Consider the following 56775-nt stretch of genomic DNA (forward strand, 5'->3'; position numbering starts at 1 on the left):
GCTTCTAACCATCCTGAATGCCATGATGCGCGACCGAAAACCTTATGCGATCACTCCATCAACATAACAGTTGCCGGCGTTCGCCGGGACGACAGCTGTGGGTATGGCTTGAGCTCGCGCCTCTCGTGCATTGAACGGGGCGGAGCGGGAAAATGTGGGGTCAGCCGCAACGCGACCGCCCCCTTGACGTTTGCAGCCCTACTCCGCCGCCAGCTTCAGATCCGGCGCGGCGTTACGGACCTCAGCATCGACCTGGGCTTCGAACTTGGCAAAATTCTTCTGGAACATGCCGACCAGCGCGCGCGCAGTCTTGTCGAACTCGGCCTTGTCCTTCCAGGTGTTGACCGGGTCGAGGATCTCGGTCGGCACGCCCGGCAGCGCGGTCGGCACCGCGAAACCGAAATATTTGTCGGTGCGGAACTCGACGTTGCGCAAGCTGCCGTCGAGCGCCGCCGTCAGCAGCGCGCGCGTCACCTTGATCGGCATGCGCGAGCCCGTGCCATACTTGCCGCCGGTCCAGCCGGTGTTGACCAGCCAGCAGTCGACATTGTGCTCGGCGATCAGCTGCCGCAGCATGTTGCCGTAGACGGACGGATCGAGCGGCAGGAACGGCGAGCCGAAGCAGGTCGAGAATTCCGGCTGCGGCTCGGAGCCCAAGCCGCGCTCGGTGCCCGCGACCTTGGCGGTGTAGCCGGACAGGAAGTGGTACATCGCCTGCGCCGGCGAGAGCTTTGCGATCGGCGGCAGCACGCCGAAGGCGTCGGCGGCGAGCATCACGACGTTCTTCGGATGCGGCGCGCGGCCGGTGCGCGAGGCGTTCGGGATGTAGTCGAGCGGATAGGCCGAGCGGGTGTTCTCCGTCTTGGAGCCGTCGTCGAAATCGGGAACGCGCGTATCCTCATCGAGCACGACGTTCTCGAGCACCGCACCAAACCGGGTCGACGCCGCATAGATCTGCGGCTCGGCTTCCTGCGACAGCTTGATGCACTTGGCGTAGCAGCCGCCCTCGAAGTTGAACACGCCGGACGGTCCCCAGCCATGCTCGTCATCGCCGATCAAGGTGCGGTTCGGATCGGCCGACAGCGTCGTCTTGCCGGTGCCGGACAGGCCGAAGAAGACAGCGGTGTCGCCGTTCGGCCCGACATTGGCCGAGCAGTGCATCGGCATCACGCCGCGCTCGGGCAGGTAGTAGTTGAGCGTCGTGAACACGCTCTTCTTCATCTCGCCGGCATAATAGGACCCGCCGATCAGGACGATCTTGCGGGCGAAATCGATCGCGACGACGTTCTGCGAGCGCACGCCGTGGCGTTTCGGGTCGGCACGGAAGCTCGGCATGTCGATGATCGTGAGCTCCGGCACGAAGGTGTCGAGCTCGATCTTCTCGGGGCGGATCAGAAGCGTGCGGATGAACAGCGAATGCCACGCGAGTTCGGTGAAGACGCGCGTCTTGATGCGGAAGCTCGGATCGGCGCCGCCATAGAGATCCTGCGCGAACAGGGTCTTGCCTTCGGCGTGCTTGATGAAGTCCTGATGCAGCGCCTCGAACTGCTCGGGCGTGATCGCCTGGTTGCCCGCCCACCACATCTTTTCGGTGGAGGCGTCGCGCACCGTGAACTTGTCCTTCGGGCTGCGGCCGGTGAACTCGCCAGTATCCGCGCACAGCGCCCCGTCGGCCGACAGCACCGCCTCGCCCGCCGCCAGCGAATACTGATAGAGCTGGGGAGCGCCGAGATTCCAGTGCACCTGCTTGAGGTTCTTTAAGCCGAACTTGTCGGCACCAAAGGCGCCGTTGCGAATACCCGTCTCTTGCACGAAGATCCCTCCTGAGAGCCCGCATCTGTTGCGCGCAGTCGCGCGCGTTGCGCGGTGACCGTTGCCGTTACATCGCCTTATCGAAGCGCGGTCGCCGACCTAATACTGATCAACGCTGGTCTTGCCAAGACGATCCGGCCCAATTGGTTATTGGCAAACCGTGATGTACGTAGCTCATGTTTTGCCGCGCCATGCACATTCCAGCAGCAGCCGCCTGCGCCCCGCGGAGTTGCTGCAACGCAACAGATATATCAGCGCGGTTGGGTTTCACGAGAACGACGAACGACGCTCAAATCGACGAATTCGCGCGGGCAAGCGAAGACCAAGGCGAAGACCGAGCATCCGGCCAACGCCCGTCGCAGCGCATCGCTGCAACCGATCAAGGGACGCCGCCCGAGCCGACGGAATGCGTCGGTGATCAGCCGTGTCGCCGCTACACCCGATCAGCCAGCTTCCGTTCACGATTGCCTCGCGCTTGCGGGATCACTTAATCCGATTCTCCCGGCCGCGACGTCAATGAGCTCACTCGCGCCCACGCCATGGGTTTGCGCGGCGCTCACCTTCTGCTGGACGGGGAGCGTGCACATCGAGCTTCACCGCAACTGCGTTCATGCGTGAACGTCGTCGTCTTTCGTCACGCGAGGATGAGCACAGCCATCAAAGCGGGCTCGAACTACACCTCACTTCGCGCGTGCCTCGTCAGCAAGCCGCGCAAGCATCTTGCGCAACGCCCCGGGCGTGGTTACGTGCTCGGGAAACCCGAGCCGTAGCGTCTTGCCGTCGGCCATCAGATCCAATCCCTCCGGGTCACAGCCGCTACACCGCCACTCCGCGGCTTCGGCGCCGAGCAGCTTCGTCGCGTAGAGGGCGAGCGCCTCACGGTGATCTTCGTTCATGTGATCGACAGCGCCCTGCTCTGCCAGAATCAGTTCATCAGCATCGGAGATATCCGTGAGAAACTGCTCGGGCTTGAGATCGACGATGCGGCCGAATCCGGCGACGAGATGCGCGCCTGACGGACGAATCACGAAGAACGAGAAGTCGGCGAAATCCGCATAGTCCGCAGCGGACGGATGCGCATTGAGATACCGACGGCGCATCATCTCGCGATTGTCGTCGGTGGCCTGCTCGGCCTTGCCCGACAGCATGATGCGAGTTCCCTCGAGCGGATCGCCCGGCGCCCGTTCATCGAGCATCAGCGATACGCGCGAATCGGCAAGTACATTCCTGGTGTGTACAGCTAATCGCGAGATCAGGATGATCGGAGCACCATCGGACGCGGTGGCGACGTTGACGAGGGAGCAGTAGGGATCGCCCGTACCAACCATCAAGGTCGCAAGTGCGCCCTGCCGGCTTCGGCGCAGCAGGGATTGCGTCACGCGGTTAGGGTTAAAGCTCGCAGACATCGTCTTTTCCCTCGTCCATCCAGTTGCAATGAAGGCCTTTTTTCGGCTAAACGGGCCACAAACCTGGGCGCGGCACAAGACTTTGCCATGGTATTTGTGGAACTCGGTCACACTTCAGCCCAGCTTGCATTGCTCGTTGACCATGTTCGAAGCCCAAATATGCGGCCCTTATCTTGATTCTCGAAGTCTCGGCGTAACCAGACTCTGAAAGCAGGCTCATGCCCACAATCGCCTTGGTCGATGACGACCGCAACATTCTGACATCCGTCTCCATCGCGCTCGAGGCCGAGGGTTATCGGATCATGACCTATACCGATGGTGCGTCGGCGCTCGACGGTTTTCGGACCAGCCAGCCTGACCTCGCCATCCTCGACATCAAGATGCCGCGCATGGACGGCATGGAGACGTTGCGGCGGCTTCGCCAGAAGTCCGACCTGCCGGTGATCTTCCTCACCTCCAAGGACGAGGAGATCGACGAGCTGTTCGGCCTGAAGATGGGCGCGGACGACTTCATCCGCAAACCGTTCTCGCAGCGCCTGCTGGTGGAGCGCGTCAAGGCCGTGCTGCGCCGCTCGCAGCCGAAGGATCCGACGGCTCTGCCGAAGGAGAACGACGCCAAGGCGCTCGATCGCGGCCTGCTGCGCATGGATCCGGAGCGTCACACCTGCACCTGGAAGAACGAGCCGGTCACGCTGACCGTCACCGAGTTCCTGATCCTGCAGGCGCTGGCGCAACGTCCGGGCGTGGTCAAGAGCCGCAACGCGCTGATGGACGCGGCCTATGACGACCAGGTCTATGTCGACGACCGCACCATCGACAGCCACATCAAGCGGCTGCGCAAGAAGTTCAAGATGGTCGACGAGGAGTTCGAGATGATCGAGACCCTCTACGGCGTCGGCTATCGCTTCAAGGAAACCTGAAGCCCTGCAGCAAGGGACCTGAAGCATTGCCTTGCGCGACGTCATGCGAAATTGCGCGCTGACGTCGCGGTCTCGATTGGATAGGCTACGCCTCCTGCGCGTTTGTCCGAGCGCAGATGCCGGAACGGGGCCATTGTTGCGGCGAATTCGGGTGCGGCAAGTCGAGTTCTCGCGGGAATTCGCCGCACAACCCCTACGAAATTCGGAATCGGAGCACTCACATTGCTCGATCGCACGCAGCTTGACCCAGCCGTGAATGCCCACGACGCCGCGATCGCGTCCGAGGCGGCGGACGAGACCCCGCACGTCTCCGGCTGGCAGCGTCCGCTGAGCTGGCTGCGCCGCGCCGGACAGTTCCTGTTCGCGCTGTCGTTCTCGAGCCTCACCCGCCGCATCGTCTCGCTGAACATCGCCGGCCTGCTCGCGCTGGTTGCAAGCATCCTGTACCTGTCGCAGTTCCGCGCCGGCCTGATCGATGCGCGCGCGCAGAGCCTCCTGGTGCAGGCCGAGATCATCGCCGGCGCCATCGCCGCCTCGGCCACGGTACAGACCAACACCATCACCATCGATCCCGAGCGCCTGCTCGATCTCAAGCCCGGCGAGAGCTACGGCGCGCCGGACGAATATTCGCCGCTCGACTTCCCGATCAATCCGGAACGCGTCGCGCCGGTGCTGCGCACGCTGATCTCGCCGACCAAGACGCGCGCGCGCATCTATGATCCGAATGGCGGGCTCCTGCTCGACAGCCGCAACCTGGAGAACGTGCTGCGCTTCGACCTGCCGCCGCCGTCGAGCGAGAAGCCCGGCTTCGTCGAGCGTGCGCTGATCTCGGTACGCACCTGGCTCAATCGCGGCGACCTGCCGCTGTACCGCGAATATGGCCCCGAGAACGGCAACGGCTACGAGGAAGTCGCCGACGCGCTGAAGGGCCAGAAGCGCAGCATGGTGAGGGTCAATTCGCGCGGCGAAGTGATCGTCTCGGTCGCGGTGTCGGTGCAGCGCTCGCGCACCATCCACGGCGCCCTGATGCTGTCGACGCAGGGCGACGACATCGACCAGATGGTCACCGCCGAGCGTCTTGCCATTCTGAAGGTCGGCGGCGTCGCCTCCGCCGTCATGATCGTGCTGTCGCTGCTGCTCGCCAGCACCATCGCCGGACCCGTGCGCCGGCTCGCCGACAGTGCCGAGCGGGTCCGCCGCCGCATCAAGACCCGCGTCGAGATTCCCGACTTCACCCGCCGCCGCGACGAGATCGGCCATCTCTCCGGGGCGCTGCGCGACATGACGGACGCGCTCTACAACCGCATCGAGGCGATCGAGATGTTCGCCGCCGACGTTGCCCACGAGCTCAAGAACCCGCTGACCTCGCTGCGCTCGGCGGTCGAGACGCTGCCGCTGGCGCGCAACGACAACAGCCGCGCCCGCCTGCTCGCCGTGATCGAGCACGACGTGAAGCGGCTCGATCGGCTGATCTCCGACATTTCCGACGCCAGCCGGCTCGATGCCGAGCTGCAGCGCCAGGACATGACCCTGGTCGATCTGCGCCGGCTGCTGAACACGCTGACCTCGGTCGCCAACGAGACCAAGCTCGGCACCGACGTCACCGTCGAGGTCCGCTTCGAGGGCCGCGGCGCCAACGACACCTTCTCGGTGCCCGGGCATGATTCGCGGCTCGGCCAGGTGATCTCCAACCTTCTGTCGAACGCGCAATCGTTCTCCGCGGCCGGCGGCAAGGTGCGCATCACCTGCCGGCGCGTGCGCTCGGAGATCGAGATCACCGTCGATGATGACGGCCCCGGCATTCGCGAGGACGCCCTGCAGCGCATCTTCGAGCGATTCTATACCGACCGGCCGCACCAGGGCTTTGGCCAGAATTCCGGGCTGGGCCTGTCGATCTCCAAGCAGATCATCGACGCCCATGGCGGGCGGATCTGGGCCGAGAACCGGCCCGGCCCTGTTGACGCCGACGGACATCCGACCTCGGCCGGGGCTCGCTTCGTCGTCCGGTTGCCGGCGTCGTGACGAACGAAACGGCGAGCATCCATGCGTCTGCCGTCCAGGTGGGGGAGCAGGCCGTCCTGATCCGGGGCCCCTCCGGTTCCGGCAAATCCCGACTCGCCTTCGATCTGATCCTCGCCGGACGCGCGGGACAGCTGCCGCCAACGGTTCTGGTGGGCGACGACCGTGTTCATCTCGCCACACGCGGCGGGGAAATGTGGGTGAGCCCCGCGCCCGCTCTGGCCGGGCTGATCGAGATCCGCGGTCTTGGAATCCGCGCCTGCGACCATGTGTCGGAGGCGAAACTTGGGCTTGTGGTTGACCTGATGGCCGAGGACGCTGCCCGCCTGCCGAACGCCGAATCGCTTCGGATTCATCTCAACGGTATCGAATTGCCACGGATACCTGTCGGCCCGGGTTTCTCACCCCTCCCGCTGGTTGTAGCGGAACTAATTACCACTCAAGCTTTCATGTTCCGGTAATCTTTCGGCCGATTGTGTGGGGCAAATTGGTAACCATATCAGCCCCACTATCGCGACCGAGTAGACCGCCGCCCCCTCCCATTCTGTATGCCAGAATCCGGGAGACTCGCGAATATGCCCTCTTGCGCGAGGGCTCCGGATGGTCAAAGTGGCGCGTTCGTGCGGTGCACCCAAGGCGCCCGCGAGGAGTATCCGATGATTGGCCTGGTACTGGTGACCCATGGGCGCCTCGCCGACGAGTTCAGGGCGGCGCTGGAACACGTCATGGGTCCTCAAAAACAAATCGAAGCGGTCACGATTGGCGCCGACGATGATTCCGATCTCTGTCGCAGCGACATCATCGAAGCCGTGAACCGCGTCGACACCGGCGACGGTGTCGCCATTCTCACCGACATGTTCGGCGGCACGCCGTCGAACCTCGCCATCTCCTGCATGAGCCGGCCCAAGGTCGAGGTGCTCGCGGGCATCAACCTGCCCATGCTGGTGAAGCTCGCCAAGGTGCGCGAGGAGCGCTCGCTGCCCGACGCCATCGCCATGGCGCAGGAGGCGGGACGCAAATACGTCACCATCGCCAGCCGGGTGCTCGCCGGCAAATGAGCGACGAGGATGCTCAGCAGGACAACGTCGCCGGCCCGGCTGTCCCTGCCGGAGCCATCTCGCGAGAGCTGCTGATCACCAACAAGCGCGGCCTGCATGCGCGGGCCTCGGCGAAATTCGTGCAGATGGTCGAGAAGTTCCAGGCCGAGGTCTGGGTGACGCGCGGCGGCGAGACCGTCGGCGGCCGCTCGATCATGGGCCTGATGATGCTGGCGGCGGCGCCGGGAACCAAGATCCTGGTCTCCGCCACCGGGCCCGAGGCGGAGGCCGCGCTGCAGGCGATCACCGACCTGGTGAACGACAAGTTCCACGAAGAAGGCGTGTAAGGGCCTCCCGAAACGCGTTTCGCCATGCCGCAATGGGGCATTCTACCCGATTTGCGCCTATCCTCGCATAGCGACACGGTGAGGATGGCATGTCCAATAGCGCTATTCGGCTGAGCGAGGCAGAACTGCGAGCCGTGGCTGAATACGCCGCCGTCGCTGCACTTCCCGCGCTGGCGATCTTCGAATGCGACCGACCGGATGATCTTCGTGCACGAGCCGCAATACAGGCCGCCCGAAGCTTTGCGAGCGGTGGGAATCGGAGCAAATCCCTACGGGATAGCGCGTGGGCGGCGCAGCGGGCGGCAATCGAGGCCCGCGATGAGGGGTTGCGCGCGGCCTATGAGGCCGCTCGCGCTGCCCTCGCCGCGGCCGGCGCGGGCTTCCTTCATCCCCTCCCGAACCCTTTCCAGGTCAAGCACATCCTCGGAGCTGCCGGCCACGCGGCGCGAGCTTTCGAAATCTCGGCCGGAGATGTTCCCGCCGTCGGCGCTGACTACCTCGCGCGATCACGGCTCCTTGCTTCTCGAGAGGTCGTGGACGTCCTCAGGCGTTATCCTGGTCCGCCGCCCGGAGGAGGCCGGGTCGGAGAGCTGATCCGCCAGCTCGATTCCCTGCTCCGGTGATCGGGAGGCCTCGCGCGCAGGAGCGCTTGGCCGGGACGACCGCGGAGCTATCCCCCCGATGCCTGAATATACACCTTCCAAACGATTGCAGGGCCCGCCTGGCCGTGGAAGAAGCGCTGCGTGGTCATAACCAGCGGCTCGGCTGTCGGGGCCTCCTTGGCCATCCAGGCCTCGCAGGCCGCGATCCGGTTGTCGGTGGTGTCGCAGATGCCGATGAACCCCTCGCGCTTGAGGTCCTCCAGCGCGCTCAGGCCGGAACTCCAGGTCTCCTCGGGCGTGGTGGGCACCGTGAACGGCCTTGGGTGGTCCGGGCTGTAGAAGGTCATCGGCGTGTTCATCTCGGCAAAGCCGGCCACCAGCGGCCAGGGCGAGCCGAATCGGGCATGCCAGGCCTTGGTCAGCTCCCGCGCCAGCTCCGAACGGGCGCCATAGCCGGTGGCGCCGTTCGGATTGGCGGCCATCTCGCGCCGGGCAATCCAGGGCGAGGCGATCAGCGTGAGCAGCGACAGCACGAGCCAGACGGCGGCGAGCCGCGGCAGCATGACCGATCGCAGCCGCAGCGCGGGAATTGCGACCAGCGCCAGCGGCACCAGGAAGAACAGCGAGATGCCCCAATCGGTCTTCATGTAGATCGTGAAGGCGAGGCCGCCGAGCGGCGGCCCGACGGCAACGATCGCCTGCACCAGCCAAACATTGATCGCCTGGCTTACATTCACGCCAGGATTGGGACCGCCGCGCCAGTTGCGGAAGGCGAATCGCGGCGGCCAGGCCATCACCAGCGCCGCCAGCGCCACCGGCAAAGCCAGCAGCGCCAGATTGTGGCCGACATAGCCGAGCACGAGCTCGGCGGCGCGGCCGCGATCCGACAGCGTATAGACATCCCCGGCATAGGTGATGGCGACGAAATCGACCCGCCACAGCCACACCAGATGCGGGATCATCGCCACCAGCATGGTGACGATCGCGACCCACGGCGCGGGCGACGCCAGGAAGCGCAACCGTTCCGGGTGCAGCAGCGCCGCAAGACCGATGGCGCCGATCATGGTCAGCACCCAGTATTTGGTCATCAGCGCCGCCGCGCCGGCGAGGCCGAGCCACAGGCCGGAGGCGGCGCTGCGCTTTTCGAACGCGTTGAGATAGGCCAGCACCAGCAGCGGCAGGGTCAGCAGCTGGACCAGGTCGGCGTTGTACTTGAAGCCCTTGAAATTGAAGATCGGGTACAGCGCGACCATCACCACGACGAAGAAGGCGCGGCGGCGGTCGACCACCTTGAGGCTCGCGAGCCAGACGATGACGAGGCCGCTGCCGTTCACGGCCATCGCCAGCGCATAGGTCGCCCAGTCCTTGACCGGAAACACCGCGAACCACAGCCCGGCGATCCAGCCCGACAGCGGCGGATGCTTGCCGTAGCCGAGCAGGAAGCGGCTGCCCCAGGCATAGGCCTCGGCGACGTCCATATGGACGTCCTGCGCCGCCTTCAGATTGGTCAGGATCGCCGTCCACAGCACGGCATGGACGATCGCGAAGGTGACGACGACCCAGATCGACGTTGCCGGCGCCGTGGCGCGCGCCACCAGCCAGGCGGAGATTCGCCGCGGTCCGAGACGGCCGCGCATGCGCGCCGCGAGAGGCGGAAGAGAGGTACTCGACATCCGCCCTCGGTAGCCTGTTTTGGCGGCGCGGGGAATCAGCTTGCCGTGAAGAAAGCCCCTGGAAATTCAGCAATATGGTTGCTGGTGAGGGGCTTGGGGTGCTATCTGCGCGACCCATGACGACCGCCCCCATTCCCAACATCCGCAACTTCTCCATCGTCGCCCATATCGACCATGGAAAGTCCACTTTGGCCGACCGCCTGATCCAGATGACGGGCGGGCTGTCGGACCGCGAGATGGCGGGCAAGGAGCAGGTGCTCGATTCGATGGACATCGAGCGCGAGCGCGGCATCACCATCAAGGCGCAGACCGTGCGCCTGCGTTACCATGCCAAGGACGGCAAGGATTACATCTTCAACCTGATGGACACGCCCGGCCACGTCGACTTCGCCTACGAAGTCTCCCGGTCGCTGGCTGCCTGCGAAGGCTCGCTGCTGGTGGTCGACGCCAGCCAGGGCGTCGAGGCGCAGACGCTCGCCAACGTCTACCAGGCGCTCGACAACAATCACGAGATCGTCCCGGTCCTCAACAAGATCGACCTGCCGGCGGCCGAGCCCGAGAAGATCAAGCAGCAGATCGAGGACGTGATCGGCATCGACGCCTCCGACGCGGTGATGATCTCGGCCAAGACCGGCCTCGGCATTCCCGACGTGCTGGAGGCGATCGTCACCCGCCTGCCGCCGCCCAAGGGCGACCGCGAGGCGACCCTGAAGGCGCTGCTGGTCGACAGCTGGTACGACGTCTATCTCGGCGTCGTCGTGCTGGTGCGCATCGTCGACGGCGTGATGAGGAAGGGCCAGCGCGTCCGGATGATGGGCACCGGGGCCGCCTATGACGTCGAGCGCGTCGGCTTCTTCACGCCGAAGATGACGCAGGTCGACGAGCTCGGGCCCGGCGAGATCGGCTTCATCACCGCCGCGATCAAGGAGGTGGCCGACACCCGCGTCGGCGACACCATCACCGACGACCGCAAGCCGGTCTCGGAGATGCTGCCGGGCTTCAAGCCGGCCATCCCGGTCGTGTTCTGCGGCCTGTTCCCGGTCGATGCCGATGATTTCGAAACATTGCGCGCCGCAATGGGCAAGCTCCGGCTCAACGACGCCAGCTTCTCGTTCGAGATGGAGACGTCCGCCGCGCTCGGCTTCGGCTTCCGCTGCGGCTTCCTCGGCCTCTTGCATCTGGAGATCATCCAGGAGCGTCTCTCCCGCGAGTTCGATCTCAACCTGATCGCGACCGCGCCGAGCGTCATCTACAAGATGAAGCTGACCGACGGCGAGGAGATCGAGATCCACAACCCGGTCGACATGCCCGACGTGGTCAAGATCGCCGAGATCCAGGAGCCCTGGATCGAGGCGACGATCCTGACGCCGGACGAATATCTCGGCAGCGTGCTCAAGCTCTGCCAGGACCGCCGCGGCAATCAGAAGGAGCTGACCTACGTCGGCAGCCGCGCGATGGTCAAATACGACCTGCCGCTCAACGAGGTGGTGTTCGACTTCTACGACCGGCTGAAATCGGTCTCCAAGGGCTACGCCTCGTTCGACTATCATTTGACCGACTACAAGCCGGCCGATCTCGTGAAGATGCAGATCCTCGTCAACAACGAGCCGGTCGATGCGCTGTCGATGCTGGTGCACCGGACCCGCGCCGAAGGCCGGGGACGCGCCATGGTCGAGAAGATGAAGGACCTGATCCCGCCGCACATGTTCCAGATCCCGATCCAGGCGGCGATCGGCGGCAAGGTGATCGCGCGCGAGACCGTGCGCGCGCTGCGCAAGGACGTCACCGCGAAGTGCTACGGCGGCGACATCACCCGCAAGCGCAAGCTTCTGGAGAAGCAGAAGGAAGGCAAGAAGAAGATGCGGCAGTTCGGCAAGGTCGACATCCCGCAGGAAGCCTTCATCGCCGCCCTCAAGGTGGATAGCTGAGGCGCGGGCCCGCCCCCTCTCCTGGTTTCATCAGCACGATAGGCTGAAGAAAATCCGGATTCCAAAGCGGAACCAGCGCTCCCGTGCAACTACGGTATCTGTTCCTTAATGGTATCCTGGGACCCTTGCTGCAAAGCAAGGAATGCCCCGAATGTCCCGCCTCCGGTCGATCTCCGCCCGCCTGATCATCGCGCTCTCGCTGACCGTCGCCATCGCCTGTGCCGTGCTCGGCACCTTCTCCGTCATCCAGCAGCGCGCTCTGACCCGACTGGCGCTGGAGCAGCAGCTCAAGCTGCAGTTCGACAGCGTGTCGGCCGGCATCGACTATGAAGGCCGCGCCGCGCTGGCGGTCAGCTCCACCCTGGCGGCGCTGCCCCCGATCGCCGACGCCTACCTCAAGGGCGACCGCGACGCGCTTGGCGCCCTGCTCGGCGGCGCCATGACGTCGCTGAAGGCGCAGGGCATTCCGCTGGTGAACGTATGGGCGCCGCCGGCCACCAATTTCTATCGCGTGCATGAGCCCAAGGTGTTCGGCGACGACACCTCGAAGCGCCGCATCACCGTGGTGCAGGCCAACCAGACCGGCCGCCTGATCGCCGGCGTCGAGCAGAGCCGGCTGTCGCTCGGCATCTTCGGCATGACCCCGATCGTGCGCGACGGCAAGGTGATCGCGACCGTCGACGTCGGCGCCGCCTTCGGCAAGGAATTCGTCGAGCGCGCCAAGCAGCGCTTCGGCATCGATCTCGCCGTCTACTGGATCAACGACGGCCAGCCGAAGCGGCTGTCCTCGACGTTCGGCGACGAGACCGTCGCCACCCCGGACGAGGTGCTCGCGGTGTTCAAGGGCACGGCGCTGCTGCGCGATGCCACCCTGGCCGGCAAGCCCGCCGCGGTCTATGCTGGCCAGATCAGGAACTACGCCGGCGACCCGATCGCCGTGCTGGAGCTGATCAAGGACACCACCGCCTATGAGGCCGCCGCCGCCAGCGCGCAGCAGCAGCTGATCATCGGCACGGTCGTAATCCTGCTGCTCGCCGTCATCGTCGCGCTGTTCGTCGCTCGCGGCATCTCGCGCCCGCTGGTCGCCATCACCGCCGTCATGCACCGGCTGTCGAGCGGCGACACCGAGGTCGCGATCCCCGGCGGCCAGCGCAAGGACGAGCTCGGCACGATGGCGCAGGCGGTCGACGTGTTCCGCCGCAACATGATCGAGACGGCCAGCCTGCGCGAGGCGCAGGAGGCGACGCAACACCGCGCCGAGCAGGAGAAGCAGGCGCTGCAGCGGCAGATGGCCGACCGGTTCGAGGCCGACGTCAAGGGCGTGGTGTCCTCGGTTGCCAAGGCCACGGCGGACATGGAGCGCGTCGTCCACGAGATCACGGTCAGCGTCAACGGCACCTCGCAGCGCGCAGCGGCCGCCGCGGCCGCGTCCGAGGAAGCCTCGAGCGGCGTGTCGACCGTCGCTGCGGCCTCCGAGGAGCTCGCCTCCTCGGTGACCGAGATCGGTCGCCAGGTCGCGCATTCCAGCAAGGTGGCCGATGCCGCGGTCGTCAAGGCGCGCCAGACCACCGAGATGGTCGGCAGCCTCGCCGCAGCCGCCGAGAGGATCGGCGACGTGTTGCGCCTGATCGACGCGATCGCGAGCCAGACCAACCTGCTGGCGCTCAACGCGACCATCGAGGCGGCGCGTGCCGGCGAGGCGGGCCGCGGCTTCGCGGTCGTGGCAGCCGAGGTCAAGGAGCTGGCCGGACAGACCGCCAAGGCGACGGAGGAGATCGCCGGCCAGGTCACCTCGATCCAGGCCGCGACGTCCGACTGCGTGACCGCCATCGGCGGCATCAGCACAACGATCCAGGAGATCAGCGGCATTGCCGCGACCATCGCCGCCGCCGTCGAGCAGCAAGACTCGGCGACGCGCGAGATCGCGCGCAGCGTCCAGCAGGCGGCGTCCGGGACCAACGAGGTGTCGCAGAACGTCGTCGGCGCCAGTGACGCCGCCGAGCAGTCACGCGAGCTCGCCGACCACGTCATGGTCGCCACGCGCGACCTCGGCAAGCGTGCGAACGACCTGTTCAAGAGCGTCGACACCTTCCTCGCCGGCCTGCGCAAGGCGGCGTAGCGGGCGACTTTCGCCATCCCGCCCTCTTGGCTCGCAGCCTTCCAAGGCGGCGAGCTCCAAAATCGGTGTCGTCCCCGCGTTCGCGGGGACGACGCTGGTGATGAGGTAACAGCCGGGCCTCCGCTTCAATCGCCGGTCGCGAGTGCAAAGCCCTCCTCGAGCCAGCCGGTGATGCCGCCGATCATCATCTTCACGGGCCGTCCCAGCCGCGCAAGCCGGATCGCGGCGCGGTTGGCGCCGTTGCAGTGCGGGCCGGCGCAGTAGACCACGAACAGCCTGTCCTTCGCGTACTCGGCCATCCGCTCCGCGGTCATGGTCCGGTGCGGGATGTTGATGGCGCCGGTGATGTGCCCCTTGGCAAACGAGGCCGGGCCCCTGACATCCACCAGGATGAAGTCCGGAGCTGCTGCATGCAGACTCTCGTGCACGTCCCAGCAATCGGTCTCGAATGAGAGCATCGCCTCGAAATGGGCGAGCGCCTGGGCTGACGGGGCTGCGGGCACCTCGGTGACATGGGTCGTCATCGTCTCTCTCCTGCGACGTTGCGTGAGCTCCTCCAATCTCGCGCGCTACGCGGGGCGACCCAAGTGACGGATCGGACAAAGTTCGGTAAGTTTCCGCCAATGCCCCGCGCCGCAACCCATGCTCCACACCCGAATCCGGGATTGGTCGCCGTCATCACCTATGACGGGCTGTGCACGTTCGAGTTCGGCATCGCGGTCGAAGTCTTCGGGCTGCCGCGGCCGGAGTTCGACTTCCCTTGGTACCGGTTCACGGTGGTCTCTGCCGAAGCGCGGCGTGCCCGCGCGACCGGCGGCATCGTGGTCGAGGCCGGCGCGCCCCTGTCACGCCTGAAGCAAGCCAGCACGATCATCGTTCCAGGATGGCGCGATCGCACCGAGCGGCCGCCCGAGCGCCTGCTGCGCGCCATCGCGCAGGCGGCCGCGCGCGGCGCGCGGTGCTTGTCGATCTGCTCCGGCGTGTTCATTCTGGCCGCCGCTGGCCTGCTCGACGGCAGGCGCGCCACCACGCATTGGCGGCACATTCCCGACCTGAAGCGGCTCTATCCGAATATTCGCGTCGAAGAGGACACGCTCTATGTCGACGAGGGCAATGTCATCACCTCGGCCGGCAGCGCGGCGGGCATCGACGCCTGCCTGCATCTGGTCCGGCGCGATTTCGGCAGCAAGGTTGCGAACAGCGTTGCCCGGCGGCTGGTGATGCCGCCGCACCGGGACGGCGGGCAGGCGCAATACGTCGTCGCACCGGTCCAGGCCCGCCCGGGACGGACGATCGGCGACGTCATGGATTGGGCACGGGGGCGACTGGCGCAGCCGATTGCGGTCAGCGCGATGGCAAAACGCGCCGGGATGAGCGAGCGGACCTTGCTGCGGGCGTTCCAGGACAGCACGGGCGCGAGCCCTGCGGCCTGGCTGCAGCAGGAGCGCATGACGCGGGCGCGGGAGCTGCTGGAGAATGCGACGCTCTCCCTGGCGGACATCTCGGCGCAGTGCGGCTACCGGTCGCTCGAAACGTTTCGCGTCGCTTTCCGGCGCATCGTCGGAACGTCGCCCGCGGCCTATCGGCGGCGCTTCGAGGCGCGTCCAACATCGGCCAACGTCGCTCGCTCAAGCCACCAGCGCGTTGCCGGGTGAGGTACCGTCCATGGCATCCCGCTGCGCCTGCAAGAGCCGGACGATGTCGACATTGGGCCGGGGCCGGCTGAACAGATAGCCTTGCCCTTCATGGCAGCCCTCGGCGCGCAGACAGCGCAGCTCCGCCTCCGTCTCGACGCCTTCGGCCGTGATGATGACGCCGAGCCCCTTGCCCAGGCTGACGATCGAGCGGACGATCGCCTGCGCCTCGCGATTGGCCGCGAGACCGCGGATGAAGGACTGATCGACCTTGATCTTGTCGAACGGAAAGCTGCGCAGATAGCTCAGGCTGGAATAGCCAGTGCCGAAATCGTCCATCGAGATGCGCACGCCCAGCGCGCGCAGCGCATGCAGGGTGGCCAGCACCTGGCCGCTCTTCTCCAGCACCAGCGTCTCGGTGATCTCGAGCTCGAGCCGGCTCGGCGGCAGGCCCGACTGCTTCAGCACGTCCATCACCAGCGACAGCACGTTGCCGACGCGGAACTGCAGCGGCGACATGTTCACGGCGACACGGACGTCGTCCGGCCATTTCGCGGCGTCGTTGCAGGCGTGCCGCAACATCGCGCGGCCGAGCGCCGAGATCAGGCCGGTCTCCTCGGCGACCGGGATGAACTCCGACGGCGGGATCATGCCGCGCTCTGGATGCGGCCAGCGCGCCAGCGCCTCGAAACCGGTGATGCGTCCGGTCGAGAGGTCGATCAGCGGCTGATAATGCGGCTGCAGCACGTCGCGCTGGATGGCCTCGCGCAGCTCGGATTCGATCTTGCGCCGGCTCTGCGCCCGCGCATCCATGCCGGATTCGAAATAGCTGAAGGAGCCGCGCGTCTCGTTCTTCGCGCGCGACAGCGCCATGTCGGCATTCTTGAGCAGCTTCTCGGCGTCGTCGCCATCGTTCGGCGCCATGGCGATTCCAATCGTGGCACCGATCGTCACCGAACTGCCGTCGATGAGATAGGGATCGGCGATCGCCTCCAGCAGCCGGCGGCAGAGCTGGGCCGCATCCTCCGGCCGCGCCTGCCCGCCCTGCACCACCGCGAACTCGTCGGAGTTCAGTCGCGCGACGATGTCCTCCTGACGCAGGACCGAGCGCAGCCGCTTGCCGACCCCGCGCAACAGCCGGTCGCCGACCGCGTGGCCGAGGGTATCGTTGATCGACTTGAAATTATCGAGGCCGAGCACCAGCACGGCGATCTTCTCGGAGCCGCGCCGCATCTGGGTGAGCTTGTCATCGATCTTCTGGCGCAGCAGGTTGCGGCTCGGCAGGCCGGTCAGTGCGTCGTGCTGGGCCAGGAAGGCGAGCCGCGCCTCGGCGCGCTTGCGTTCGGTGATGTCCATCAGCGCCAGCAGCACCGCGGGCTGGGCGTTGTGGACGAGATGGCGCGAATAGATCGCGAGATCGATCAGGGCGCCATCGGCGCGGACATGCTTCCAGGTGCGCGCCGCCTGCTCCTCGCTGGACTGCTCGCCTGCCCAGGGCGGCTCGCTATCATAGGCCTGCAGGCTGCGGATGCTGAGCCGCTCGAAGGCGTCCCGGCTGTAGCCGTAATGCTGGGCCGCCGCTTCGTTGACGCCGAGCACGCGCCCGTCATCCGTCGCGCAGACGATCATCGGCACCGGATTGCCGTCGAACAGCAGGCGGAACGACTCCTCGCGCTGCTTCAATTCGGTGATGTCGACGCGCAGGCCAACGATGCCGCCATCGCCGGTCAGACGCTCCTCGATCAGGATGGTACGGCCGTCCGACAGCTTCTGCTCATGGCGACCGCTCGGATGAAACAGCTTTTCGAGCCGCTCGGCGATCCACTCCTCCTCGCGGCCCGCGGCTTCCGGATAGTCGCCGCGGGCAACGCCGATCCGGATCGTATCCTGCAGCCGGGCGCCGGATTCGAACAGGTCCGAGCTGCGGTTGTAGATTTCGGCGTATTTCTTGTTCCAGAGAATGTAGCGGCCGTCGGCGTCGAGGAACACGATCCCCTCGGGAAGAATGTCGATCGCTTCGATGAGCCGATCATGCGCCTTCTTCGCCTCAGCCATCGCCACTTCGGCGCACTTGCCGCCGATCTCATCGACGGGGGCGAGCTTGCGCAAATTGTGCCAACGCAATCTCGGGCTTGGCTTGACCGGGTGAACTGCATCGCGGGCGCTTGGCACGCGATTGCGCTTTTTTGCCGTGGGTGGCCGAACGGGCCGCATCGCGTGCCTCACTCTCCTTCTCGAACGGCAGTTTTCGGCCACGTTTCTGAAAAAATGGTATCTTGATGCAGGGCGCGACAGCCACTGGTTACGGGAACAGGTGGATGCACTCGCGCATTTGGAGAGTTGAGACTTGCGCGGAGGATCAACCAAGGGCTGCTGTACAACCAGCGATAAGTGACGTCGGTTGCCACGGGCCAGAAAAGACCCGCATACCGTGCAATGGCCCTGCGCTTATTGTTCATTTACCGAACGAAGTCACGCAATTGAGCCGTGTTCAGCCGGTTCCGCCAATCCGGCAGCAGGGTTAGAGCCAGGTTAAAACGGCCCGAATGACCCGCTGTTGACGTAGAATTGGGCAACTCGGCCGGTCGGCAGACGCTACACTGGCGCCATGCATGTCCGCCTGATTCTGGTCGCCATCATCAGTTCGGCCGTCATTGCCGTGGCGGCCCCGGCCCATGCCCAGGACAAGGGCAGCGTCGAGCCAAAGGCCCTGCCGCCATTGGCGCATCCGGACGATCCGAATACGCCGGCCAAGGAGCTGTTCGCCCGGAGGATCCTGCCGTCGGCGCAACCGACCAGGGTGATCGGCACCTATAATCGCGGCTGCATCGCCGGAGCCGAGCGAATGCCGGTCAACGGCGAGGGCTGGCAGGTGATGCGGCTGTCGCGCAACCGCAATTTCGGCCATCCCAACCTGATCGCGCTGCTGAAGCGGCTGGCGACCCGCGCGCACAAGGATGCCGGCTGGCCCGGCATCCTGGTCGGCGACATCGGCCAGCCGCGCGGCGGACCAGCGCTGTCCGGCCATGCCAGCCATCAAATCGGGCTCGACGCCGACATCTGGCTGACGCCGATGCCTGACCACAGGCTGTCGCGCAACGAGCGCGAGGAGATGTCGGCGGTCATGATGGTTCGGCCTGATCGCCTCGATGTCGATCCGCGGGTGTTCACGAAGGGCCACGTCGCCGTGATCCGCGCCGCGGCCCAGGAGCCGTCGGTGCAGCGCATCTTCGTCAACGCCGCGATCAAGAAGGCGCTGTGCCGGGACGCGAGGGGGGACCGTAGCTGGCTCACCAAGGTGCGGCCGTGGTGGGGCCACGACTATCACTTCCACATCCGCATGGTGTGCCCGCCGGGCAATCCGGACTGCCACGGCCAGACCAACCAGGAGGGCGGCGATGGCTGCGGCGACCTCGACTATTGGTTCTCGGATGCGGTGCTGCATCCGCTGCCGCCGAAAGAGCCCCCTAAGCCGCCGCAACCGCTGACGATGGCGCAACTGCCGCCTGGCTGCCGAGCGGTGCTGCATGCGCCGGACGCCAAGAATTGATTCGGCCGACGCTGCCGTGATTGGGAGTCGCAGCGGCGGGACGATTGCCATAGGATGATATTGCTCGCGCCGTCAGCGCGGCGATCGAAGGGGATGACGGTCCCTCCACCTCCTGTTATCGCGGTATCAAGATGCCGCGCGCCGCTGCGCGGCGTAACAGTCGCGAGTCCGTCATGATCCTGATCCGTCCCGCCACGACCGCCTTCCTCGTTACGGTGGCCGCGAGCTCGGCTGCGGTTGCCGCCGAACCGAGCGGCTGCGACAAGTTCAAATGGGACATCGCGCGCGAGCGCGCCGCGCTGACCGCAGCCGACCGCGAGAAGCTCGTATCTGGCGCCGAGATGGCCGCTATTCCCGCGACCGGGATTGTGCTGGAGCTGCGTCCGACGGCTGACGCCAAGCTGGCGATGCCGCCGGAGCGCGCGCCCAGGGACGGCAGCTTCGCCGGCCTCACGCGGATCGCCGGAGCGCCCAAGGCCGGCGTCTACACCATCAGCCTGTCGGCCGCGGCCTGGATCGACGTGGTGCAGGACGGCAAGATCCTCAAGCCGGCCGGCTTCAGCGGCGCCACCGATTGCGACGGCATTCGCAAGACCATGAAGTACGAGCTGGGATCAAAGCCTTTCGTGCTGCAGGTCAGCGGCGCGCCGGAGAATGCGATCTCGATCGCCGTCCTGCCGGCGGCAGAATGACGCTCAAACCCCCGCGACCGACGACCAGACACTGGCCAGCTTGCGCTTCATCCGCTCCTTGCGCGTCAGCACCGGCACATCCTCCTCGTCCTCCGGCAGACGCAGTCCGACCACGTTGACCCGGCCGCCGGAGATCGAGCGGGCGACCAGCACGATGGTGTCGAGCGCCACGGTCGCGCCTTCCTTCGGCGCGTTGTCGAGATGGATGTCGAAATAGTCGGCGAGCGTCAGCTTGTCCTCGCCCTCGCCGAGCTTGACGCCGTAGATGCCGGCGACCTCGTCGAGCGTATGCTCGGCCGAGACCATGAAGTCGCCGAGCAGATGCGGGTCGGGCGCGGCCGACGGCGGCATGTCGACGAAGAAGCGGTCGAGCGACTCGGCCTTTTCCGGCGGCGCCAGCAGATAGAGATAGTCCCCCGGCGCGATCGGCTCGGCCTCGGGCGGCGACAGAATCTGCTCGTTACGGATCACCAGGGTCGGCTTCGACCAGGACGGGATCAGGCCGCGGCGGAAGTACAGGCTCTTGGAGCGGATCGAATAGCCGACCAGCTGCTGCTCGAGCTGGCCGGGCAGATCGAGCTCGATGCGGCGCGGGCCCCGATCGGTGCGCGGCAGCGCCACGTGCAGCTTGCGCGCGGCCACGCCGAGCGTCCAGCCCTGCGCCAGCAGCGAGATGATCACGACCACGAACGCGACGTCGAAATAGAGATAGGCGCTGGACAGGCCGACCAGCAGCGGGATCGAGGCGAGGAAGATCGCGACCGCGCCGCGCAGGCCGGTCCAGGCGATGAACGCCTTCTCCCGCCAGTTGAAGCGGAACGGATAGAGGCAGACGAACACCGCAACGGGTCGCGCCACCAGCATCAGCATCAGCGCAACAGCAATCGCCGGCAGCAGGCTGTCGAGCAGCCGCTGCGGCGACACCAGCAGCCCGAGCAGCACGAACATCACGATCTGGGCGAGCCACGTCGCGGCATCGAGGAAGGTGACGACAGAGTTGTGCGCGCGGGTCGGCCGGTTGCCGACGATGAGGCCGGCGAGATAGACCGCGAGGAAGCCGGAGCCGTGGGCGATCTGCGCCATGCCGAAGATCACCAGCGCGGCGGTGGTCACGAATGGCGCGTGGAGGCCCTGCGGCAGCGCGACCTTGTTGAGGCCGATGACGACGAGGCGGCCGCCGACGATGCCGAACAGCGTGCCGAGCACCGCCTCGCGGATCAGCTCAAACACGAAATGTCCGAACGACCCGTGACCGACCGAGATCAGCTCGACCAGCATCAGGGTGAGGAACACCGCGAACGGATCGTTGCTGCCGGACTCCGCCTCCAGCGTGGCACCGACACGCGGGCGCAGCCGCAGGCCCTGGGCGTGGACCAGCAGGAACACGGCCGCCGCATCCGTCGAGGCGATGACGGCGCCGACCAGCATCGCCTCGGTCCAGCCGAGGTCGAGGGCATATTTCGCCACCGGCGCGGTGATGAAGGCGGTCATGAGCACGCCGACGGTCGCAAGCACCATCGAGGGCGCCAGCACAGTACGGATGCTCTGGAAGCGCGTACGCAGACCGCCGTCGAACAGGATCAGCGCCAGCGCGACGGAGCCCACCAGATAGGTGGTACGGACGTCCTGAAATTCGATATGACCAGGGCCGGAATCGCCCGCCAGCATGCCGATCACCAGGAACACCAGCAGCAGCGGCGCGCCGAAGCGCAACGCCAGCAGGCTCGACAGGATGCCGGCCATCACGAGGACCGCACCGAGGAGGATCGCAATGCTGACGGCGTCGAGGGATGACATGAAAAAACGTTGATGGATCCGAGTTTTACATCCTTATCGTCGCCACACTTGCACGCCAACCGGATTTGCTCTTATCGCGGCGATATGCCCATTTTTCCATCCTTGCCCGCGTTCGGGGTATATTTCGCGGCAATCGCCTGTGACGAAAACGAACTAAATTCCGCTGATCCGGCCAACCCGCGCCACTGTTCCCCTCCGAGACCCCGCTGATGGACCTCGACCTGAAAGACGTTCTCGACTTCCTGCAGACCGTTGGCCGCTCGATCGGCGCCGAGGTCACCTCGCCGTGGTTCTATCTTCAACTCGGACTGGTGCTGAGCGGCGCCGGCATCGCCTTTGCGGCGAGCGCCGCCGTGCGTGCGCGCATCGACCTGACTTCGCTGGCGATGGGCTGGCCTGGCCCGCTGCGGCAGCTGCTACGGGTGCTGCTGGAGAGCGTCACCACGGTCGTGTTCGTGATCCTGATGCGGATCGCCCGCACCGGCATGTTGCTGTGGACCTGGCCGAGCCGCAGCTACCTGCTCGCCGTCGCGCTCAAGCTGGCGCTCGCCTGGCTCGTGATCCGGCTGATCACCTCGGTGATCCGCAGCACCTTCATCGTGCAGATCGTGTCGATCTCGGCCTGGCTGGTGGCCGCGCTCAGCATCATCGGCCAGCTCGACAACGTCGTCGACGCGCTCGATTCCATCTCGGTCGTGCTCGGCGGCCTCAGGCTGACGCCGCTGCTGGTGATCAAGCTCGGCGTGCTGCTGCTCGCGGTGCTGTGGCTGACCAACATCGCCAGCAATTTCGTCGAGAGCCGCATCACGCGCTCGACGGACCTGACGCCGTCGATCCAGGTGCTCCTGATCAAGATGGTCCGCATGGGCCTGATGATCCTCGGCGTCGCGATTGCGATCAGCGCGGTCGGCATCAACCTGTCGGCGCTCGCGATCTTCTCCGGCGCCGCCGGTGTCGGTATCGGCCTCGGCCTGCAGCGCATCGTCGCCAATTTCGTCGCGGGCATCATCCTGCTGGCCGACAAATCGGTGAAGCCGGGCGATCTCGTCACCATCGGCGACAGCTCGGGACGCATCAGCGCGATGAACACGCGCTATATCTCGGTCGCCGCCGGCGACGGCCGCGAGTTCCTGATCCCGAACGAGGACCTCGTCACCCAGAAGGTGACCAACTGGACCTACACCGACAAGAACACGCTGGTGAAGGTCAATTTCGGCACCAACTACGACGCCGATCCCCGGGTCGTCTGCAAGCTCGCCACCGAGATCGCGGCCGAGACGCCGCGCACCTTGAAATCGAAGGCGCCGAACTGCCTGCTGACCGAGTTCACCGAGGCCGGCATGAAGTTCTCGCTGACCACATGGATCGCCGACCCCAGCTACATGGACAGCGTCAAGAGCGAGGTGATGCTGGCGCTGTGGGAGGCCTTCAAGCGCGAGGGCATCAGGGTGCCGTATCCGGTGCGAGAGCTTCGCGTTCGCGGAGGTGCGCTGCCGGTGGAGACCACGCTGGAGGTGCCGACCGGCTAGGCGGCAGATCCGGCCGTGCACACCCGGCTTGCACCGGCCGGCACGATCATTAAATTAGGCGATCACCCTGCGACACCCCTGAGAACGAAACAGGCCCATGAACTATATCGAAGCGACCGACACCGCTGCGCGCAAGAACGGCCAGATCAAGCTGCACGGCCCGAGCGGCTTTGCCGGCATGCGCAAGGCCGGCGCGCTGGTGTCGAAGTGCCTCGATGCGCTCACCGACATCGTCAAGCCGGGCGTGCCGACCTCGCGGATCGACGATTTCGTCCGGGACTTCGCCTTCAGCCACGGCGCCTATCCGGCGACGCTGATGTATCGCGGCTATCGCTACTCGACCTGCACGTCGATCAACCACGTGGTCTGCCACGGCATGCCGAACGACCGGCCGCTGAAGGAAGGCGACATCATCAATGTCGACGTCACCTTCATCGTCGACGGCTGGTACGGCGATTCCAGCCGCATGTATGCGATCGGCCCGATCGCGCGCAAGGCCGAGCGGCTGATCGAGGTCACCTACGAATCGATGATGCGCGGCATCGCCGCGGTGAAGCCCGGCGCCACCACCGGCGACATCGGCCATGCGATCCAGAGCTTCGTCGAGCCGCAGGGCATGAGCGTGGTGCGCGACTTCTGCGGCCATGGTCTCGGCCGGCTGTTCCATGACGAGCCGAACATCATCCATGTCGGCCGTCCCGGCGAGGGCGTGCTGCTCAAGCCCGGCATGTTCTTCACCATCGAGCCGATGATCAATCTCGGCAAGCCGCATGTGAAGATCCTGTCCGACGGCTGGACCGCGGTGACGCGGGACCGCTCGCTGTCGGCGCAGTTCGAGCATTCGGTCGGCGTCACCGCCGACGGCGTCGAGATCTTCACGCTCTCGGAGCGCCATGGAGAGAAGCCGCTGACGCAGGTGTGAGCGGGCTCCTGGCCGAATGGCCGCCGGGCGTCCGATTGTTGCCATGCCCGGCTGATCGACTACCGCTTCCATCGCATGCGACTGCGGGAGGCTGCTCTGACCAACGCAACACGCCGTGGCGTTCTCGGCCTGCTCTCGGCGGGCGCAGCGCTGCTGACGCCGCCGGCGCGCGCAGCGTCAGAGACAGCTCCCGCATCGGCGAATGCCGACGACGCCTGCATCCTGACGCCGCAGTCGGAATCCGGTCCCTATTATCTCGATCCCAAGCTGGTGCGCGCCGAGATCGCTGAGGACCGGCCGGGCGTGCCGCTCAGGCTGCGCCTTCGCGTCATCGAGGCCGGCTCCTGCGCGCCACTCCCCGGCGCGCGCGTCGACATCTGGCACTGCGATGCCCGCGGCATCTATTCGGGCTATCCTGGCCAGAGCGACACTCACAAGCTCGACCAGAGCGGAAAGACGTTCCTGCGCGGCACGCAGATGGCCGACGCCGCCGGCTGGGCCGGCTTCAGGACCATCTATCCCGGCTGGTATGCCGGCCGCGCGACGCACATCCACTTCAGGGTGTTTGTCGACGAGGCCACGGTGCTGACCGGACAAACCTTCTTTCCCGAGGCGCTGAACGAGTTCATCTACACCAACGTGCCCGACTACACGGGACGGCCGAAGCAACGGCTCGTCATCAATGCCAACGACCGCGTCGCGACCGAGGCCGATCCCGAACACCGCGCGCATTGCGCGGTGAAGGAGGAGCGCGATCACTATCTGGCGACCCTCACGTTGGCCGTAAGCCGCAACCCGGCCGCCGCGGTCGAGATGCCCACTGGCAAGTTGCCGCCCGCACCCTGGATCAAGGACCGGCTGGCGGCGCTGGTGCCCGGGCTCAAGCGCAGCCCGTTCTGATCATTTTGGCTCGGTGAACTGATAGGCCAGCGCCGCGAGCGGCAGCGCCGTGCCGAGCGCGGCGGCGGCCGTCCAGCCGCCATGCGCATATGCCCAGGCACCGAGGCCGGAGCCCGCCGCCCCGGCGACGAAGAAGGTGGTCATATAGAGCCCGTTCAGCCGGCTGCGCTGGCCGGCGCCGAGCACGAACAGCACGCGATAGCCGAGGATGAGGCTGAGCTGCGCGCCGCAATCGATGGCGATGGCGGCGATCACCAGCGTGGCCAGCGACCCGTTCGTTCCGAGTGGAACCGAAAGCGTCAACGCGAAGCCGATCGCGCACATCAGCATCGATGCGACGGTCGCCGGTCGCGTCCAGCCGCGATCGGCGATGCGGCCGGCGACCGGCGCCATGATCGCGCCGGCGACGCCGGCCAGCGCGAACAGGGCGATGCCGGTCTGCGACATCCGGAAATCGGACCCGGCCAGCAGCAGCGGGGACGTGGTCCAGAACACGCTGAAGCCGCCGAACAGCGCGGCCTGGTAGAGCGCGCGGCGGCGCAGCGCCGGCGTGTCGCGATAGAGCTCGACCATCGAGCCGAGCAGCTGGCCGTAGCTCAGCCGCGCCCGCGGCTCACGCGGCGGCAGGGCGAGGCGCAACACCCCGGCCAGGATCACCATGGCAAGCGCCGAGGCCGCATAGATCACGTGCCAGGAGGCATGCGCCGCGACGAAACTCGCAAGCGGCCGTGCCAGCATGATGCCGAGCATCAGGCCGGTGGTGACGTTGCCGACGGCGCGGCCGCGGATCGCCTCCGGCGCCATATGCCCGGCATAGGGGATCAGGATCTGCACCGCGACCGAGCCGAAGCCGATCAGCAGCGCCGAGAGCAGGAATGTCGACGGGCTCGTCGCCAGGGCCGCACAACCGAGCGCGGCCGCGCCGACGATGATGGTCATGATGACGAGCTTGCGGTTCTCGATGAGATCGCCGAGCGGCACCACGAACAAGAGACCTGCGCCGTATCCGATCTGGCTCATCGTCACCAGCAGTCCCGCGAGCTGCGGCCGCAGCCCGAGGTCGGCGCTGATCGGCCCGATCAGCGGCTGCGCGTAATAGATGTTGGCGACGATCAGCCCGCAGGAAAAGGCCAATAACAGCGTGATCCAGGCCGACAGCGAGTCGCCGGAATCGGACGTGATGGTGGTCAACGCGGATCTCTCTCGGACTGAACAGGCAGGCCATAGGGCCTTATGAGAACGGAGGCTGTCGAGCTGTGATTTTGCATCGCAGCATTCAAGCCCGACATAGGTGCTGAGGTCCCCGCACCAATTCACGTCTGCGTGGGCGCGGCACCGGGCAAGCCGTGATCAAAAGCGAGCGTGCCCGACGAGCCCTGCGGACGTCGAGCCGGCGCCGGCTACTGCGCGCCGCGCGCCTCCGTCTCCGTCTCGGCGGTCCGCCGGCCGCCGATCAGTCGCGGCAGCAGCATCGGCACCCGCCGGCGGTAGCGCTGGTAGGTGTCGCCGAACTGGGCGATCAGATCGCGCTCCTCGAGCTGCAGCCCGACCAGGATGTAGGCCGTGCTGAGGGCGGCGAACAGCAGGTGGCCGACCGACATCTCCGGCGTGGCCCAGAAGGCCAGCAGGAAGCCCAGCATCAGCGGGTGGCGCACCAGCCGATACAGCAGCGGCGTTCTGAAAGGTTGCGCCGTCCCGGCGCTGCCGCGGAGGGCGAGCACGGCCTGGCGGAGGCCGAACAGGTCGAAATGATCGATCATGTAGGTCGAGGAGAGCGCGATCAGCCAGCCGAGCCAATGCACGCCGGTCAGCACGCCCGCGGCGACACCCTCGACGTGCCAGACCGGACTCGGGATCGGACGCCATTGCCAGAACAGCAGCAGCAGGATCAGGCTGGACAGCAGCACATAGGTGCTGCGCTCGGCCGCCGCCGGAATGATGCGCGTCAACGCGCGCTTGAACGCCGGCCGCGCCATCACGCTGTGCTGGATCGCGAACAGCGCCAGCAGCAGCGCGTCGATGACGACGGCCTCGGTCACGGCGCTGGACACGCCCACGTCGATCGACTTGGCCGTGAGATAGTTGTAATTGCCGACGAAACCGACCGCCCACACGAACGACCCAAGAAAGACGGCATAGCTCGCGACGGCGTAGAGCATGATGAGGAGACGCCCGGACATGAAGGTTTCCTTGTTGCTGCGAGGACGGCGTGGCCGTGATCGAGACGTCCGATCCTGGGACCGGTCGCGACTCGCGCGAGCCTGAGCCCTATCAATCGACCGTCCCCCGAGCGTCCCCCGGACGCAGCCACCCAGGTCGCACCCCCGATGGTTCAGTTCCGCGTCCGGACATTAGGCTTTCCCGAGCTGCATCGCGACGGCCAGCCGTGCCCGCTGGCGCTGCGCAAGGGCCTCGCTCTGCTGGTCTATCTGGCGGAGGCCAAAGGCCCTGTCGCGCGGGACATTCTGGCGACGATGCTCTGGCCAGAGTGTTCCGAGGAGGTCGCGCGGGCGCGGCTGCGCCGCCTGCTGCACCGGCTCCAGCTCACACTCGGCGACGGCTGCCTCACCATCGATCGCGCGACGATTCGGTGGGCGGAAGCGGTCGAGCTGGAGGTCCAATCGGCGCTGTTCGAAACGGCTTGCGACCGCGGCGAATTCGAGCTGGCCTGCCGCCTCTATTCCAGTGACTTCCTGGACGGCTTCGCGCCCGGCGACTGTCCGCAGTTCGAGGAATGGGCGTTCTTCCGGCGTGAAGCCTTGCGCGGCCGGGCGGTCCAGGCGCTGGAGCGCGTGGTGCGGGATCGCAGCGCGGCCGGCGACCATGCCGCGGCTGCGGTCCACGCCGGACGCCTCGTCGCGTTCGACCCGCTCAGCGAGGTCTATGGCCGCGCCCTGATCCGCAGCCTGATGCTGGCCGGCGACCGCGCCGCCGCCCAGCGCCATCTCGACGCCCTGACGCAGCGCCTGCGCGACGAGCTCGGTGTCGCTCCCGAAGCGGAGACGCTGGCGCTGCTGGCGCAGGGCGTTGCGGCGCCAGGCGACAGCGCACCGCCGACGCGCTATGTCCTGGGCGGCGGCGTTCATCTCGCCTATCAGACCTACGGCACAGGTTCGCAGGACATTCTGCTGCTGCCCGGCTTCGTCTCGCATGTCGAGCGGATCTGGGAGGAGCCGCACTGTCGGGCCTTGCTGTCCGCGCTCGCCAGAATCGGCCGCCTGATCCTGCTCGATCGCCGCGGCATCGGGCTCTCCGACCGGGTCGGTTTCAGCCCCAGCGTGGAGGCGACGGCGCGCGACATCGCGACCGTGCTCGACGCCGCCGGCAGCCGGCGCACGGTGCTGCTCGGCGCCTCCGAGGGCGGACCGGCCTGCATCACCTTCGCGGCCGACCATCCCGAACGTGTCGCCGGGCTGATCCTGTTCGCCTCGCTCGCCAAGGGCAGCGCCGCGCCCGGCTATCCGCATGCGCTGCAGGCCAGCCAGTACGGCATCTGGCTGCGGCAGCTGGTGGCCGAATGGGGCGGCCCCGCCGGCATCGAAACATTCGCACCGAGTCTGGCTGGCGATCCCCAGGCGCGCGCCTGGTGGGCCGGACTGCTTCGCGCGGCATCCAGCCCCGGCGCCATCAAGGGCCTGCTCGAAGCCTTCAGGGATACGGACGTCCGCCACCTGCTCGCCCGGGTCGCTGCACCGACCCTGGTGCTGCACCGTCGCCACGATCGCGCCGTGCTCGTCGGGGCCGGGCGGCATCTCGCCAGCCATATCCGTCACGCGCGCTTCGTCGAGCTCGACGGCGCCGACCATTGGATGTTCGCCGGCGACCAGAGGCCGGCCCTCGCCAGCATCGACGCCTTCATCGGCAGTCTGCAGCCATAAGCAGGATCGCCCGACGGACGAGAAGGACGTCGTCCGGTGCTGCTCACGCTCGTGATCCTGTTCGGCCTCGGGCGGGTGCTGTTCTGGCTCGGCTATGCCAGCGGCGGCGCGGGCCGCGCCTTCGGCTTTGCGCTCACCTTCTACCCCACAGCATTTTCGCTCATCGTCGGCTTCGCCATCGTGTTGACCGGACGCGCGGCCTAGCAAGGCGCGCCCTGCGGGGCGCGAGCACTTCGAGGTTGCAAAAATGCGGCGTCACGGCATGCTGACGCCGATGCCCGAGAAAGCCCCTCCTCCCAACGATACGCCGCCGGACACGCCGCACTATCACGGCCACCGTCAGCGGCTGCGCGAGCGCTTTCACAGCGCCGGTCCCGACGCGCTCAACGACTACGAGCTGCTGGAGATGGTGCTGTTCGCCGCGCTGCCGCGGCGCGACGTCAAGCCGCTGGCGAAGGCGCTGCTCAAGACGTTCGGATCGTTCGCCGAGGTGATCCACGCGCCGGAGCCGCGGCTGCGCGAGATCGACGGCGTCGGCGACGCCTCGATCACCCAGCTCAAGCTGATCGCCGCCGCCGCGCACCGCATCGCCAAGGGCGAGGTGCGGCAGAAGCACGCGCTGGCGTCATGGCAGGACGTCATCACCTATTGCCGCACCAGCATGGCGTTCGCCGACAAGGAGCAGTTCAGGCTGTTGTTTCTCGACAAGCGCAACCAGCTGATCGCCGACGAGGTGCAGCAGACCGGCACCGTCGATCACACGCCGGTCTATCCGCGCGAGGTGATCAAGCGCGCGCTCGAATTGTCGGCCACTGCGATCATCCTGGTGCACAACCATCCCACTCACGTTTCCACGTGCATGTTCGGTCACGCTTAATCACTTAAAATCATTGTATATTTCTTGATTGCGAGTTCTGGGCCGCAGTACCTTTGGTGAGCGGAACGAGAACATAACCGTCCCCACTTACCGTCCCCAGTCTGGAGCGTGCGACGCGAGATGGCGAACATCACCGAGAGCATCATTCGGCGTGCGTTGAAGGAAGTAGGGCGCACGGGCAAGCAGCGGCTGCTAGTCGATGGCGAGGGCCACGGCACTGGCCGCCTGGCTCTCATCCTCAAGCCAATGCCTACCCGCGTCACGGCAACCTGGATGGCACAACAGTGGCGCAATGGCCGCAGGATCAAAACGACGCTTGGACAGTACCCGGCGATGTCTCTCGCCGATGCAAGAGTCATCTTCGATCGTGACTATGCTCAAATCATTCTTGACGGGCGTAGCCTCAAGGTCGCGAGAGATAAGCGCCCTGGTACTGTTGCCGATCTCTTCGCTGGCTACGTTTCTTATTTGAAGAGCGAGAACAAATCGTCGTGGTCCGATGTGGAGCAGCAGCTCAATAAGGCGGCCAACATTATTGGGCGCCATGTGCTGGCCCGCGAGGTGACGCCTGATGACGTGCTCACCGTACTCCGCCCGATTTACGAGCGCGGCAAGCGATCGATGGCTGATCATGTCCGCGGCTATATTCGGGCCTCGTTCTCCTGGGCGCTCAAGTCGGAGCACGATTATCGGAGTTCGTCGCCGCGCCGGTTCAGCCTCGTATCAAATCCTGCCGTTGCTATACCGACTGAGCGAAAGGTCGCCGGGACGCGCTGGCTCGACGAAGATGAATTTCTGCGGCTCTACCGCTGGCTCGAATGTCCTGACGCGCCAGTACACCCGCCGTACACGCAGGCAGTCCGCATAATCATGCTTACCGGACAGCGCGTGGAAGAGATAGCGCGCTTGCATGTCCATCAGTGGGACGCGCAAGAACTCATCATCGATTGGTCCAGAACGAAAAACGGAAAGTCACACGCTATCCCCGTTCCCTCGGTGGCTGCTGATCTTGTCCAGAGCATTGCACCGAATGAACACGGTTGGTTTTTCCCGTCCGCGATGGACCCGACAAGACCCGTGAGTGCAGGTACACTGTACTCGTTCATGTGGAGGCAACGGGAGCGGGAGGTAATCCCGATTGTCACCAATCGCGACTTGAGGCGCACCTGGAAGACGCTGGCCGGAAAGGCAGGAGTCCCCAAAGAGATCCGCGATCGCATTCAGAATCATGCGTTTCACGATGTTAGCTCAAAGAGCTATGATCGCTGGAACTATATGCCCGAGAAGCGTGCCGGCATGGCCAAATGGGACCGCTTCATCCGTTCGCTGCTCGCGAGAAAAGCGCAGCGCCCGGCGGCCTAGAAGTTGAAAGGCAGACATGGGCGTGCCGCGACTGCTTGAGGCACCTACGCCATCAGCCCCCACGTAGGCTCGTGGGGGCCCGGCAAAAACTCCTGTTGATGTTGTCCGCTAGACTAGCTCCTCCGGGATCTCCGCGAAGGAACTTGTAGGAAGTCCGCAGGCTCGACTTCAAGCACCTTGGCGAGCTTCACCATAAGTTCAAGACCCACGAAGCTACCGCCCTTTTCCAACTTGCTCATGTAGGTCCGGTTTACGCCGGCCTCATGGGCCAACGCTTCCTGAGAGTATCCCTTCTCAGTTCGGAAGCGGCGAAGGTTCGTCGCAAAAACATGGCGATAATCCATGTCTTAGACAACATCGATGTCTGTTATTGACCCACCGCTTTAAACAGACAAAAATGGGCGCGCCGGATGGTCCGAAACGTGAACGGACTAAACCACGATTCCGGTGCATCGGCCTTGGCAGGCCTTATCGAATTCGGACGGTCAAGATGCAGGACAAGCAATTTTCCCAAGATGGCGTTATTTTCAGTTCGCCGCACCACGAGCCTTCGTTCCCCCCGACGACGGACAGCGATGCAGATCTCCTCGCTCTTGAGGCTCAATTCGACAGCCTCGTCGCAGAATTGCGGGCTGCACAGAACGCAAGCGGCAAAACAGCAATTGATCCTGATGGCCGGTTGCGCGACAGGGAGGATGTTCAAGCTGGAATCGAGTCTTACACCGATCGCGAAGGACGAACGGACAAGACGGAGGCCATCTTAGCTCGTCTATACCCGATTGAGCGAGCAATCATGACTACCCCAGCGCGCACAATCAAGGGATTGGGCGTCAAGGCCCGTCATGCGGCTTATGTGATGTCCCACTACTGGGAAGAACCTATCGAGCAGATCGATTGGGACGCGCGAGCCATGCGCTTACTAATTGAAGCTGTTTGTTGGCTTGCTAAGGTACCTGTGCCGGGCTGCGTAGCCGAGACCGAAATCTCGCCCAAATGCTGCAAGCATACCGCCCCCTGACTATCCGCATCGCCCACATCTAAAGGCCGGGGTTCTCCTGGTCTAACCTTCGAGCATGCGCTCGTCCTCGACTACCATCAAGCTAAGTGTATCATCCACACTGATCTCCATCGTTTCTTGTGAAAGTTGTGTGGATTACACTCCCCTCACTCTAGTTGATCCGACGAGGGCGTTTAGATCCTGGGGATCAAGTCCATCCGAGACCGCTTGAGGACCCTCCTCGCCTGTTTCAGGAGTCACTCCGGAAAAGGCCAGGGCGTACCATCGGACGATTCGCCGTCTGAAGGAGTGGCTGACGACGCCCCTGCGGGCGGCAGCTCTTCCCACAACGACGCCCCCATCGCGGATCCGGCGGAAGACCAGTTTGGCATGGACCCGTTCGCCGCTGCTCTCGCAACCGGCATACTTGGATTCTCGGCACCGAACGGAAGCGTGATCGGCCTCAACGGCCCCTGGGGGTCCGGCAAGACGAGCGTGGTAAATTTGATGCGTCGCCACCTTAGTGACGCGGTCGAGGCCGGCGACATTGTAGTCGTGGATTTCACCTGTTGGTGGTTCAGGGGCGAGGAGGCCCTCGCCCTCGCATTCTTTCGCGAGCTCTACGCGACTCTCGGGCCGGCGCTCGGCGAACGATTCAGGAGTGCGTTGCCGAAACTCGGATCCCGGTTGCTCAAGGCCGGCGGCCTGGTCGCTCCGGCGTTCGATTTGGTGGGCGCTGCCGGAGCAGGAAAGGTCGCGTCTGGCGCGATGAATTGGGTCGCCGAGCTCATTAAGCAAGACGACACGGTAGAGAAGCTATACCGGCAAATTTCGAAGGCGCTCGAAGATCAGGATAAGCGCTTTCTAATCATAGTCGACGATATCGATCGTCTCGCTCCGGACGAGGCCCTACTGATCTTCCGCCTCATCAAGTCGGTCGGGCGGCGCCTAACGTGATCTATCTGCTCGTGTTCGACCGCGCCCTTGCGGACGCGATTGTCGAGGCCGAGTATCCCTCCGAAGGACCGCAGTATCTCGAGAAGATCATCCAGGCGAGCTTTGATATTCCCGCGCCTCGCCCCGAAGATCTCCGCGACCAGCTTCTCCGCCACATCGAGAGGATCTGCGGGGCTCCGTCGGCCGACGACCTATTGGACTTCATGAATATCTTCTACGACGTCGTGGCGCCTCAGATCCGCAGCCCGCGCGATGTTGTCAGAGTGACGAACGCCCTATCAGTCACGTGGCCTGCCATCGGCGCAGAGGTAGATCGTGCAGATATGATCGGCCTTGAGACGCTCCGTCTGCTCCGGCCCGAGGTTTACCGCGGCATCAAGGGGAACAAAGACCGGCTGACCGGTGGCGGCGACCGCGGGAACCTTCGCTACTCGGAAGACCAGAAGAAGGATTACGACGCCTTCCTGCTTGGTAACGTCGACGCGAAGGATAAAGATCAGCTCCGCGAAGCTCTCAAAAGGCTCTTTCCGCGGCTCCAGTCCGTCTGGGGAAACCTTTCCTACGGTGACGACTCGATTGCCGGCTGGGAGCGTCGCCGGCGACTTTGCGCCGCTCCGTGGTTCGATGTCTATTTCCGGTTGTCACTTGGAAACGACGTGCTGCGGAAGGACGAGATCGACACCCTCGTCCGCCGAGCCGGCGACGGTGCGTTCGTCAAGGACAGCCTGCTCGGTGCGATCGACGTGTTAAGACCCGGAGGCGGCACGAAAGCCGCCCTGATCCTGGACGAGCTTAACCTGCATGCGGATTCCGTCGCTGATGTCGACGTCCAGCCGCTGCTGACCGCCATCTTTGGGATCGCCGATCGGTTGATGGTGCCGGCGGATCAGGCCAAGGCGTTCTCGATCGGCGACAACTACCTCCGGATACATTGGCTCCTGCGCAGGCTCACGCTCACCCGCTTCGATCTGCGGGCGAGATCGGCGATCCTGCTCGCCGCCTCCGAGAATGCATCAATCGGCTGGCTAGTCGACCTTTCCGCCTCCACGGATGCCGCGCATCAATCGCGTGAAGGGAAGGAGCCGAGGCCCGCACATGAGCTGATCACCACCGAAGAGGACGCCAACATTCTGAGGAGCAGAGCACTCGAAGGAATACGCGTGGCTGCAGCGTCTGGTGCCCTCGTCGCCAATCGCAGGCTCGCGCACATGCTGTTTCGATGGCGGGAGCTCGCCGGCGACGACGGCGAGGAAGTCAGGCACTGGACCAAATCGAAGCTGGAGAACGATCGCAATGTCGTGGCTTTCGCTGAGCGCTTCACCACGCATGGCTGGAGCCACAGCGTCTCCGATCGGGTCGCACAGCGCATGACAGTGGTGCACACCGAAGGGCTGGATTCGATCGTCGACGCGCAGTTCTTCCGCGAGCGCGCAAAGACTCTGCTGTCCGATAAAACGCTGTCCAACGAAGATCGGGCAGTGCTGTCAGAATTCGAGGCCGCTTGGTCGAGACAGGAAAAGAGCAGTCGCCGCTGACGCCCCGAGTACGGTGACGAGTTCAATTTCAGTATGACAGTTGGAGCTGGTTATGGTGGCATCGATAGTCATGCGCGCTCGTCAGGATACTTATCCTTGATGTTGGCATTGAAATAGATCCCATGAGAGCTTGCTTCCATCAGTCGCTCGTACTCAAACAAAGGGACATTGAAGTAGCGGTATACCGCGCCACTCTTGAACTCAACCTCCAGGGTCGAACTATCTTCATCGTAGCCGACTGAAACCAAATTGGATGATACTACAGATTGGCGCTCCATTCTCTATTTTCCCTTCTGGCCGTTCTTCCACTTTGAATTCTGCGCACGCCACGGGCCACTAAGGTTGACGTAGTTTTCTTTTTCTCTTTCTTTGGCCCACGCTTGTGCGACTCTTGGGTCTTCGCTACTCGGCCGCGCATCTTCAGGTGGCAACGTAATACGACAACGAATTGGCAGCTTTGCCGCTTCCCCGGTGATGATGGCCTCGCCAGTTCGCAAGACAGGCAAGCTGTCCATCAAGCCGCTAAGACTATCAGGTAGCGCGGATTGAACTTTGGTGCGATCACCTGAGTTCGAGAGCCGGAGGGCAATGAAGGTCCCGCATTGGGAAAGAATAGTATCGTCAATCTCTGACGGCCGTTGACTGACGATCATTGCGCCCACGCCAAACTTGCGTCCCTCCTTGACGATACGCTGAACCATCGCCTTGGCGGGACCATCGGCATCCTTGCCAAGATAACGGTGGGCCTCCTCCATCACGACGAGCAAAGGCCGCTGACGGCCGCCTTCAGTGGCTTCGCGCCCCCAGAACAGCGCTTCGTATAGAATATTGAGGATGCCGCCGATCAGATGGTGAAGGACTCCGCTAGGCACTCCCGAAAGATCGAGAATGCTTATGGGCTTTTCCGCACCGAGCCAGCTCTCAAGTAGCTCCGGCAGATCCTTCTTTGTTTCGTCGTTAAGGCCCGGCTCCCAGTCGCCAGGATGGAGCATGAAGTCGTATTGCCGGTCGAGCAACCGCGACCGCACTTGGTCGAGTTGCCGCCGAATTGACAGCACACCCGTTTTATTCGCAAAGGGCGGCGTATTTCCTTGGCCAGGCAAGGGATAGATAGGCGCGATGAGTTTGTTTGGATCACCCGCCTTTTGGATTGCCGAATTAATTTGGGTGTTTTCCTTCCACGTCTTTATCTCTGGATCTAGCAGATCAAACCAAAGCTGTTTCAAGCTAAATGGAAGGGGGCTATCGAACGTAAGCGAATTGATGTCGACGCCATCGAACTTTCCGCCCTTCGCCAATTCCGCTTTCTTTGCAAGAATTCGATCTGTGATGCTCGCGAACGCAGGGTCACTAAGTTTGCCCATCGTGAAAGCGAGCAATTCCGTTGTGTCCGTGGCCCAGTACGGAATGAACAAAGGCTTTTCATCGTCCGACGGCGAGACACGAAAGACGTGCGCAATCTTTTTCAGGGCAGTTGCATACTCTCCATGAATGTCGAGAAGCAGGATACGCGTGCTGGGAAAAGCGCTTTTGCCGCTCGGGGAGTGAACTATGGCACGCAACAGGCTCGCGATCGTTGTCGACTTTCCTGCGCCAGTCGATCCAAGTACGGCGCTGTGTCGAGTAACAAGCCGATCCAAATCAATCCGAACCGGGATACTCTCTGCCCCTGCTAGCCTGCCAATAACGACCTGGCCTTTTTCTGCAGTGCCGTAGATCTTCGCGAGATCTTCCTCAGTGACGAGATGCACTTCATCGTTTATCGCTGGATACTGGCTAATCCCGCGCTCAAACGCTGTCTCAACAATTTCTCCCACGAGCTGGATCGTCATCCAGCGTTCCCCGCGCGAACTCAAGTTCTCCGCAGCTTCCGGTGTGGCTGTAGCGCCAACGTCCGCGATAATGCCGTAAAGGTCGTGGTACCCTTGCGGTATGCGGACGAAGCTGCCCACTTGGCCAACGCGGTAGCTGCGCCCCCCAATGATGGCTATGCCCGAAGCCACGCCTTCAGACTGACGAACGCTGATCGCCGCCCCTGAGACGGCTCCGACATGCCCGAGGAGCGTCGGCGCAATCATGGAATTGCCCCGGAAGCCATCGCTGGAGCAGAGACGGCAGTGGGTGAAGTTGCGGCGGGAGCAGGAGTGAGAGCTTGCATCGAACGTGATGCCGCAAAGAAGCGGCCGAAAGTCTCGATGGCGCCCAATGTGAACTGCGCAGGCCCACCCGACTTCAGAGGCGACCAATAGGTCGCTCTAATCGGCGCCCAGTCTTTGCTGGGGAGCTCGGTCGAGACCTGCCAAGGTCCCTCGATACCATTTACTACCGCCTTGTCCGGAGCATAAACGCTTAGATTCGGGCGGCGTCTTGCGAGGTCGCAGGCGGCAACTTCGTCGATGAGGGATTTGTACTGAAAGGCAAACACGCTAGCCGAAGGGTTCGCAGCTAGCCCCTCGTCGATACGAGCTGAGACATGCGCGTCCGCATAGGAGAACCCGATCGAAATGAGGAGGGTATCCGGCGTCGCCAAGAAAGCCCGCAATCGGTCAAATAGCGCAGCATACGGTGCCTTCTGCGTCTGGTCGTACTTCAGATGTTCCGGAAAAACTAAATGTGTGGCCGTCTCACTTCCGGTTCGAATCACTTCGTCCTTGCCGCTCGCCTTCCATCCGAGCGAGCCATGCAGCTTCCACAGTCTCGTCCAGCGCGGTGGGAGGTCATTTCCGGCGACAGATACTGGATCGAAGAATGGTTCTCGTCCACCGGTGAACCCGTCGAAGTACGGCGCCCGGACACCCTCAAAAGCCTCCTCGAAGAGGAGATCGTAGTTCGTCGTAAATATTTCGACGGGATGGTCCCGAGATATGCCTGTGATCCAGTTAACGAGGTCGTTGTAGGCGCTTCCCTTCGCCGGAAGACGAACGTTCACGATCTTTCCGATTTCCGCGCAAATGTCTTCACCAAAGGTTTTAAAGCCATCGCCATCAAGGCCATGAATCTTTGATTTCCCAATTACCTTGCTGAGAGACCGGATTCGCGAAAGAATCGTTTCAATGTCGTGCTTATCCAACTCAGCTTTGAGGGCGTCAATTTGGCTACCATATTTTGGTGCCAATGCCCCGAGAACCTGTTTTGTGAGCCCTTCCACAGCGGGGATGAGCGGATACGTGCCATCGTCCTTTGCCGTGCCGGCTCCCGCTCCGGCCCCCACCAACAGGCCAATGCGCTTTCTTCCCTGGGCGATAATGGTCCGCAACGCGGCCATGTACTGGTCTGGATTGTGTATGCTGATGCTCAAGGCGTACCCCCGACGTGCAATCATTTGACTACACCACCCAAAGGATATCGTCCACAAACGATCGTCTAGGTTGTTAATTGGCTGGTCACTGGCAGCCGACGTGCTGTTCGAGCGCTGGCCGCCAAAGGACGAAGCTAAAGCCGAGGCCGCCGGCGATCATGGTGAAGCAGCCGCTGGAAAGCTGGATTTGCCGATCAGCCATCCGGCGACGAAGTTGCCGGAAATGGTCGGCCTCTATTCCAGCTAACTCGCGGTCGGGTGCTAAGCGTAAGATTTTGGCCGCTAGTTATGTTCGTCGTGAGTTCTTCGGCCTTTTGTGGAGCCGAGATGTGGCACGATGGTCGTAGGTCGGAGATATCTTGGCGGAATAGCGACTTCCTAAAAATCACCTAGAAATGGAAGCTCCCGGCCCACAGCGAGGAGCTCCTAAAGGCAGGATTTTTCGCAGGAGAACGCGCCATTTTCGATCTTGTCGGCCTCGCAAGACTGGCTGCTGACCTCGATTGGCAATAAAGCGATACTCACTCAGCCGCCTCGCCCTTCAACTCCGCAAACTTCGCTGCCATTGTGGGATTACCCTTGGTCAGCTTCTTGATCGTTACATCCTGTGCCTTGTCATTCGCAAGGCGCAGGTTGCGGTCTGAACCGATCAATGCATCCTTGGTTTTCTGGAGATGATCGATGGACTTATCGATCTCCGCGATCGCCGTCTGGAAGTGCCTGGAAGCAAGATCGAAGTTTTTAGCAAATCCGTTCTTAAACGTTTCCAGCTGGATTTCAAACTGCGTGATGTCGATATTCTGCGCCTTCACAAGCGCCAGCTCGTTCCTGTACTTCAATGAATTCAGAGCAGCGTTCCGCAGAAGTGTAATCATCGGCAGGAAAAACTGCGGCCGAATGACGTACATCTTCGGATAGCGGTGGAAGACGTCGACGATGCCCGAGTTATAGAGTTCGTTATCGGGCTCCAGCAACGAAACCAGGATCGCGTATTCGCAGCCTTTCTCATTGCGATCCCGGTCGAGCTCCTTCAGGAAATCCTCATTTTTGCTCTTCGTCGCAGTCCGATCACTTTCGTTCTTCATCTCGAACATGATGGAGATGATTTCGGTCCCGGCATCGTCTGCGTCCCGGAAGATGTAATCGCCCTTGCTGCCGGTCCGCGCATCGTTGTCTTTCTCGAAATATGCACGCGGAAAGGCCATCGAGCGTATCCGGTTAAACTCGGTCTCGCAGTGCTGCTCGAGGGTCTCACCGACCATCTTGGTCGAGAGGCGGGCCTTCATGTCCTTGAGGCGCTCGATCGCGTCATCGCGATCCTTGATCTGCGTTTCGTACTTATCCTTGAGCGACTTTTCAGCGAGCTCCTTCTCCAGTTGTACCTGCTTGATGCCGTTCTTCAGCTCATCGCGCTCTTTTTCGAGAGCGCCTACCGCTTCGGTCACGGCGAGCTTTTTCTCAAGCTCGACGGCCTGAAGCTTGGCCTTCAGCTGGCGGATCTCCTCCTCCTTGGCAGCAGATGCCTTGTGAACCTCGGTAGCCAGAAGCGCCTCGGCAAGCTCGGAGGCGGCCTTCTTCTCGCGTTCGGCTTGCGCAAGCGCGTGTGAGAGCCCGTCGCGCTCCTTTTCCACGGCACTGAGCGCTTCGGTGATGGCAAGTCGCCGAGACACCTCGGTCGCCTCAAGCCTGACCTTCAACTCCTGGATCTCGGCATCTTTGGCAGCCGCGGTCTTCTGCAGATCGCTGTTCAGCTTGGTCTTGGCCAGTTCCACAGCGCTCTGTTTCTCGCGCTCAGCCAATTCGAGGCGGTCGTGTAGCTGCCGGTCGAAGTCCGCGTCTCGAACCTGCTTCAGGATCTCGGCATAGCCAGATTCGTCGACCTTGAAGGCCTTGCTACAGTGGGGACAGATGATCTCGTGCATTTTCCTGTCCGAAGAGCTGGGGGAGCGACGGCTGTCCAGAATGCTGGGGATGAACCCGGCCCGAGTCGGCCGGTTGGCATTCATTGGGCTCCCAAATTCATGAGAACAAAATTAGAACATGCCGTCTGAAACCGTCAAGCAACGCGTAAAGGATCCGCGCATTTTCCCCCGGTTTTCCCGATTTAGGTGAGCTGCTGGGGAAGAAGTACGAGAAAGCTGCCTAAACGGCAGGCTCTCGGATACCTAAGGAAAGGAAAAGGCCTTATCCTTTACTTAGACGAATCGTAAGGAAAGGATCGCTTGCTTGGCCACCCCGTCAGGAACCCGCCTGCGCCCCCTGTAAACGCCCTTGCGCTTAGCCACAGCGATGCCTTCACGCTGGCGCTCGCGGATAGGCGCCCGCTCACATTCGGCACAGGAGACCATGACGTTGAGCAACAGCTGGGACATGGGCGAAGGGCTCGGCCGTGAACATCAAGCTTTCCTTGACGATTTGCTGGTCACCGATTTGGTCAAGGCCCCTATCGCGCGATGAGCTTGCTTGGAGAGGAAGCGGCAACGGTCAGAATGAACCCGCGCGCCTGGCGTGAACTCCGGCAGCGAGCAGCAACGCCACTGCCATCGGATCAAGGACGGCAACAAGCGCCAGCGTGAGCAGCCGGACCGCCCGCTCAAAGTCCGCGGCGGGTATGCCAATCAGCTCGGCGAGATATCGTATTGGTCCGACCTCGGCCTCGGCACGCCTGCGTTGCGCGTCAACCTTGGCTTTTTCGATCTGTAGATTAGCGAGAGCCTGGGACTCACGAAGGCGTTCTGCCGCGATGTCGGCACGTTCGCGGCGCCTCTGGTCAGCAATCGTCATCGCTCCGACCGGCCGGCCAAGGCGCGTCGCCTCATCGATGGCCGCGTCGATCTGGGCAATGCGCCGGTCAATGTCGGTGACCACTCGGCTCTGCATTCCGAGGCGGGCCTCAACGTCTGCGGTCCTGTCGGCAAGGGTGAGATCTATGGATGCCATATGGTCGAGGTGAGCGCGGGTGAGGAAGCCGAATACGCCAACGGCGTTCAGGCCCATCAACACGCCAATCATCAGGACGAGGACGAACCTCAGGAGGGACGGCGCAGACGTCCAATGCTCCGTCAGCCAAGCCGCCGCCACGAGCTTTCCGGCCTCCAGCACTGCGCCCATGATGATGACAGGCCAGAAGGCTCCGGCAAAGATCGCGGTCAGGCCGTCGATGGAAAAGGCAGCCGATACACAAGCCAGCGCCAGAGCGACTATCAAAGCAGCGAGCTCGACGCGTCTCGGGGAACGCTGGGCTTCCTCCGCTCCGGATGTCCCTGTGACGCCGGCGGCGTCCGTAACGCCAGGGGTACCATCTGTAACGGTCGGTGTTACGGTCCCCGTTACAATGATCGCTTCAGCGTTACGACTGATCAGGCCGCCGCGCTCCCAGGCTTTCAGGCGACGACTGGTCCGCATCCTATTCCAGCCCCATTGGCGCCCGAGCTCAGCGGCGCTGAACGTCACGTATCCCTTGGGCTGGGAGCGCAGCCAGGCCAGCGCCTCCATGTCATCGAATGGATGGGGCGGAAAGGACTCGGTCATGATCAGATGCTACTCCTTGCGTCTCGGCCCCGCGCCATCGGAGGCCCGCGAAAGGCCGGCTGCTGAAAAGCGATGACGCTGACCAAAGTGGCCGGAACGAGGAGCTGCCTGCCCAGCCCGGGATCGGTCATCCCTCCTGCTCGCCCCCGTGGAGAGAAATACAGAGAGGTCCTGGGCGTAGTGGTGCCAGATGGTGGGCGATTCTGACGACTGCTTGGCGAAAGCGGACCAAGCCTCGCGAGCCATGGCCTGCGCGTAGGTGTCCTGCAAAGGTGGCATGTCCGAAGCCAAAGCGGAACGGCCAAATTGCGCGACGTCGCGCGCTACAGCCCTCCCCTTAACGGCCACGATGCGCTGTTGCTGCCGACCTGCCGCCGATCGACATTCGATCTGAACCGGCCATATCGGCGATTTTAACACCAGCTTTCCTCGATGCTGCACCGATGCGTGTTGAATTGATGCTGGAGGGCAGTCCGACTGCCCATCTCGGATCTGCGGACGAACAGCATCGCCGATGCAGTTCGGTCACTCTGGTTTGTCTCGATAGATCGCTAAGACCCTGCGCTCGGATGCCAACGGCCCAACCGGAGCCGCAGCCAAAGATGCAGCCTGAGACTCACGACCCGTGTAGCCACCGGGCGGTGTCTGAGCGCAGTTCAGCCTGGAATTCGAGAGGAGCGAGCGTAGAGCGGGTTCAACGGCAAGATAAAAGCGCCTCTCCGCGGCGTAGACTCGGCGGTCGTAAGTTTTTGAGGTTACTTATCGCAGCACGGCACTGCTCCAACACTCATAGTGTTGCTAGAGGAAGAAAGACCTGAGAGATCAATGTCCCGAATGGCACTAATCGCAGCTTAGCGAACTAGGTCGCAGAATTGGGACATACCTAGCCAAGCGCGCATGGAAGGCTGCTACAGGGCTAACGGAGCCCGTCAAGGCTCGCCCTAAGCGCGCGGCGAAGCCGCTGACGGGCCTTGACCGGATTGCGGCTGGCCCGGACCTTTTCCTTCGAGGCGCCAATGGCTTCTTGTGAGCGGGGCTGCACTGATCACAACGCGAAGCAGTCCCGCGGGTCAGCTTTCCCATGAAGAACAGAAACGATCCAGGTCGATCCGAGGCGACACGATTAACCCAAAGCCGACGTTTGCGGCCGCATCAGCGGATTATCCGCTTTTGACCCAAAGCCGATCAGCGGCAGCATCCCCGGCGAAAGACTGGTTTTGGTCCAGAGACATCCGCACTTTGTTCAACGGCTCCTTAGCCCACGCGGACGGTATAGAGAATTTTTTGGCGAATTAGACCAGCAATCGGTTACTATCACCAGACGATACTGAGCAGCTGCTTCCACACGCTATAGCCGCAACTCGCGAAGGCACTCTGCCAGCGAATGACGCACCCCAGCCTGTTCTAATCAATCCAGTTGCTGAATGTATTTGCAGCGCTGGGCCGAGCATATGCGCGATCAGAATTGCGATCTGTCTGGGCATCGCTGAGAGGACAAACAACCTGCGCCCGCGCTTCGTTGGTTGCGGATAGACGAGCTGTACGACGGGCTTGGCGTACGAAGGCCATAATCCTTCGCGCGCCCCGAGGTTGATGCATCCTGCGCTGACCCATCGGCACACAACCCGCCGTCTTCATTAGCGTCGCTAGGCCTCGAATAAGTTGATCCGTTTTGCGTCGATTACCGGTCGGCAGACTCGATGAACGCGGCCACCTCCCGCGGATGAGACAGCATCACTGCGTGGCTGCTATTTATTTCTTCCACTCGCGCACCGCTTCGCTTAGCCATCTTTCTCTGTGAACTGGGGGTTATCATGCGGTCCTGAGACGGGATCAGGAAGGAACTCGGCTTTGCCTTCCAGCCCACTTTTGTGGTCTTGGCTTCGACGGCTTTCAGTCCCCATGGCACTTGCGCGGCCGCCATGAACTCAGTCAGCGCCGCAGGGGAATCCGCCGCAAAGGAAGTCGGGAACTTCACGGGATCGACCAGCAGGTAACCGTCTTGCGGCGGCAGCAGGGGCGCCTTCGCCTCGCCAGGCTCTGCCGGCCAGTCATTCAGGGATGCGGCAGATTCGCCGGCGTCCGGCGCAAAGGCCGCGATGTAAGCCAGGCTCTTGACCTTCGGATTGTCGCCAGCCTGTGTGATCACCATGCCGCCATACGAGTGGCCAACCAGCACAACAGGGTATTTGGCTGCTGCGATCACGGCTTCCGTGGCGGCGACGTCACCCTCGAGCGTGATGGTCGGATTCTGGACCACCAGCACTTCGTATCCGCCCTTTTTAAGGAGATCGTATACCGCTTGCCAGCCTGAGCCATCGACAAACGCGCCGTGCACAAGGACGACCGATGTCGTTTTCTGTTGCTGAGCTCCCGCGGAGTTCGACGTGATAGCGAGCGCGCACATTGCCAGCAGAGATGCCAAATAGTTCACAGGAATTCCTTTCGTGTTGTGGGGCGTCGTGATAGATCGGCTACCTTTAAGTTCGTGCGAAAGTCTTGCGTCAGGGCCGTTCATTCGTTCGGTCGAGGAAGTCGCTGATCAGCGGCGCCATCACGTCGAGTTGGTCCTCAAGTGCGAAGTGACCGGTGTCGAGGATGTGTAACTCGGCGTCTGGCAAGTCGCGCAAATAGGAATGTGCGCCGGCTTCAGCGAAGACCTTGTCGTTCTTGCCCCAGAGGATTAGAGCGGGCGGCTTCCTTTCGCGGAAAAACGCTTGGAACGCCGGATAAAGCGGGATATTGGTCGCGTGGTCGTAGAGCAGGTCGAGCTGAATGTCCTTATTGCCGGGACGATCCAGCAGCGCTTGGTCTTGCACCCAATTGTCAGGACTTATGCGCGTCAGATCGCGGACGCCATCGGTGTATAGGAATTTAGTCGCGCGGAGAGAGACGAGGGATGAAAGCGCATTCCTCCGCTCCTCCGTTCCTTCCCTCCAATACGCCTTGATCGGGTCCCAAGCTTCCCGCAATCCTTCTTCGTAAGCGTTGCCGTTCTGGATGATGAGGGCAGTCACGCGCTCCGGATGCTTGAGGGCGAGGCGATAGCCGACCGGTGCGCCGTAATCCATGACGTACATGGTGTAGCGTTTCGCTCCGAGTTGATTCAGCAAGGCGTCGATCATCTCGGCATAGTTCGCAAAACTATAGGAAAAGCGGTTGCGATCCGGCGCATCGCTTTGCCCGAAGCCGGGGTAATCCGGCGCGATGATACGGTATCGGTGGGCTAGATTCGGAATCAGATTGCGGAACATGTGTGAGGACGTCGGAAAGCCGTGCAGAAGGAGAACGACGGGCCCATCTGCTGGCCCAGCTTCGCGGTAGAACACGTTCACGCCGCTGATGGCGGCCGTGCGGTAATGAACGGTTAAATCGCCTACGCTGCCGCCGGGCATTGGCCCGCAACGATGAGCGGGCGTTGCCCCCGGTCCACATGCAGAAGCCGTGGACCTCCCGAGCGATGGATGTGCGCTTACAATGGTTAAGGCGATGAGAGTCGCGCAAGAAAGGCGCATGGCAACTCCTTTATACGGTACGTCGTTCCTCAAACCCGATTATCTCACGTCTACGGATTCCGCGATTACTGCCGTACGTTCGGCCAGTTCGGGAACCCTGGCCAAGTAGGCCTGGTAATGTTGCGAGGCGCGATGTGCTTCGACCGCAGTGATATCTCGGTAGAGCTCATCAAGGACGTAACGATGATCGTTCGAAGTGTCGCGCCAAACGTCCCAACGCAGATTACCGGGCTCTGCCCTGCAATGCGGCGCAAGGCCGACCAGAAGTTCTCTCAGCTCATCGCTTTTGCCGGGGTGAGCAACCAGAAGAGCAGTAATCTTCGACGGCATCGCGATCGACCAAAACTTTTCAGAGTGACTGCTGGCTTCAGTTCAGCCAGGCGATGTTCGGCTGCCTGTCTTATAATTTTCTCAGTGCTGCCAGCAGCTCTTTTGCCAGGCGCCCGGCTGAGGCGGGATTCTGGCCGGTAATGAGACGTCCATCGACGACAACGTGAGGTTCCCAGTTTGCCACGGACGTATATTCGGCGCCCTCTGCCCGCAGGGCGTCCTCAAGTTCGTAGGGAACATCTTCGCGCGCGTAGTCGTACTCTTCCTTCTTCGAGAACGAAGTCAGCTTCTTGCCCTGCACGAATGGCTTGCCATCGCCAAGGTCCACCCCGAGAAGCGCGCACGGACCGTGACAAACGGCCGTCACGAATTTTCCCGTGCTCCAGGCGCGCACGACTGCATTTTGAACGATGGGGTTACGCTGGATGTCGACCATCGGCCCGAGCCCGCCGGGCACGAGAATGGCATCAAAATCCGCAGCATCCACCTCGGCAAGTTTGCGGCTGCGATTGAGGCGGCGAAAAGCCTTGCTTTCAAGAAAGGCCTTTTCCGCAGGATCTTTCTCGTCGTAGGCATCGTAGGGCGTCCATCCGCCTCTCAAGGAAGCGAACTCAACGGCGATGCCTGCCTTGTCAAGAACATCGAACGGATGCGCGACCTCGGCGAAAAAGAAGCCCGTCTTACGATTTTGCGGGCCGATCACCGCTGCGTTGCTGACGATAAACAGGACGTGTTGAGTCATGATTCGTTTCCTGGAGGTATCCATAAAGTCGAAGAGCGCCGCAACGACACTACCCGCGCGGCCCAGAACCGTATTTCCGAATCCTGCGGGATCATGAGCAATCCCTGCGGTACTCCGCATCGGAACGATCGGCATTCACCTCGATCTGGCCGCAGCACAACTCGCGATACTGCCCCGGCGTAAGGCTTACGGCCTTGCGGAAGACGCGCGTGAAGTTTGCTTGCGAGCCAAAACCGAACTCCAGGGCGATTTCGACCAGCGACAGTCGGTTGCGCGCGAGCTCGTGCCGCGCAGCCTGGACGCGCCGATCGGTCACGTATCGGTGCGGTGACAATCCCGTCGCCTCGCGAAACAGCCGGGAGAAATGATAGGGGCTGAGACAGGCCTGAGCCGCCAGATCCTCGAGTCTGATTTCGTCTCCCAGAGACGACTCGATATAATCGAGCACGCGCTGCAGGCGCCGTGGATCGAGCGACGGAGACCTGTCGGGCGCACGCCAGCGGTCGATCGTATAGTTGCCCAGGAGATGCGCTGCAAGCGCGACTTGAATTCCCTCCACGAACAGCGCGTCAGTCGACTGGCGCGGACGATGAAGCAGATCCCGAAGCGGCGAGCAGATGTGGAAGAGCACCTGGTCCGTCAGACCGTGGGCGTAGGCGATCTCGATCCTTGCCGGATCGATATTGAAGTCCGCAAGCGCGCTCTGGTCCAGCAGCGCCGGCGGGAGGTAGAGGTGAAGACACTCCATCCGGTCCGAAAGCTCGAGATGGCTCTCCTGCGTCCCGACCGGAACGAGGTAGCTCATGCCGGGGCGCGCGAGGCTTTTCTGGACTTCACCGTTGCCGGTGCGACACACCATCCCGCCGCCGGACAGTAGCATTACCAGTTCGGTGCAGATAGGCACCGGCGTCGCCTGGCGCCCCGCTTCGAACTTGCGATGTTCGATGCTCAGCCCTGGCCAATCGTTGGCCGCCGCGAGCTTCTCGCTGTTCTGGTACTTCTGATCTCCATGAGTCACGAGTGCCATCACGACCTCCGCAAGTTGCGGCGAATCCCGGCCCCGTATCGCAAGAGAGCGATCATTCCATCCGGTAAATGAGTGCAGCCCCGGCCCGCTGCCACGCCGATCCTGAATTTCTCACAAGGACCGATAGCGAAGTCCAGAGGCGGCACGGTTAAAAGAAGTAAAAGGCAAGCAAAGCAAAAGGTTGGAGCACGCGCACCGCCGCTTCGAGAGCTGCTCTCATCGAAGATGAGCAAGATGCGTCCATCGTCGCGCAGGAATCGGGAATACCGCAACTTCTCAGCTGCGCTAATGAAGCTCATCAAACGGCAATGTCGCCGTATCAAGGATCGGAGCCTGCTATGAAGCCGCTTATTTCCGCGCTTGTTGCAATGTCGATCGCAACGGCCGTCCCCGCGGTGGCCGCCGAGAAGACCGTTTCCATCGTCCTTGTCCACGGCGCTTTCGTCGACGGCTCGGGCTGGAAGGACACCTACGACATTCTCTCGAATGCGGGCTATGAAGTGCTCGTCGTCCAGCAGCCGACGATCTCGCTTCGTGACGATGTCGCGGAGACCGAACGCGTGATCGCCAAGGCGCGGCATCCGGTCATCCTCGTCGGACATTCCTATGGTGGCATGGTCATCACGGAGGCCGGCGACAATCCGAAGGTTCAGAGCCTTGTCTATCTCGCGGCATATGCTCCCGACGCCGGAGAGTCTGTCAGCACGCTGTCGGAAGGCTCAGTGCCCGCCGGCGAGCAAAAGGGTCCGCTCGTCGTCGAAGGCAACTTTATCTTCGTCGACCGCGACAAATTCCCGACCTCTTTCGCCGGCGGCGTCGACGCTGCGACCGCGCGCTTCATGGCTGCGGCGCAATTGCCGTTTGGATTGCAGGCGGTGCAGTCCAAGGTCGACCGCGTGGCCTGGAAGACCAAGCCGACCTATTACATGGTCACGATGGAGGATCACATTATCCCGCCGACCTGGCTGCGCACCATGGCCAAGCGCTCGGGCGCGAAGGTGACGGAGATCAAAAGCGGCCACGCGGTGATGCTGTCGCATCCGCGCGAGGTCGCGGCCTTCATCAGAAGCGCGGATACCTCCGCGACCGAATGAGACGGGCGGCGCCGCGCACGGGCGGACTTGCCTGTCGCAGACGAGGACACGCAATATGGCCCTCAAGAATATTCTGCCGGGAAGATTGGGCTTCGGCGCGGCGCCGCTCGGCAACATGTTTCGCGACATCCCGGAGCAGGAAGCGCTCGCGACGGTGAGTGCGGCCTGGGACGACGGCATCCGCTATTTCGACACCGCGCCCTTCTATGGCGCGGGTCTTGCCGAGATCCGCATGGGCGCCGCGCTCGCCGACCGGCCGCGAAGCGATTATGTCGTCAGCACCAAGGTCGGAAGATTGATCCTGGACGAGATCGAGGATGTCGGCGCCCGCGACCTCGGCGAGAAGGGGGATGTGTTCAAATACGGGCGTCCGAACAAGATTGTGAACGACTATTCCGAAGACGCGACGCTGCGCTCGATCGAAGACAGTCTGAAGCGGCTCGCGACCTCCCACATCGACATCGCCTTCGTGCATGACGTGGCGCAGGACTTCTACGGCGACGAATGGCTTTCGGTGTTCGAAAGCGCACGCAAGGGGGCGTTCAAGGCGCTCGACCGGCTACGCGACGAAGGCGTGATCAAGGCGTGGGGCCTCGGCGTCAACCGGGTCGAGCCGATCGAACTGCTGCTGGCGCTGGAAGAGCCGCGCCCCGACGGCTTCCTTCTCGCGGGCCGCTACACGCTGCTCGACCATGCGAGGGCGCTTCAGCGTGTGATCCCGATGGTTGCGGAGCATGAGCTCGCGATTGTCGTCGGCGGCCCCTACAGTTCGGGCGCGCTCGTCGGCGGCCCGAATTTTGAATATGCGCCGGCGCCCCCGGAAATCATCGACAAGGTGGGGAGGATCAAGGCAATCGCCGACCGCTACGGCATCAGCATGAAGGCGGCGGGCCTCCAGTTCGTGCTGGCTAACCCGGTGGTGACTGCCGTCATTCCCGGCGCGAGCCGTCCAGGCCGCATTGCCGAGGATCGCGCCGCGCTCGAGGAAGTCGTCCCCGTCGATTTCTGGCGCGAGCTGCGCTCGCAGGCGCTCGTCAACTCCGCAGCTCCGCTCCCCGGTTGAAGTGGGTGTGAGAGGGTGGTTCGCCGAGGTTCCGACCAATGAAGCGTCGAGATTGTGAGCACAGCGGTTCTTCGCAAGCCAAAAAAATAGCCACACCCGCGTGGTTTTGCGCAGCGGTCGTGAAAGTCAGAACGGCTCACTTCAACAAGTTTGCAGTGCATGATAATACCAAGCGATCTCTTCGATCGATTGGCAATGCGAAATGCGGACGGCCAGACGGCAACGGGGCGCACCTCGACAGAAGCTGACATTCAGCTTCGGCCCGTTTCGACTGGTCCCCGGCCGTCAGTTGCTTCTTCTAGACGAGCGCCCCGTCAAGATTGGCGGACGCGCCTTCGAGCTCTTGCGGCTGCTGGTGCAGCGCCGCGGCGAGCTGGTCAGCAAGAACGAGCTGATGGCGGCAGCCTGGCCGGGCACGTTCGTCCACGACAGCAATCTTAAGGTCAATATGTGGAGCTTGCGGCGCTCGCTGGGAGATACCCAGATCGAGCCCATCTACATCGCGACCGTGGCGCGGCGTGGGTACAAGTTCATCGCCGATGTCCGGGTCGGCATCGGCGAGATCGAGGGGGAGCCTGCGCTGGCCGATCCGCTCCCGCTTTCGCATGCGCCATCGCCGCGCGGCATCGTCGGCCGCGAAGCCGATATCGTTGAAATCGCCGATCTGCTCGCCGAGGACAGGCACGTGACCCTGACCGGCGCAGGAGGGATCGGTAAGACGACCGTAGCCCTGGCCGTCGCCCAGGCGTTCGTGTCAAGGTATCGCGACGGCGTCTGCTTCATCGATCTCGCGACAATCTCCGATCCTACTCTGTTCGGCGCGGCGCTCGTGACGGCACTCGGTATCCGAGGCAATACGGACATGGGGCTGGCTGCTGTCCTCGACTATCTGAGGCCGCGGCAGATGCTGCTCATCCTCGACAATTGCGAGCATGTGCTGCCAGCCGCCACGATCTTTGCCAGCAAGTTCATGACGGACACATCGCCATCCCGGCTGCTTGCCACGAGTCGCGAGCCGCTCGGCACCACCACTGAGCACGTCGTGCGGCTTGGCTCTCTATCTGCTCCGAGTTCAGGCCTTGGGCTGTCGGTGGATCAGGCCGTCAGATTCCCGGCGGTGGAGTTGTTCGTTCGACGCGCCGTCGAATGGTCGGATTACGAGTTCGTCGACGAGGATTGCGACGCCATCGCAGCGGTCTGTCATTCGCTGGACGGGCTTCCCCTAGCCATCGAATTGGCTGCCGCCCAGATCGGCAGGTTCACCCCGCGGGAGCTGTTGGTCGTCCTCGATCAGAGGCTTGACTTTAGCGCGACCGGGGCCGCCGCCGGGCCGCCGCGCCATGAAACCCTGATGGCAACGATCGATTGGAGCTACCGGCTGCTGTCGCAGACGGAAGCCAGGCTCTTCGCCCTGCTGTCAGTGTTCAGTGACGGGTTCGAGCACGAGGATGCGGTCTTCGTCGCGGAAGCGGCAGGTCTCACGCCGATCGACGTCGCGACCGCACTCGGCAGTCTCGTCGCCAAATCACTGTTGAGCGCGCAGGCGCGGGGCGCGAGCCTGCGCTACCGGCTGCTCGATAGCACGCGTCGCTATGCCGCCGAGCGGCGTCGGGGCGATCCGGCGTGCAGCGGGGCGATGCGCCGCCATGCGGAGCGCATGGCTGCGCTGTTCGAGCAATCCGAGGAGGATTGGAAATGGCGCGAGCCGACCGATTGGACCGAGCGCTACCTTGGCCGCATTGCCGATTTGAGAAGTGCGCTTTCATGGTCGTTCGGCGAGCAGGGCGATGACATCCTCGGAATCAGGCTTGCGGTTGCTGCGATCACCCTGTGGTCGGAGACCTCCATCCTGTCGGAGGCGCAAGCGCGGTTGGAGGTCGCACTCGCGTTGGCCAAGCGCGTTCCATGCGACGATCTGTCCAAGGCAAAGCTCGCCTGTGCCCTCGGATGGAGCCTCTTCTACGCCCGCAAGAGTTCGAACGAGAACGAAGTCACCTGGCTTGACGCAATCGCATTCGCAAGGCGTGCTGACAGTGTCGACCTTCAGCAGCGCGCGCTGACGGGTTTTGCGTTCTATCTGCTCCAGATCGGCGAGATCGCACGTGCCATCACTTATCTCGAGGAGGCCACCTCGCTGGCCGACCGAGACCCCGATTCGACGGCGACATCCGAAGCCGACAAGGCCCTGGCCTGGGCCCACGCCTTCGCCGGCGAATTAAGCAAAAGCCGCCCGGTTCTCGATCGTCTCGCGTCAACCCATTCGCTAGTCCGGGGGCGTTCGCGCAAGGATGCGAATGAGGTCTACCGCTTCATCACCGTCCGCACCAACATGCCTTTTGTAGTGTGGATGCAGGGGCAGGCCGACTACGCCGCTCGACTGGCGCGTGAGGCCGTTGATGCTGCGGACCGCGGTGGCCATTGGGTGTCGCAGTCGAACGCACTTGGGCTCGCCGCACTTCCTATCTCGCTTGAAATCGGCGATCTTGACGCGCTCGATATGTTCACGGAACGCCTGCGTCGCAATCTGGAACGCGAGCGCATCTGGCGCTGGGTTTCGGTCGAGCGCTATTTCTCCGCCTGCCTGCGCGAATTGCGCAGCGATCCGCGCGCGGTGGAGGATATTCGGGCCGCGATTGACGAACTGATCGAATGCCGCTTTCTGATGCGGATCGGCAGCTATCTGGCTTTCCTCGCTCGTGCTTATCTGCGGCAAGGGCGGATCGCGCAAGCGCGTGACGCCGTCACGCGCGCCATCGACTATCAGGAAAGGCAGGGCGAGCGCTGGTGCCGCTCGGAACTTCAGCGAGTCAATGCATCTATCCTTCTTGAGGATGGCGAAACAGTCCGCGCTGAAAAGCTATTAAAGGAGGCGCTGGCTGAAGCTCGCGCTATCGGCGCGTTAACTTTCGCGCTTCGGATCGCCACCGACCTCGCCGCTCATTGGGCGGCGACAAACCGCGAGATAGACGCGGTTCAATTGCTCGCTCCGATTTTTGGCGAATTCACCGAAGGGTTTGGTACGCAAGACCTTGTTCGTGCCTCCCGATTGTTGGCTCAGATAGAGAACCGTACAAGTGGCGTAGGACTCTAAAAACATGCCCCCGAGCACAAGTTGGTGCAACTGGCAAGCCATCGGTCAGAAGGGCTACGAGTTCTGATTGGATTTTTACTCGACTTCTGGAGCGCGGCAAATGCCTCGGGCATCCGCTACTCTCGCGGATACTTCCGCTTCTGGTCCATCTCTGACCTTGCCACCGACGCCGGCTGCGTCCGGTGTTGGAGGGAAAGCGGACCAAAACGCGATTGCGCTGTGACGGTCGCTTTTGACCCTAACTCTGTGAAAACGCCGCGGGTCCGAGTTCCGAGCTCGATCCGGGCTGACGAGAAGGATCTTCCGGAGGTCCTTCGGCTCGAGCATGTCCTTCGTGATTTTCACGTGCTCGATCTCGTCGAAATATTCGGCTCGATCTCGGGTTGACGTGGACGATACGCCTTTGCGTGGCCGTTAGCCTTCTCTTTCACTATCGACAATGCATCCAGCTTCCGAGAGCGGTCAGGACCGTGAATTACTGAATTCATGGTCGCGTGATCGGGAGTGCGGCAATGGACGATCGAAAATATCTGACGCCAGAGGAAGTCTCGGAGCGCTACCGTGGCGCGGTCAGCGTCGGGACCCTTCGCAACTGGCGAGCGATGCGCGTCGGACCCGCCTTCGTCAAAATCGGGAAAGCGGTCCTATATCCGGTTGGCGAACTCGATGCTTGGGACAAGAGAAACATGGTGTCCTGCCGTGCGCCAGGACGATCACCGATGACTGGGCCTGATCAGGCGTGATGATCACGATTTGGCGTGCACTACCGTCCCCACTCTCCGTCCCCCGCTTGATGGTCGGCCTGCTAAATCCGTTATTCTTCAATTACATAGCTGCGGCGCTACGCTCATGCACAATCACCCTTCGGGCGATCCGACGCCGTCGCAGGCCGACATCCGGATGACCAAGACGATCGTGGAGATCGCCAAGCCGCTGGGCATCACGGTTCACGACCACATCATCGTCGGAAGGAATGGCCACACCAGCCTGAAGAGCATCGGGGTGATGTGAAGGCGCGACGCCGACGAGACGACGCATGCAGCGTGCTGCGGTCGGAGCTGCCAAAAGATCGCCGCGGGATGGACGAAACGTCGGGCCGGTTTGAACCGGACGTCTTCCCGCGCCGGCTAATGCGGGCGAAGCGTGGAGAGGAATGACGGATGCGCGCGCCCTTCATCGGACTGATCCTCGGCGTCCTGACCGTCACGGCGGCGGCTGCCTACGACGCCAACGATCCCGCCAATTGCAATGGCATCGGCTGGGACGATGCGCGGCCGCTCGTCGTCGCCAAAGTGAGCGGCCAGCCACGCGTGAACTTCGTCAAGAGCCCCTATGACGATGACTTCAAGGCCGCAGGCTGTCCCGCTGCGACCGACGCCTGCCGGAAGAAGGCGTACCTCGTCCGCGACGACCTCGTGCTGATCGGAAGGACCCGCGGCGATTTCGTCTGCGTCAGCTACCAGCAGCCGCATGCGAAGGCCCAGATCTGGACCACCGGCTGGTTGCCACGCGCAGCCCTCACCGCCGTCGAGCCGATGGCCGCGCCGGCGACGGCCGACTGGTCCGGAAGCTGGGAGCACCCTGGAGGGGGACTGACGATCAGGAAGGAGGCCGGCAACCGGCTCAGGATCGAAGGCGATCAGGTGTTGCCGGCCGGGCGCGAGTTGCGCAACGGATCGCTCGGCGCGACGGCAGAGCCCAAGGGCGGCCTGATCGCCTTCGTCGACGACGGCAGCACACCGTTCGAGCGGCCGAATGCCGGCGACGAGTGCCGCGTGCGCCTGCAGCGAATCGGCGCGCTTCTGCTGGTCGAGGACAACAATGATTGCGGCGGTGCCGGCGTCAGCTTCACTGGACTCTATCATCGCAAATAGCCGCCGACGGCTCATGCCCAGCGGCGCGCCATTGCCACACAGAGGACGACGATTCCGGCTGCGGCAACCATCGTTGCCGACACCGGCTCATGCAGCAGCAGGCTCGCGAAACCGAGGCCGAGGAAGGGCTGCAGCAGTTGCAGTTGGCCCACCGTCGCAGTGCCGCCGCGCGCGAGCCCGCGGTACCAGAAGGCGAAGCCGACGAACATGCTGAAGACGGAGACGTAGGCGAGGCCCAGCCACGCCGCGGCCGTGATGTCGTGTGACGCGCCGGGCAGCGTCAGCACCGCCATCGACAGCATCAGCGGTGCAGACAACAGCAGCGCCCACGAGATCACCTGCCAGCCGCCGAGCCGGCGCGTGAGCATGGCGCCCTCGGCATAGCCCAGGCCGCAGACGACGATCGCAGCGATCATCGCGAGATCGCCGATCGGCGCCGCGACGCCGTCCCGCGACAGGGCGAAGCCCGAGACCGCCGCAGCGCCAAGTGCTGCGAACAGCCAGAACAACGGCCGCGGCCGCTCGCCGCCGCGCAGCACGCCGAACAAGGCGGTCGACAACGGCAGCAGACCGACGAACACGATCGCATGGGCCGAGGTGATGTGCTGGAGCGCCAGGGCGGTGAGCAGCGGAAAGCCGATGACGACACCGAGCGACACGACCGCCAGCGACATCAGGTCGCGCCGGCCGGGAAGCGGCTGCCGCAACAGCGTGAGACAAAGCGCGCCCAGCACGGCCGCGAGCGTCGCGCGTGCGCCCGTCAGGAACAGCGGCGAAAAACCCTCCAGTGCCGCCCGCGTCGCCGGCAGCGAGCCGCTGAAGATCGTCATGCCGATGATGCCGCTCCCCCAGCCCTCGATCGATCCCTTCATGCACGGCTCCTCCTTGCAGATCCCATAGCCCGATCGGGCTTGTTGCGGCAGCGACAGACCGATACAATTTTGACAATCTGTACTGATGCAAAGGGCAACACACTTGGGACCAGGGACGCCCGATTCCCGCCGAGGCGGCTCGCGGACCATCGCCGTGGTCGATGCGATCCGGCAGCGTCTGGCGACGCGCGCGCTCAGCGCCGGCCAGCGCCTGCCCTCGATCCGCGCCTTCGCCGCGGCGATGGGCGTGTCGCCGGCCACGGTGGTCGAGGCCTATGACCGGCTCGCCGCCGAGGGCGTGATCCGTGCCCGGCGCGGCTCCGGCTTCTATGTCGCCGACACGGCGCTGCCGCCGCTGGCCCTCGCCGATCGCGAGCCGCGCCGTCCGCGCGCGGTCGACCCGTTCTGGGTGTCGCGGCAGTCGCTCGACGCCGGACCGGGAACGCTGACGCCCGGCTGCGGCTGGCTGCCGGCCGAGTGGATGCCGCAGGACGCGCTGCGGCGCGCGGTCCGCGCGCTGGCGCGCAGCGCCGGCCCTGTGCTGAGCGACTACGGCGCAGCGCGAGGATCGCCGGCGCTACGACGGCTGCTGCAGGGCCGCCTTGCCGGCATCGGCATCGACGCGTTCAGCGAGCAGTTGGTGCTGACCTCGTCTGGCACGCAGGCGATCGACCTGATCTGCCGCATGCTGCTGGGTGCCGGCGACGCCGTGCTGGTCGACGATCCCTGCTACTTCAACTTCCTCGCGCTGCTGCGCGCGCATCAGGCGCGGATCATCAGCGTGCCGATGACGCCGGGCGGACCCGACATCGGGCAGTTCGAGGCGATACTCGCGGCCGAGCGCCCGCGGCTCTACATCACCAACTCCGGTCTGCACAATCCGACCGGGGCGACGCTGTCGCTGCAGACGGCGCACCGGCTGCTCAACGCCGCGTCGGCGCATGACACGATCATCGTCGAGGACGACATCTACGGCGATTTCGAACCCGAGCCGTCGCCGCGGCTCGCCGCACTCGACGGGCTGACGCGGGTGATCCTGGTCGGCAGCTTCTCCAAGACACTGTCGGCCTCGGTGCGCTGCGGATACATCGCGGCGCGCGCGGACTGGATCGAACCGCTGATCGACCTGCAGATCGCGACCGGCTTCGGCGGTCCCGGACAATTCGCCGCGGAGACCCTGACCCAGGTGCTGACCAGCGGCAGCTACCGCAAGCACGTCGAGGAGCTGCGCGCACGGCTTGGGCGAGCACGGCCGCGCGTGGCGGCACGGCTGCAGCGCATCGGTATCGCCCCATGGCTGATGCCGCGCGGCGGCTTTCATCTGTGGTGCAGGTTGCCGGACGGCTGTACGGCAATCGAGGTGGCCCAGGCCGCGCTCGATGAACACGTGGTGCTCGCGCCCGGCGACGTCTTCAGCGCGGCGCAATCCGCCGCGACGATGATGCGCTTCAACGTCGCGCATTGCGAGGATCCGCGCGTCATCAACGCGCTGGAGCGCGCGACAAAGCCACCGGCCGCGCGTTCGTTGCGCCGCCAAGCGGCCGATTCGACCGGCGGATAAGGCTTAGTAGCAGTAGCGCGGGTGTGCGCGGACCCATGAGCCGTCGCCGCGCTGCAAATAGCAGCCATTGCGATAGGAATAATAGCCGCCACGACGGCGCTCGCCATCGGCCGCGATTGCAGCTCCGGTACCGGCCCCGATCACGGCGCCGATCGCAGCGCCCCGGCCGCCGCCGATCGCGCCGCCCAGGATCGCTCCGCCGGCGCCGCCGAGGATCGCTCCGCCGAGTACGTCCTGCGCGGCAGCCTGATGCACCGGCGCGACGACGGCGAGCGTGAGCAGCG

At 63.6% G+C, this 56775-nt stretch carries 51 protein-coding genes (1 of these 51 only partly in view); 29 read left to right on the plus strand and 22 right to left on the minus strand.

The window, feature by feature from the left end; translation table 11 throughout:
• Positions 1-198 precede the first annotated feature (198 nt).
• A complete protein-coding gene (locus tag ACQR0W_RS07130; RefSeq protein WP_315715325.1) occupies positions 199-1812 on the minus strand; it encodes a phosphoenolpyruvate carboxykinase in 1614 nt (537 codons plus the stop codon).
• 680 nt (positions 1813-2492) lie between these two features.
• Positions 2493-3218 (minus strand): HugZ family protein, encoded by a 726-nt coding sequence (locus tag ACQR0W_RS07135; RefSeq protein WP_316169645.1) that lies wholly within the window; start codon positions 3216-3218, stop codon positions 2493-2495.
• A 218-nt stretch (positions 3219-3436) separates the two neighbouring features.
• Between ACQR0W_RS07135 and ACQR0W_RS07140 the strand changes: the two genes are divergently transcribed.
• From ACQR0W_RS07140 to ACQR0W_RS07165, 6 genes are all read left to right on the plus strand, one after another.
• Complete coding sequence (locus ACQR0W_RS07140; protein ID WP_006611449.1) at positions 3437-4138, plus strand: response regulator transcription factor; 702 nt, start codon at positions 3437-3439, stop codon at positions 4136-4138.
• A 222-nt stretch (positions 4139-4360) separates the two neighbouring features.
• Complete coding sequence (locus tag ACQR0W_RS07145) at positions 4361-6160, plus strand: sensor histidine kinase (protein WP_316169610.1); 1800 nt, start codon at positions 4361-4363, stop codon at positions 6158-6160.
• The gene (locus tag ACQR0W_RS07150) at positions 6157-6618 is read left to right on the plus strand and encodes an HPr kinase/phosphorylase (protein ID WP_316169611.1); all 462 of its coding nucleotides are present in this window, start codon (positions 6157-6159) and stop codon (positions 6616-6618) included. The genes ACQR0W_RS07145 and ACQR0W_RS07150 overlap by 4 nt, the downstream gene beginning before the upstream one ends.
• Before the next feature lie 195 nt (positions 6619-6813).
• Positions 6814-7215 carry a PTS sugar transporter subunit IIA gene (locus ACQR0W_RS07155; protein ID WP_006611446.1) on the plus strand — a complete coding sequence of 134 codons (402 nt, stop codon included), beginning with the start codon at positions 6814-6816 and terminating at the stop codon, positions 7213-7215.
• On the plus strand, positions 7212-7541 hold the full coding sequence (locus ACQR0W_RS07160; RefSeq protein WP_315715321.1) for an HPr family phosphocarrier protein: 330 nt from the start codon (positions 7212-7214) through the stop codon (positions 7539-7541). The genes ACQR0W_RS07155 and ACQR0W_RS07160 overlap by 4 nt, the downstream gene beginning before the upstream one ends.
• Positions 7542-7630: 89 nt before the next feature.
• Positions 7631-8164 carry a putative immunity protein gene (locus tag ACQR0W_RS07165; RefSeq protein ID WP_410051226.1) on the plus strand — a complete coding sequence of 178 codons (534 nt, stop codon included), beginning with the start codon at positions 7631-7633 and terminating at the stop codon, positions 8162-8164.
• Positions 8165-8211: 47 nt separating this feature from the next.
• Here the strand turns inward: ACQR0W_RS07165 and ACQR0W_RS07170 are convergent, their stop codons facing one another.
• Complete coding sequence (locus ACQR0W_RS07170; protein ID WP_316169612.1) at positions 8212-9816, minus strand: glycosyltransferase family 39 protein; 1605 nt, start codon at positions 9814-9816, stop codon at positions 8212-8214.
• 116 nt (positions 9817-9932) lie between these two features.
• Between ACQR0W_RS07170 and lepA the strand changes: the two genes are divergently transcribed.
• Both lepA and ACQR0W_RS07180 read left to right on the plus strand, forming a co-directional pair.
• Entirely contained in the window at positions 9933-11744 is a 1812-nt protein-coding gene (lepA, locus tag ACQR0W_RS07175) for a translation elongation factor 4 (protein ID WP_315825850.1), read from the plus strand.
• A 151-nt stretch (positions 11745-11895) separates the two neighbouring features.
• Complete coding sequence (locus tag ACQR0W_RS07180; RefSeq protein ID WP_315752234.1) at positions 11896-13863, plus strand: methyl-accepting chemotaxis protein; 1968 nt, start codon at positions 11896-11898, stop codon at positions 13861-13863.
• 125 nt (positions 13864-13988) lie between these two features.
• Here the strand turns inward: ACQR0W_RS07180 and ACQR0W_RS07185 are convergent, their stop codons facing one another.
• Complete coding sequence (locus tag ACQR0W_RS07185; protein ID WP_316169613.1) at positions 13989-14387, minus strand: rhodanese-like domain-containing protein; 399 nt, start codon at positions 14385-14387, stop codon at positions 13989-13991.
• Between the two features lie 99 nt (positions 14388-14486).
• Between ACQR0W_RS07185 and ftrA the strand changes: the two genes are divergently transcribed.
• Positions 14487-15518, plus strand: coding sequence for a transcriptional regulator FtrA (gene ftrA / locus ACQR0W_RS07190; protein WP_316169615.1), 1032 nt, complete (start codon positions 14487-14489; stop codon positions 15516-15518).
• Here the strand turns inward: ftrA and ACQR0W_RS07195 are convergent.
• The gene (locus tag ACQR0W_RS07195; protein WP_315752237.1) at positions 15492-17711 is read right to left on the minus strand and encodes a putative bifunctional diguanylate cyclase/phosphodiesterase; all 2220 of its coding nucleotides are present in this window, start codon (positions 17709-17711) and stop codon (positions 15492-15494) included. The two genes, ftrA and ACQR0W_RS07195, sit on opposite strands and share 27 nt — an antisense overlap.
• Before the next feature lie 394 nt (positions 17712-18105).
• Between ACQR0W_RS07195 and mepA the strand changes: the two genes are divergently transcribed.
• Together mepA and ACQR0W_RS07205 are read left to right on the plus strand one after the other, a co-directional pair.
• The gene (mepA, locus tag ACQR0W_RS07200; protein ID WP_315715314.1) at positions 18106-19047 is read left to right on the plus strand and encodes a penicillin-insensitive murein endopeptidase; all 942 of its coding nucleotides are present in this window, start codon (positions 18106-18108) and stop codon (positions 19045-19047) included.
• A gap of 173 nt (positions 19048-19220) precedes the next feature.
• Positions 19221-19739: a hypothetical protein gene (locus ACQR0W_RS07205; protein ID WP_316167247.1), complete on the plus strand. Its 519-nt coding sequence runs from the start codon at positions 19221-19223 to the stop codon at positions 19737-19739.
• A gap of 3 nt (positions 19740-19742) precedes the next feature.
• On the opposite strand, the gene ACQR0W_RS07210 is transcribed toward ACQR0W_RS07205, so the two are convergent.
• On the minus strand, positions 19743-21536 hold the full coding sequence (locus tag ACQR0W_RS07210) for a potassium/proton antiporter (RefSeq protein ID WP_315715312.1): 1794 nt from the start codon (positions 21534-21536) through the stop codon (positions 19743-19745).
• Between the two features lie 209 nt (positions 21537-21745).
• Between ACQR0W_RS07210 and ACQR0W_RS07215 the strand changes: the two genes are divergently transcribed.
• From ACQR0W_RS07215 to ACQR0W_RS07225, 3 genes are all read left to right on the plus strand, one after another.
• On the plus strand, positions 21746-23065 hold the full coding sequence (locus ACQR0W_RS07215) for a mechanosensitive ion channel family protein (RefSeq protein WP_315715311.1): 1320 nt from the start codon (positions 21746-21748) through the stop codon (positions 23063-23065).
• A 97-nt stretch (positions 23066-23162) separates the two neighbouring features.
• Positions 23163-23987: a type I methionyl aminopeptidase gene (map, locus tag ACQR0W_RS07220; RefSeq protein ID WP_315715310.1), complete on the plus strand. Its 825-nt coding sequence runs from the start codon at positions 23163-23165 to the stop codon at positions 23985-23987.
• A 96-nt stretch (positions 23988-24083) separates the two neighbouring features.
• Complete coding sequence (locus tag ACQR0W_RS07225; protein ID WP_315752320.1) at positions 24084-24887, plus strand: intradiol ring-cleavage dioxygenase; 804 nt, start codon at positions 24084-24086, stop codon at positions 24885-24887.
• Here ACQR0W_RS07225 and ACQR0W_RS07230 read toward each other — a convergent pair whose 3' ends face one another.
• Both ACQR0W_RS07230 and mddA read right to left on the minus strand, forming a co-directional pair.
• Positions 24888-26078 (minus strand): MFS transporter, encoded by a 1191-nt coding sequence (locus tag ACQR0W_RS07230; protein WP_316169616.1) that lies wholly within the window; start codon positions 26076-26078, stop codon positions 24888-24890.
• Positions 26079-26287: 209 nt separating this feature from the next.
• Positions 26288-27067: a methanethiol S-methyltransferase gene (gene mddA / locus ACQR0W_RS07235; RefSeq protein WP_316169617.1), complete on the minus strand. Its 780-nt coding sequence runs from the start codon at positions 27065-27067 to the stop codon at positions 26288-26290.
• Positions 27068-27214: 147 nt separating this feature from the next.
• On the opposite strand from mddA, the gene ACQR0W_RS07240 reads away from it, so the two are divergent.
• The 4 genes from ACQR0W_RS07240 (at position 27215) to ACQR0W_RS07255 (ending at position 31004) form a co-directional block, all read left to right on the plus strand.
• Positions 27215-28765, plus strand: a complete 1551-nt coding sequence (locus tag ACQR0W_RS07240) for an alpha/beta fold hydrolase (protein ID WP_316169618.1) — start codon at positions 27215-27217, stop codon at positions 28763-28765.
• Positions 28766-28801: 36 nt separating this feature from the next.
• On the plus strand, positions 28802-28969 hold the full coding sequence (locus ACQR0W_RS07245; RefSeq protein ID WP_316169619.1) for a hypothetical protein: 168 nt from the start codon (positions 28802-28804) through the stop codon (positions 28967-28969).
• A 70-nt stretch (positions 28970-29039) separates the two neighbouring features.
• Positions 29040-29642, plus strand: coding sequence for a JAB domain-containing protein (locus ACQR0W_RS07250; RefSeq protein ID WP_316167390.1), 603 nt, complete (start codon positions 29040-29042; stop codon positions 29640-29642).
• A gap of 120 nt (positions 29643-29762) precedes the next feature.
• Entirely contained in the window at positions 29763-31004 is a 1242-nt protein-coding gene (locus ACQR0W_RS07255) for a tyrosine-type recombinase/integrase (protein ID WP_434840676.1), read from the plus strand.
• A 113-nt stretch (positions 31005-31117) separates the two neighbouring features.
• On the opposite strand, the gene ACQR0W_RS07260 is transcribed toward ACQR0W_RS07255, so the two are convergent.
• Positions 31118-31348, minus strand: coding sequence for a helix-turn-helix domain-containing protein (locus ACQR0W_RS07260; protein ID WP_006613587.1), 231 nt, complete (start codon positions 31346-31348; stop codon positions 31118-31120).
• A 146-nt stretch (positions 31349-31494) separates the two neighbouring features.
• Between ACQR0W_RS07260 and ACQR0W_RS07265 the strand changes: the two genes are divergently transcribed.
• The 3 genes from ACQR0W_RS07265 (at position 31495) to ACQR0W_RS07275 (ending at position 34493) form a co-directional block, all read left to right on the plus strand.
• Positions 31495-32022 carry a hypothetical protein gene (locus tag ACQR0W_RS07265; RefSeq protein WP_434840675.1) on the plus strand — a complete coding sequence of 176 codons (528 nt, stop codon included), beginning with the start codon at positions 31495-31497 and terminating at the stop codon, positions 32020-32022.
• Between the two features lie 288 nt (positions 32023-32310).
• Complete coding sequence (locus tag ACQR0W_RS07270; protein WP_434840674.1) at positions 32311-32958, plus strand: KAP family P-loop NTPase fold protein; 648 nt, start codon at positions 32311-32313, stop codon at positions 32956-32958.
• Positions 32955-34493 (plus strand): P-loop NTPase fold protein, encoded by a 1539-nt coding sequence (locus ACQR0W_RS07275; RefSeq protein WP_434840673.1) that lies wholly within the window; start codon positions 32955-32957, stop codon positions 34491-34493. The genes ACQR0W_RS07270 and ACQR0W_RS07275 overlap by 4 nt, the downstream gene beginning before the upstream one ends.
• 68 nt (positions 34494-34561) lie before the next feature.
• Here ACQR0W_RS07275 and ACQR0W_RS07280 read toward each other — a convergent pair whose 3' ends face one another.
• From ACQR0W_RS07280 to ACQR0W_RS07290, 3 genes are read right to left on the minus strand one after another with little or no spacing between them, the layout of a single operon-like run.
• The gene (locus ACQR0W_RS07280) at positions 34562-34771 is read right to left on the minus strand and encodes a KTSC domain-containing protein (RefSeq protein WP_434840672.1); all 210 of its coding nucleotides are present in this window, start codon (positions 34769-34771) and stop codon (positions 34562-34564) included.
• Positions 34772-34774: 3 nt separating this feature from the next.
• Positions 34775-36571: an ATP-binding protein gene (locus ACQR0W_RS07285; RefSeq protein WP_434840671.1), complete on the minus strand. Its 1797-nt coding sequence runs from the start codon at positions 36569-36571 to the stop codon at positions 34775-34777.
• On the minus strand, positions 36568-37791 hold the full coding sequence (locus ACQR0W_RS07290; RefSeq protein WP_434840670.1) for an SIR2 family NAD-dependent protein deacylase: 1224 nt from the start codon (positions 37789-37791) through the stop codon (positions 36568-36570). The genes ACQR0W_RS07285 and ACQR0W_RS07290 overlap by 4 nt, the downstream gene beginning before the upstream one ends.
• Before the next feature lie 100 nt (positions 37792-37891).
• Between ACQR0W_RS07290 and ACQR0W_RS07295 the strand changes: the two genes are divergently transcribed.
• A complete protein-coding gene (locus ACQR0W_RS07295; protein WP_434840669.1) occupies positions 37892-38038 on the plus strand; it encodes a hypothetical protein in 147 nt (48 codons plus the stop codon).
• 274 nt (positions 38039-38312) lie between these two features.
• On the opposite strand, the gene ACQR0W_RS07300 is transcribed toward ACQR0W_RS07295, so the two are convergent.
• The 8 genes from ACQR0W_RS07300 to ACQR0W_RS07335 form a co-directional block, all read right to left on the minus strand.
• Positions 38313-39713 (minus strand): DUF2130 domain-containing protein, encoded by a 1401-nt coding sequence (locus tag ACQR0W_RS07300; RefSeq protein WP_434840668.1) that lies wholly within the window; start codon positions 39711-39713, stop codon positions 38313-38315.
• 273 nt (positions 39714-39986) lie between these two features.
• Positions 39987-40163 carry a recombinase family protein gene (locus tag ACQR0W_RS07305; RefSeq protein ID WP_434888669.1) on the minus strand — a complete coding sequence of 59 codons (177 nt, stop codon included), beginning with the start codon at positions 40161-40163 and terminating at the stop codon, positions 39987-39989.
• Between the two features lie 112 nt (positions 40164-40275).
• Positions 40276-41322, minus strand: coding sequence for a hypothetical protein (locus tag ACQR0W_RS07310; RefSeq protein ID WP_434840667.1), 1047 nt, complete (start codon positions 41320-41322; stop codon positions 40276-40278).
• Positions 41323-43003: 1681 nt separating this feature from the next.
• Complete coding sequence (locus tag ACQR0W_RS07315) at positions 43004-43729, minus strand: alpha/beta hydrolase (protein ID WP_042340409.1); 726 nt, start codon at positions 43727-43729, stop codon at positions 43004-43006.
• A 97-nt stretch (positions 43730-43826) separates the two neighbouring features.
• Positions 43827-44717, minus strand: coding sequence for an alpha/beta fold hydrolase (locus tag ACQR0W_RS07320; protein ID WP_015669963.1), 891 nt, complete (start codon positions 44715-44717; stop codon positions 43827-43829).
• 159 nt (positions 44718-44876) lie between these two features.
• A complete protein-coding gene (locus ACQR0W_RS07325) occupies positions 44877-45167 on the minus strand; it encodes a putative quinol monooxygenase (protein ID WP_315706373.1) in 291 nt (96 codons plus the stop codon).
• 70 nt (positions 45168-45237) lie between these two features.
• The gene (locus tag ACQR0W_RS07330) at positions 45238-45909 is read right to left on the minus strand and encodes a type 1 glutamine amidotransferase domain-containing protein (RefSeq protein ID WP_015669964.1); all 672 of its coding nucleotides are present in this window, start codon (positions 45907-45909) and stop codon (positions 45238-45240) included.
• Positions 45910-46000: 91 nt separating this feature from the next.
• Entirely contained in the window at positions 46001-46936 is a 936-nt protein-coding gene (locus ACQR0W_RS07335; RefSeq protein WP_434840666.1) for a helix-turn-helix domain-containing protein, read from the minus strand.
• Between the two features lie 338 nt (positions 46937-47274).
• Here ACQR0W_RS07335 and ACQR0W_RS07340 point away from each other — a divergent pair, with 338 nt between their 5' ends.
• From ACQR0W_RS07340 to ACQR0W_RS07365, 6 genes are all read left to right on the plus strand, one after another.
• Positions 47275-48030: an alpha/beta fold hydrolase gene (locus ACQR0W_RS07340; RefSeq protein WP_015669966.1), complete on the plus strand. Its 756-nt coding sequence runs from the start codon at positions 47275-47277 to the stop codon at positions 48028-48030.
• 55 nt (positions 48031-48085) lie between these two features.
• A complete protein-coding gene (locus tag ACQR0W_RS07345) occupies positions 48086-49093 on the plus strand; it encodes an aldo/keto reductase (protein ID WP_434840665.1) in 1008 nt (335 codons plus the stop codon).
• 202 nt (positions 49094-49295) lie between these two features.
• Positions 49296-52184, plus strand: a complete 2889-nt coding sequence (locus ACQR0W_RS07350; RefSeq protein WP_434840664.1) for an ATP-binding protein — start codon at positions 49296-49298, stop codon at positions 52182-52184.
• 512 nt (positions 52185-52696) lie between these two features.
• Positions 52697-52927: a helix-turn-helix domain-containing protein gene (locus ACQR0W_RS07355; protein WP_083938734.1), complete on the plus strand. Its 231-nt coding sequence runs from the start codon at positions 52697-52699 to the stop codon at positions 52925-52927.
• 73 nt (positions 52928-53000) lie between these two features.
• Entirely contained in the window at positions 53001-53195 is a 195-nt protein-coding gene (locus ACQR0W_RS07360; protein ID WP_315752322.1) for a JAB domain-containing protein, read from the plus strand.
• Positions 53196-53344: 149 nt separating this feature from the next.
• The gene (locus ACQR0W_RS07365; RefSeq protein ID WP_316186617.1) at positions 53345-54058 is read left to right on the plus strand and encodes a hypothetical protein; all 714 of its coding nucleotides are present in this window, start codon (positions 53345-53347) and stop codon (positions 54056-54058) included.
• Positions 54059-54069: 11 nt separating this feature from the next.
• Here ACQR0W_RS07365 and ACQR0W_RS07370 read toward each other — a convergent pair whose 3' ends face one another.
• The gene (locus ACQR0W_RS07370) at positions 54070-54930 is read right to left on the minus strand and encodes a DMT family transporter (RefSeq protein ID WP_316186616.1); all 861 of its coding nucleotides are present in this window, start codon (positions 54928-54930) and stop codon (positions 54070-54072) included.
• Between the two features lie 85 nt (positions 54931-55015).
• Here ACQR0W_RS07370 and ACQR0W_RS07375 point away from each other — a divergent pair, with 85 nt between their 5' ends.
• A complete protein-coding gene (locus ACQR0W_RS07375) occupies positions 55016-56491 on the plus strand; it encodes a PLP-dependent aminotransferase family protein (protein ID WP_316186615.1) in 1476 nt (491 codons plus the stop codon).
• A 3-nt stretch (positions 56492-56494) separates the two neighbouring features.
• Here the strand turns inward: ACQR0W_RS07375 and ACQR0W_RS07380 are convergent, their stop codons facing one another.
• A protein-coding gene (locus ACQR0W_RS07380; protein WP_315715302.1) for a hypothetical protein crosses the window boundary here: on the minus strand, positions 56495-56775 show its 3' portion. Its footprint extends 49 nt past the window's final position; only the last 281 of its 330 coding nucleotides appear in the window; its start codon lies beyond the right edge, outside the window; the stop codon is at positions 56495-56497.

This window comes from Bradyrhizobium sp. HKCCYLRH1034 (assembly GCF_051168375.1).
Classification (GTDB): Bacteria; Pseudomonadota; Alphaproteobacteria; order Rhizobiales; family Xanthobacteraceae; genus Bradyrhizobium.

Excerpts from the sequence above, each read along its gene's own strand:
- ACQR0W_RS07135 (WP_316169645.1), bottom strand. The coding sequence starts at position 3,218 with ATGTCTGCGAGCTTTAACCCTAACCGCGTGACGCAATCCCTGCTGCGC.
- ACQR0W_RS07140 (WP_006611449.1), top strand. The coding sequence starts at position 3,437 with ATGCCCACAATCGCCTTGGTCGATGACGACCGCAACATTCTGACATCC.
- ACQR0W_RS07155 (WP_006611446.1), top strand. The coding sequence starts at position 6,814 with ATGATTGGCCTGGTACTGGTGACCCATGGGCGCCTCGCCGACGAGTTC.
- ACQR0W_RS07160 (WP_315715321.1), top strand. The coding sequence starts at position 7,212 with ATGAGCGACGAGGATGCTCAGCAGGACAACGTCGCCGGCCCGGCTGTC.
- ACQR0W_RS07165 (WP_410051226.1), top strand. The coding sequence starts at position 7,631 with ATGTCCAATAGCGCTATTCGGCTGAGCGAGGCAGAACTGCGAGCCGTG.
- ACQR0W_RS07170 (WP_316169612.1), bottom strand. The coding sequence starts at position 9,816 with ATGTCGAGTACCTCTCTTCCGCCTCTCGCGGCGCGCATGCGCGGCCGT.
- lepA (WP_315825850.1), top strand. The coding sequence starts at position 9,933 with ATGACGACCGCCCCCATTCCCAACATCCGCAACTTCTCCATCGTCGCC.
- ACQR0W_RS07180 (WP_315752234.1), top strand. The coding sequence starts at position 11,896 with ATGTCCCGCCTCCGGTCGATCTCCGCCCGCCTGATCATCGCGCTCTCG.
- ACQR0W_RS07185 (WP_316169613.1), bottom strand. The coding sequence starts at position 14,387 with ATGACGACCCATGTCACCGAGGTGCCCGCAGCCCCGTCAGCCCAGGCG.
- ftrA (WP_316169615.1), top strand. The coding sequence starts at position 14,487 with ATGCCCCGCGCCGCAACCCATGCTCCACACCCGAATCCGGGATTGGTC.
- ACQR0W_RS07195 (WP_315752237.1), bottom strand. The coding sequence starts at position 17,711 with ATGCGGCCCGTTCGGCCACCCACGGCAAAAAAGCGCAATCGCGTGCCA.
- mepA (WP_315715314.1), top strand. The coding sequence starts at position 18,106 with ATGCATGTCCGCCTGATTCTGGTCGCCATCATCAGTTCGGCCGTCATT.
- ACQR0W_RS07205 (WP_316167247.1), top strand. The coding sequence starts at position 19,221 with ATGATCCTGATCCGTCCCGCCACGACCGCCTTCCTCGTTACGGTGGCC.
- ACQR0W_RS07210 (WP_315715312.1), bottom strand. The coding sequence starts at position 21,536 with ATGTCATCCCTCGACGCCGTCAGCATTGCGATCCTCCTCGGTGCGGTC.
- ACQR0W_RS07215 (WP_315715311.1), top strand. The coding sequence starts at position 21,746 with ATGGACCTCGACCTGAAAGACGTTCTCGACTTCCTGCAGACCGTTGGC.
- map (WP_315715310.1), top strand. The coding sequence starts at position 23,163 with ATGAACTATATCGAAGCGACCGACACCGCTGCGCGCAAGAACGGCCAG.
- mddA (WP_316169617.1), bottom strand. The coding sequence starts at position 27,067 with ATGTCCGGGCGTCTCCTCATCATGCTCTACGCCGTCGCGAGCTATGCC.
- ACQR0W_RS07240 (WP_316169618.1), top strand. The coding sequence starts at position 27,215 with ATGGTTCAGTTCCGCGTCCGGACATTAGGCTTTCCCGAGCTGCATCGC.
- ACQR0W_RS07250 (WP_316167390.1), top strand. The coding sequence starts at position 29,040 with ATGCCCGAGAAAGCCCCTCCTCCCAACGATACGCCGCCGGACACGCCG.
- ACQR0W_RS07255 (WP_434840676.1), top strand. The coding sequence starts at position 29,763 with ATGGCGAACATCACCGAGAGCATCATTCGGCGTGCGTTGAAGGAAGTA.
- ACQR0W_RS07260 (WP_006613587.1), bottom strand. The coding sequence starts at position 31,348 with ATGGATTATCGCCATGTTTTTGCGACGAACCTTCGCCGCTTCCGAACT.
- ACQR0W_RS07265 (WP_434840675.1), top strand. The coding sequence starts at position 31,495 with ATGCAGGACAAGCAATTTTCCCAAGATGGCGTTATTTTCAGTTCGCCG.
- ACQR0W_RS07280 (WP_434840672.1), bottom strand. The coding sequence starts at position 34,771 with ATGGAGCGCCAATCTGTAGTATCATCCAATTTGGTTTCAGTCGGCTAC.
- ACQR0W_RS07285 (WP_434840671.1), bottom strand. The coding sequence starts at position 36,571 with ATGATTGCGCCGACGCTCCTCGGGCATGTCGGAGCCGTCTCAGGGGCG.
- ACQR0W_RS07300 (WP_434840668.1), bottom strand. The coding sequence starts at position 39,713 with ATGCACGAGATCATCTGTCCCCACTGTAGCAAGGCCTTCAAGGTCGAC.
- ACQR0W_RS07305 (WP_434888669.1), bottom strand. The coding sequence starts at position 40,163 with ATGTCCCAGCTGTTGCTCAACGTCATGGTCTCCTGTGCCGAATGTGAG.
- ACQR0W_RS07310 (WP_434840667.1), bottom strand. The coding sequence starts at position 41,322 with ATGACCGAGTCCTTTCCGCCCCATCCATTCGATGACATGGAGGCGCTG.
- ACQR0W_RS07315 (WP_042340409.1), bottom strand. The coding sequence starts at position 43,729 with ATGTGCGCGCTCGCTATCACGTCGAACTCCGCGGGAGCTCAGCAACAG.
- ACQR0W_RS07320 (WP_015669963.1), bottom strand. The coding sequence starts at position 44,717 with ATGCCCGGCGGCAGCGTAGGCGATTTAACCGTTCATTACCGCACGGCC.
- ACQR0W_RS07325 (WP_315706373.1), bottom strand. The coding sequence starts at position 45,167 with ATGCCGTCGAAGATTACTGCTCTTCTGGTTGCTCACCCCGGCAAAAGC.
- ACQR0W_RS07330 (WP_015669964.1), bottom strand. The coding sequence starts at position 45,909 with ATGACTCAACACGTCCTGTTTATCGTCAGCAACGCAGCGGTGATCGGC.
- ACQR0W_RS07335 (WP_434840666.1), bottom strand. The coding sequence starts at position 46,936 with ATGGCACTCGTGACTCATGGAGATCAGAAGTACCAGAACAGCGAGAAG.
- ACQR0W_RS07340 (WP_015669966.1), top strand. The coding sequence starts at position 47,275 with ATGAAGCCGCTTATTTCCGCGCTTGTTGCAATGTCGATCGCAACGGCC.
- ACQR0W_RS07345 (WP_434840665.1), top strand. The coding sequence starts at position 48,086 with ATGGCCCTCAAGAATATTCTGCCGGGAAGATTGGGCTTCGGCGCGGCG.
- ACQR0W_RS07350 (WP_434840664.1), top strand. The coding sequence starts at position 49,296 with ATGCGGACGGCCAGACGGCAACGGGGCGCACCTCGACAGAAGCTGACA.
- ACQR0W_RS07355 (WP_083938734.1), top strand. The coding sequence starts at position 52,697 with ATGGACGATCGAAAATATCTGACGCCAGAGGAAGTCTCGGAGCGCTAC.
- ACQR0W_RS07365 (WP_316186617.1), top strand. The coding sequence starts at position 53,345 with ATGCGCGCGCCCTTCATCGGACTGATCCTCGGCGTCCTGACCGTCACG.
- ACQR0W_RS07370 (WP_316186616.1), bottom strand. The coding sequence starts at position 54,930 with ATGAAGGGATCGATCGAGGGCTGGGGGAGCGGCATCATCGGCATGACG.
- ACQR0W_RS07375 (WP_316186615.1), top strand. The coding sequence starts at position 55,016 with ATGCAAAGGGCAACACACTTGGGACCAGGGACGCCCGATTCCCGCCGA.